The organism is Nitrincola tibetensis (genome assembly GCF_003284585.1).
Classification (GTDB): Bacteria; Pseudomonadota; Gammaproteobacteria; order Pseudomonadales; family Balneatricaceae; genus Nitrincola; species Nitrincola tibetensis.
In genome coordinates this window covers 1-57,671 of sequence record NZ_QKRX01000014.1, presented here as the reverse complement: position 1 = coordinate 57,671, position 57,671 = coordinate 1, and the positions used below count along the sequence as shown (strand labels likewise).

53 protein-coding genes, 1 tRNA gene and 1 pseudogene (1 of these 55 running past the window's edge) are annotated in these 57,671 nt (G+C 45.9%); 29 read left to right on the top strand and 26 right to left on the bottom strand.

From position 1 onward, the window contains the following. The 3 genes from DN062_RS15555 to DN062_RS15545 form a co-directional block, all read left to right on the top strand. Window positions 1-14: the final stretch of a DUF4168 domain-containing protein gene (locus DN062_RS15555; RefSeq protein ID WP_112160225.1), read on the top strand. Its footprint begins 364 nt before the window's first position; 14 of the gene's 378 nt are visible here — the last part of the coding sequence; the start codon falls outside the window, past its left edge; its stop codon occupies window positions 12-14. A 103-nt stretch (window positions 15-117) separates the two neighbouring features. Next, complete coding sequence (locus DN062_RS15550; RefSeq protein ID WP_112160224.1) at window positions 118-1,428, top strand: DASH family cryptochrome; 1,311 nt, start codon at window positions 118-120, stop codon at window positions 1,426-1,428. Between the two features lie 165 nt (window positions 1,429-1,593). After that, on the top strand, window positions 1,594-1,794 hold the full coding sequence (locus tag DN062_RS15545; RefSeq protein ID WP_112160223.1) for a (2Fe-2S)-binding protein: 201 nt from the start codon (window positions 1,594-1,596) through the stop codon (window positions 1,792-1,794). Window positions 1,795-1,821: 27 nt separating this feature from the next. Here DN062_RS15545 and DN062_RS15540 read toward each other — a convergent pair whose 3' ends face one another. Both DN062_RS15540 and DN062_RS15535 read right to left on the bottom strand, forming a co-directional pair. Beyond that, window positions 1,822-2,160: a thiol-disulfide oxidoreductase DCC family protein gene (locus tag DN062_RS15540; RefSeq protein ID WP_112160222.1), complete on the bottom strand. Its 339-nt coding sequence runs from the start codon at window positions 2,158-2,160 to the stop codon at window positions 1,822-1,824. Window positions 2,161-2,240: 80 nt separating this feature from the next. Next, complete coding sequence (locus tag DN062_RS15535) at window positions 2,241-2,807, bottom strand: cupin domain-containing protein (protein WP_112160221.1); 567 nt, start codon at window positions 2,805-2,807, stop codon at window positions 2,241-2,243. Between the two features lie 316 nt (window positions 2,808-3,123). On the opposite strand from DN062_RS15535, the gene DN062_RS15530 reads away from it, so the two are divergent. From DN062_RS15530 to DN062_RS15500, 7 genes are all read left to right on the top strand, one after another. Then, a complete protein-coding gene (locus DN062_RS15530) occupies window positions 3,124-4,224 on the top strand; it encodes an ABC transporter ATP-binding protein (protein ID WP_112160220.1) in 1,101 nt (366 codons plus the stop codon). 44 nt (window positions 4,225-4,268) lie between these two features. Further along, a complete protein-coding gene (locus DN062_RS15525) occupies window positions 4,269-5,327 on the top strand; it encodes an ABC transporter substrate-binding protein (protein WP_205126753.1) in 1,059 nt (352 codons plus the stop codon). A 103-nt stretch (window positions 5,328-5,430) separates the two neighbouring features. Continuing rightward, window positions 5,431-6,687 (top strand): ABC transporter permease, encoded by a 1,257-nt coding sequence (locus DN062_RS15520; protein WP_112160219.1) that lies wholly within the window; start codon window positions 5,431-5,433, stop codon window positions 6,685-6,687. Between the two features lie 4 nt (window positions 6,688-6,691). Then, window positions 6,692-7,516, top strand: coding sequence for an ABC transporter permease (locus tag DN062_RS15515; RefSeq protein ID WP_112160218.1), 825 nt, complete (start codon window positions 6,692-6,694; stop codon window positions 7,514-7,516). Between the two features lie 40 nt (window positions 7,517-7,556). Continuing rightward, entirely contained in the window at window positions 7,557-9,014 is a 1,458-nt protein-coding gene (gabD, locus tag DN062_RS15510; RefSeq protein ID WP_112160217.1) for an NADP-dependent succinate-semialdehyde dehydrogenase, read from the top strand. 20 nt (window positions 9,015-9,034) lie between these two features. Then, on the top strand, window positions 9,035-10,306 hold the full coding sequence (gene gabT / locus DN062_RS15505; protein WP_112160216.1) for a 4-aminobutyrate--2-oxoglutarate transaminase: 1,272 nt from the start codon (window positions 9,035-9,037) through the stop codon (window positions 10,304-10,306). A gap of 174 nt (window positions 10,307-10,480) precedes the next feature. Next, window positions 10,481-10,870 carry a DUF3461 family protein gene (locus tag DN062_RS15500; RefSeq protein ID WP_112160215.1) on the top strand — a complete coding sequence of 130 codons (390 nt, stop codon included), beginning with the start codon at window positions 10,481-10,483 and terminating at the stop codon, window positions 10,868-10,870. Window positions 10,871-10,966: 96 nt separating this feature from the next. Here DN062_RS15500 and DN062_RS15495 read toward each other — a convergent pair whose 3' ends face one another. Both DN062_RS15495 and DN062_RS15490 read right to left on the bottom strand, forming a co-directional pair. Next, on the bottom strand, window positions 10,967-12,181 hold the full coding sequence (locus DN062_RS15495) for a CaiB/BaiF CoA transferase family protein (RefSeq protein ID WP_112160214.1): 1,215 nt from the start codon (window positions 12,179-12,181) through the stop codon (window positions 10,967-10,969). A gap of 25 nt (window positions 12,182-12,206) precedes the next feature. Further along, window positions 12,207-13,385 carry an acyl-CoA dehydrogenase gene (locus tag DN062_RS15490; protein ID WP_112160213.1) on the bottom strand — a complete coding sequence of 393 codons (1,179 nt, stop codon included), beginning with the start codon at window positions 13,383-13,385 and terminating at the stop codon, window positions 12,207-12,209. Window positions 13,386-13,625: 240 nt separating this feature from the next. Here DN062_RS15490 and DN062_RS15485 point away from each other — a divergent pair, with 240 nt between their 5' ends. The 5 genes from DN062_RS15485 (at window position 13,626) to DN062_RS15465 (ending at window position 19,668) form a co-directional block, all read left to right on the top strand. Then, window positions 13,626-14,396 carry a FadR/GntR family transcriptional regulator gene (locus DN062_RS15485; RefSeq protein WP_112160212.1) on the top strand — a complete coding sequence of 257 codons (771 nt, stop codon included), beginning with the start codon at window positions 13,626-13,628 and terminating at the stop codon, window positions 14,394-14,396. 241 nt (window positions 14,397-14,637) lie between these two features. After that, entirely contained in the window at window positions 14,638-15,723 is a 1,086-nt protein-coding gene (locus DN062_RS15480; RefSeq protein ID WP_133256769.1) for a YcjF family protein, read from the top strand. Beyond that, complete coding sequence (locus tag DN062_RS15475; protein WP_112160210.1) at window positions 15,707-17,329, top strand: GTPase family protein; 1,623 nt, start codon at window positions 15,707-15,709, stop codon at window positions 17,327-17,329. The genes DN062_RS15480 and DN062_RS15475 overlap by 17 nt, the downstream gene beginning before the upstream one ends. A 133-nt stretch (window positions 17,330-17,462) precedes the next feature. Next, on the top strand, window positions 17,463-18,191 hold the full coding sequence (locus DN062_RS15470) for a response regulator (RefSeq protein ID WP_112160209.1): 729 nt from the start codon (window positions 17,463-17,465) through the stop codon (window positions 18,189-18,191). Beyond that, window positions 18,169-19,668: an ATP-binding protein gene (locus DN062_RS15465; RefSeq protein ID WP_112160208.1), complete on the top strand. Its 1,500-nt coding sequence runs from the start codon at window positions 18,169-18,171 to the stop codon at window positions 19,666-19,668. The genes DN062_RS15470 and DN062_RS15465 overlap by 23 nt, the downstream gene beginning before the upstream one ends. Before the next feature lie 3 nt (window positions 19,669-19,671). On the opposite strand, the gene DN062_RS15460 is transcribed toward DN062_RS15465, so the two are convergent. Continuing rightward, window positions 19,672-21,657 (bottom strand): methyl-accepting chemotaxis protein, encoded by a 1,986-nt coding sequence (locus tag DN062_RS15460; RefSeq protein ID WP_112160207.1) that lies wholly within the window; start codon window positions 21,655-21,657, stop codon window positions 19,672-19,674. 640 nt (window positions 21,658-22,297) lie between these two features. On the opposite strand from DN062_RS15460, the gene DN062_RS15455 reads away from it, so the two are divergent. The 4 genes from DN062_RS15455 to DN062_RS15440 all read left to right on the top strand — a co-directional run bounded on the left by DN062_RS15455 (window position 22,298) and on the right by DN062_RS15440 (window position 26,558). After that, on the top strand, window positions 22,298-23,548 hold the full coding sequence (locus tag DN062_RS15455) for an ABC transporter substrate-binding protein (RefSeq protein ID WP_112160206.1): 1,251 nt from the start codon (window positions 22,298-22,300) through the stop codon (window positions 23,546-23,548). Window positions 23,549-23,666: 118 nt separating this feature from the next. Next, the gene (locus DN062_RS15450) at window positions 23,667-24,569 is read left to right on the top strand and encodes a carbohydrate ABC transporter permease (protein ID WP_193483903.1); all 903 of its coding nucleotides are present in this window, start codon (window positions 23,667-23,669) and stop codon (window positions 24,567-24,569) included. Continuing rightward, window positions 24,559-25,437 (top strand): carbohydrate ABC transporter permease, encoded by an 879-nt coding sequence (locus DN062_RS15445; protein WP_112160204.1) that lies wholly within the window; start codon window positions 24,559-24,561, stop codon window positions 25,435-25,437. Before DN062_RS15450 ends, DN062_RS15445 begins: the two co-directional genes overlap by 11 nt. 11 nt (window positions 25,438-25,448) lie before the next feature. Continuing rightward, a complete protein-coding gene (locus DN062_RS15440) occupies window positions 25,449-26,558 on the top strand; it encodes an ABC transporter ATP-binding protein (protein WP_112160203.1) in 1,110 nt (369 codons plus the stop codon). A 187-nt stretch (window positions 26,559-26,745) separates the two neighbouring features. On the opposite strand, the gene DN062_RS15435 is transcribed toward DN062_RS15440, so the two are convergent. The 7 genes from DN062_RS15435 to DN062_RS15405 all read right to left on the bottom strand — a co-directional run bounded on the left by DN062_RS15435 (window position 26,746) and on the right by DN062_RS15405 (window position 33,198). Continuing rightward, window positions 26,746-27,414, bottom strand: coding sequence for an HAD family hydrolase (locus tag DN062_RS15435; RefSeq protein WP_112160202.1), 669 nt, complete (start codon window positions 27,412-27,414; stop codon window positions 26,746-26,748). A 178-nt stretch (window positions 27,415-27,592) separates the two neighbouring features. After that, window positions 27,593-28,522, bottom strand: a complete 930-nt coding sequence (locus DN062_RS15430; RefSeq protein WP_112160201.1) for an exopolyphosphatase — start codon at window positions 28,520-28,522, stop codon at window positions 27,593-27,595. A 167-nt stretch (window positions 28,523-28,689) separates the two neighbouring features. Continuing rightward, window positions 28,690-29,604, bottom strand: a complete 915-nt coding sequence (gene folD / locus DN062_RS15425; RefSeq protein ID WP_112160200.1) for a bifunctional methylenetetrahydrofolate dehydrogenase/methenyltetrahydrofolate cyclohydrolase FolD — start codon at window positions 29,602-29,604, stop codon at window positions 28,690-28,692. Continuing rightward, entirely contained in the window at window positions 29,601-30,467 is an 867-nt protein-coding gene (purU, locus tag DN062_RS15420) for a formyltetrahydrofolate deformylase (RefSeq protein WP_112160199.1), read from the bottom strand. Before purU ends, folD begins: the two co-directional genes overlap by 4 nt. A 141-nt stretch (window positions 30,468-30,608) precedes the next feature. Beyond that, complete coding sequence (locus DN062_RS15415) at window positions 30,609-31,409, bottom strand: PAS domain-containing protein (protein WP_162301314.1); 801 nt, start codon at window positions 31,407-31,409, stop codon at window positions 30,609-30,611. Then, the gene (locus DN062_RS15410) at window positions 31,406-32,086 is read right to left on the bottom strand and encodes a response regulator (protein ID WP_112160197.1); all 681 of its coding nucleotides are present in this window, start codon (window positions 32,084-32,086) and stop codon (window positions 31,406-31,408) included. The genes DN062_RS15415 and DN062_RS15410 overlap by 4 nt, the downstream gene beginning before the upstream one ends. Beyond that, complete coding sequence (locus DN062_RS15405) at window positions 32,083-33,198, bottom strand: ATP-binding protein (RefSeq protein WP_162301313.1); 1,116 nt, start codon at window positions 33,196-33,198, stop codon at window positions 32,083-32,085. The genes DN062_RS15410 and DN062_RS15405 overlap by 4 nt, the downstream gene beginning before the upstream one ends. A gap of 368 nt (window positions 33,199-33,566) precedes the next feature. On the opposite strand from DN062_RS15405, the gene DN062_RS15400 reads away from it, so the two are divergent. The 3 genes from DN062_RS15400 (at window position 33,567) to DN062_RS15390 (ending at window position 39,277) form a co-directional block, all read left to right on the top strand. Next, window positions 33,567-34,934 carry an NAD(P)-binding domain-containing protein gene (locus DN062_RS15400; RefSeq protein WP_112160195.1) on the top strand — a complete coding sequence of 456 codons (1,368 nt, stop codon included), beginning with the start codon at window positions 33,567-33,569 and terminating at the stop codon, window positions 34,932-34,934. A 73-nt stretch (window positions 34,935-35,007) separates the two neighbouring features. Beyond that, window positions 35,008-37,332 carry a trimethylamine N-oxide demethylase gene (locus DN062_RS15395; protein WP_112160194.1) on the top strand — a complete coding sequence of 775 codons (2,325 nt, stop codon included), beginning with the start codon at window positions 35,008-35,010 and terminating at the stop codon, window positions 37,330-37,332. Between the two features lie 127 nt (window positions 37,333-37,459). Beyond that, complete coding sequence (locus DN062_RS15390) at window positions 37,460-39,277, top strand: methyl-accepting chemotaxis protein (RefSeq protein ID WP_162301312.1); 1,818 nt, start codon at window positions 37,460-37,462, stop codon at window positions 39,275-39,277. Between the two features lie 27 nt (window positions 39,278-39,304). Here the strand turns inward: DN062_RS15390 and DN062_RS15385 are convergent, their stop codons facing one another. The 5 genes from DN062_RS15385 to DN062_RS15365 form a co-directional block, all read right to left on the bottom strand. Further along, window positions 39,305-39,631: a DMT family transporter gene (locus DN062_RS15385; RefSeq protein ID WP_112160192.1), complete on the bottom strand. Its 327-nt coding sequence runs from the start codon at window positions 39,629-39,631 to the stop codon at window positions 39,305-39,307. 81 nt (window positions 39,632-39,712) lie between these two features. Beyond that, window positions 39,713-40,843 carry an aminomethyl transferase family protein gene (locus DN062_RS15380; RefSeq protein ID WP_112160191.1) on the bottom strand — a complete coding sequence of 377 codons (1,131 nt, stop codon included), beginning with the start codon at window positions 40,841-40,843 and terminating at the stop codon, window positions 39,713-39,715. A 91-nt stretch (window positions 40,844-40,934) separates the two neighbouring features. Further along, window positions 40,935-41,969 (bottom strand): heme-dependent oxidative N-demethylase family protein, encoded by a 1,035-nt coding sequence (locus tag DN062_RS15375; RefSeq protein ID WP_112160190.1) that lies wholly within the window; start codon window positions 41,967-41,969, stop codon window positions 40,935-40,937. A gap of 11 nt (window positions 41,970-41,980) precedes the next feature. Continuing rightward, entirely contained in the window at window positions 41,981-42,928 is a 948-nt protein-coding gene (locus DN062_RS15370) for a PDR/VanB family oxidoreductase (RefSeq protein ID WP_205126752.1), read from the bottom strand. Then, entirely contained in the window at window positions 42,925-43,449 is a 525-nt protein-coding gene (locus DN062_RS15365) for a dimethylamine monooxygenase subunit DmmA family protein (RefSeq protein ID WP_112160189.1), read from the bottom strand. Before DN062_RS15365 ends, DN062_RS15370 begins: the two co-directional genes overlap by 4 nt. Before the next feature lie 339 nt (window positions 43,450-43,788). Between DN062_RS15365 and DN062_RS15360 the strand changes: the two genes are divergently transcribed. After that, window positions 43,789-44,418: a YbhB/YbcL family Raf kinase inhibitor-like protein gene (locus DN062_RS15360; protein ID WP_112160188.1), complete on the top strand. Its 630-nt coding sequence runs from the start codon at window positions 43,789-43,791 to the stop codon at window positions 44,416-44,418. A gap of 55 nt (window positions 44,419-44,473) precedes the next feature. On the opposite strand, the gene cobB is transcribed toward DN062_RS15360, so the two are convergent. Genes cobB through DN062_RS15345 form a run of 3 tightly spaced genes read right to left on the bottom strand, consistent with a single transcriptional unit; the run spans window position 44,474 to window position 46,039 of the window. After that, window positions 44,474-45,181, bottom strand: a complete 708-nt coding sequence (cobB, locus tag DN062_RS15355) for a Sir2 family NAD+-dependent deacetylase (protein ID WP_112160187.1) — start codon at window positions 45,179-45,181, stop codon at window positions 44,474-44,476. Continuing rightward, window positions 45,181-45,456: an acylphosphatase gene (locus DN062_RS15350; RefSeq protein WP_112160186.1), complete on the bottom strand. Its 276-nt coding sequence runs from the start codon at window positions 45,454-45,456 to the stop codon at window positions 45,181-45,183. Before DN062_RS15350 ends, cobB begins: the two co-directional genes overlap by 1 nt. Before the next feature lie 10 nt (window positions 45,457-45,466). Continuing rightward, window positions 45,467-46,039 (bottom strand): helix-turn-helix domain-containing protein, encoded by a 573-nt coding sequence (locus DN062_RS15345; RefSeq protein ID WP_112160185.1) that lies wholly within the window; start codon window positions 46,037-46,039, stop codon window positions 45,467-45,469. A gap of 130 nt (window positions 46,040-46,169) precedes the next feature. On the opposite strand from DN062_RS15345, the gene DN062_RS15340 reads away from it, so the two are divergent. Both DN062_RS15340 and DN062_RS15335 read left to right on the top strand, forming a co-directional pair. Continuing rightward, window positions 46,170-47,351 carry a benzoate/H(+) symporter BenE family transporter gene (locus DN062_RS15340; protein WP_239995811.1) on the top strand — a complete coding sequence of 394 codons (1,182 nt, stop codon included), beginning with the start codon at window positions 46,170-46,172 and terminating at the stop codon, window positions 47,349-47,351. A 140-nt stretch (window positions 47,352-47,491) separates the two neighbouring features. Then, window positions 47,492-47,568 (top strand) — tRNA-Pro (locus DN062_RS15335). 97 nt (window positions 47,569-47,665) lie between these two features. Here DN062_RS15335 and DN062_RS15330 read toward each other — a convergent pair. After that, window positions 47,666-47,869 (bottom strand): hypothetical protein, encoded by a 204-nt coding sequence (locus DN062_RS15330; protein ID WP_112160184.1) that lies wholly within the window; start codon window positions 47,867-47,869, stop codon window positions 47,666-47,668. A gap of 673 nt (window positions 47,870-48,542) precedes the next feature. Further along, window positions 48,543-48,860, bottom strand: a pseudogene (locus tag DN062_RS15325) (IS66 family transposase); the annotation flags it as partial. A 53-nt stretch (window positions 48,861-48,913) separates the two neighbouring features. On the opposite strand from DN062_RS15325, the gene DN062_RS15320 reads away from it, so the two are divergent. The 4 genes from DN062_RS15320 (at window position 48,914) to DN062_RS15300 (ending at window position 53,071) form a co-directional block, all read left to right on the top strand. Next, window positions 48,914-49,786, top strand: a complete 873-nt coding sequence (locus tag DN062_RS15320) for an IS630 family transposase (RefSeq protein WP_112160182.1) — start codon at window positions 48,914-48,916, stop codon at window positions 49,784-49,786. Window positions 49,787-50,760: 974 nt separating this feature from the next. Beyond that, entirely contained in the window at window positions 50,761-50,988 is a 228-nt protein-coding gene (locus DN062_RS15310; RefSeq protein WP_112160180.1) for a helix-turn-helix transcriptional regulator, read from the top strand. Window positions 50,989-51,242: 254 nt separating this feature from the next. After that, window positions 51,243-52,442 carry an AAA family ATPase gene (locus tag DN062_RS15305; protein WP_112160179.1) on the top strand — a complete coding sequence of 400 codons (1,200 nt, stop codon included), beginning with the start codon at window positions 51,243-51,245 and terminating at the stop codon, window positions 52,440-52,442. A gap of 371 nt (window positions 52,443-52,813) precedes the next feature. Beyond that, window positions 52,814-53,071 (top strand): hypothetical protein, encoded by a 258-nt coding sequence (locus DN062_RS15300; RefSeq protein WP_112160178.1) that lies wholly within the window; start codon window positions 52,814-52,816, stop codon window positions 53,069-53,071. A gap of 74 nt (window positions 53,072-53,145) precedes the next feature. Here the strand turns inward: DN062_RS15300 and DN062_RS15295 are convergent, their stop codons facing one another. The 4 genes from DN062_RS15295 to DN062_RS15280 form a co-directional block, all read right to left on the bottom strand. After that, on the bottom strand, window positions 53,146-53,550 hold the full coding sequence (locus DN062_RS15295; RefSeq protein WP_112160177.1) for a hypothetical protein: 405 nt from the start codon (window positions 53,548-53,550) through the stop codon (window positions 53,146-53,148). Next, entirely contained in the window at window positions 53,547-54,158 is a 612-nt protein-coding gene (locus DN062_RS15290; protein WP_112160176.1) for a toll-Interleukin receptor, read from the bottom strand. The genes DN062_RS15295 and DN062_RS15290 overlap by 4 nt, the downstream gene beginning before the upstream one ends. A gap of 102 nt (window positions 54,159-54,260) precedes the next feature. Further along, entirely contained in the window at window positions 54,261-55,127 is an 867-nt protein-coding gene (locus DN062_RS18555) for a TIR domain-containing protein (RefSeq protein ID WP_156460563.1), read from the bottom strand. Window positions 55,128-55,439: 312 nt separating this feature from the next. Then, window positions 55,440-56,237: an IS91 family transposase gene (locus DN062_RS15280; RefSeq protein WP_420811679.1), complete on the bottom strand. Its 798-nt coding sequence runs from the start codon at window positions 56,235-56,237 to the stop codon at window positions 55,440-55,442. Between the last annotated feature and the right edge of the window lie 1,434 nt (window positions 56,238-57,671).

The following is a 57,671-nucleotide window of genomic DNA, read 5'->3' as shown; positions in this document are numbered from 1 at the left end:
AGTCCGTTAACTAATCAAACCTATGATCTCCTTTGAGTCATATGGGTAATTAAACGAAGGCGAGGCTCCAATCATAAAGGCTGATCGTAAGTAAACCTTTATGCATTGGGGCCGACTATGAAAGCCAATCATCTCTTCTTATTCACAAACGATTTACGAGTGGACGATCATCCGGCTCTACTCAAAGCCATAGAATCCTGCGATAGCTTAGTTTGTGTTTACTGCATTGACCCAGCACTCTTTTCATCCGGCCACTTTAGCCATCACCCCATTGGTGCACCGCGATGGCAATTTTTAAAAGAGTCGATCACTTGTCTTACAAACACCTTAAAGTCTTACGGACAACAACTTCTCATACGTTTTGAGTCTGCAAAAGACGTCATTGCTCAGCTCATTACTCAGCATGACATCACGGCTGTATTTCGCAGTTTAAATGTTGGCTGGAACGAACAAGACTATTGGCTGACACTCAAGCGGTCTTATCCGTACATAAAGTTTGAAGAGTACGAATCAAACACCCTCTGGTCACGTAACGAGTTACCTTTCTCGCTTGAAGACTTACCCGATATTTTTTCCCAATTTAGAAAACGCATTGAAACCCGTACAATTTTAGCTCCTTACGATCGACCAACTCAGCTACCGACATCACCTATCAACAAAAGTGAATGGCCGAGCCATCTTCCCTTTAGGGAAAACAACGTCTCGCAATTTAAGGGTGGAGAAGTAGCAGGCGACCACCACTTGCATCAGTATTTCGCATCTTCTGCACCCTCTGAGTATAAAGAAACACGCAATGCCCTGGACCAATGGGAATATTCAACCAAATTCTCACCTTGGTTAGCACTTGGCTGCCTTTCGGTTAAACGTATTTACGAAAGGCTTCTAACTTATGAAAAAGTGCATGGTGCTAACGATTCGACCTATTGGATTTATTTCGAACTCCTGTGGCGCGAGTATTTTCAATGGTATGCCCTTAAGCACGGTGCAAAGCTTTTCCAGTTTAAAGGGATTAAGTCACGCAAACCCCTCACAAGTTTTTATCCGCAACGTTTTAAATCATGGTGCGAGGGGACAACCGCCTTCCCACTCGTCAATGCCTGCATGAAGCAATTACGTGCAACGGGTTATATGTCCAACAGAGGCCGTCAAATTGCCGCGAGCTGCTTAATTAATGAGTTGGAAATCGACTGGCGCTATGGCGCCGACTGGTTCGAACAGCACTTGATTGACTATGACGCTGCATCAAACTGGGGGAACTGGCAATATTTGGCAGGTGTTGGAGCAGATCCGAGAGGTTTAAGGCACTTCAATATCGACAAACAAGCTCAAACTTACGACCCCCAATCCTTGTTTATTAAGCGCTGGCAAGGAGATAAACAAACTCTGCCCAGCCATTCTGTGGATGCGGCTGATTGGCCAATTCAATAACGAAATTCACTGAGATGAAAGACCCAGCACACGACTTAATAGGAAGTGTGCTGGAACAATTGCAATTCTTTATCGATCATACACTAACAATTAATAAATCTTCATTGCAATTTATCCGATAAGCATTATCATTTGCATATACTTTAACACTGAGGTTCAGTAGCCATGTATGTTTGTATTTGCAACAATGTGACTGATAGCGATATTCGCCAAGCACTCAGCGAAGGCATGTCCAGCATTAAGGATCTCAACAAGAACTTAAGCGTCGGCAATTGCTGTGGAAAATGTGTGTGCATTGCACGCGATGTCATTCGCAGCTACCAATCTGAAAGTCAATTCGATTTAGCTCAAGACGCTTCGCTTTAAGTCGAAGCGCTCCTTTTACAACATAATCTAAAGACGTCGATACCTCCAGTGCGCCCAAATATTATAGCCCGCATTGGCAATTGAGTAGACAATTGGTAGGCTTAACAATTTAGCGGGCAAAGACAAGCCTGCCAAGCGCCAGTAGTAAAGCGTTGCATCCAAGCCAATTAAGAAATTCTGGCCGGTCCAGACATGAATTTTCTTCATCATCGCCTGCTTACTCACACCGCCCCACCCCTCAAAACCCACCTCACTGATATCAATCAGAGCAATTTTTCCTAATAGCTTCGGGTTTAAATAACATATTTCCTTTTCACACAGCGGACAATTGCCATCATAAAACAGCTTGGGCATTGCATCGGTCATTAATCATCTCCTTTGCTTTTTATCCTTTACGCAGGGAGTATGTATAAAGATCTCCTCCTCATAGCTGATGCAAGGCTCTTTTAGAGATAAGGCGGAGTGCATGCACTGATGATGACACACACATCTTTACCGGGGTTTCGGAAACGATGCGGCTTTCGGCTATCGAATAAATAGGCATCACCTTCTTTTAGAATCATTTTTTGATCACCTACCGTCAACTCAATCGATCCTGAAATGACGATTCCACCTTCTTCAGACTCATGCTGAAGCATCGCCCGCCCAGTATCTGCACCGGGAGCATAGTGCTCATGCAATATTTGCAGATTATGAAAGCGCATATCACCGACCTGCCGATACTTTACTTCGCCTTGTGTAATGGGCATTAAGTCATTCGCTTTAAAAAAGACCCGACTCTCTTCAGGAGCCTCTAACGAGAAAAAATCTGTCAAAGAAATAGGTATCACCTCAAGGATCTTTTTCAAAGAGGATACGGAAGGGCTACTCTGATTGTTTTCAATCAAGGAAATCGCTGCATTCGTTACACCTGCCCGCTTGGCAAGCTCCCGTTGCGACAAACCTGCATTCTGGCGAACAAAACGAAGCTGAGCACCTAAATCAAACTCATCTTTACTACCTGGACTGCTCATTTACACCACCTATTTGATGCATTATTTTGGTTCATACAATTCCACCAAGCACCACGCTTGTGCACATTTTCCACTTGCAGAGTAGACTCAAAATATGCGATAAATAAACTTAACACATGATTCGTAATACTTATCATGTACGGAAAGAAAACTGGCACAAATCATGCTAACAAACCTGATAACTGACAGTTTCTTTCCTAATAAAAACAGGAAATACAATTATAATACCCACTCTTCCATGTGGAGTGTTATTTTTCGTCCTCGCTGTCAATAATAATTAACAAGTTGGCCTTAACCAACACAGTAGGAGAAGAATATGCAACTAACGACGGAAATGGAACCTTTGGTTCGTTTCTCAGGCGTACAGAAAACCTATGATGGCGAGCATCTAGTTGTCAAAGATCTAAACCTGAACATAAAGAAAGGCGAGTTTGTTACCTTACTTGGCCCTTCTGGCTCAGGAAAAACGACTTGCCTAATGATGCTTGCAGGATTTGAAACACCCACCAGTGGTGACATTTTTCTGGGCCAAGAAAGATTAAACACCTTACCTCCGCACAAACGCAACATCGGCATGGTTTTCCAAAACTATGCATTATTTCCCCACATGTCGGTAGAAGAAAATCTACTCTACCCACTGAAAACTCGTAAAATCTCCAAAGCAATTGCCAAAGAAAAGGTCGACAAAATTCTAACCACGATCAAACTCAAAGAGTTTGCACACCGTCGCCCTTCTCAGTTATCGGGTGGCCAGCAACAGCGTGTTGCGCTTGCACGTGCGCTAGTATTTGAGCCGCAACTGGTGCTAATGGACGAACCTCTGGGAGCTCTTGACAAACAACTCAGAGAGCACATGCAGTTAGAAATTAAACATCTGCATCAGCAATTAGGCTTAACGGTTGTCTTTGTTACTCACGACCAATCAGAAGCCCTGACCATGTCGGACCGTGTTGCGGTATTTAACGATGGCGTGATTCAACAAATCGACACGCCAAACAATCTCTATGAATACCCTGCAAACTCCTTTGTTGCCCAGTTTATCGGCGAGAACAATACGCTTCCTGGCAAAATTCAATCGAAAGAGCAAGATACTTGCCAAGTCAGCTTTGGTGATGGTTTTACAACCCGTGCACTTGCTGGGAACAACCTCAAAAGCGGAGACAAAACGCAACTCTCGATTCGCCCAGAGCGTGTCAGGTTGAACTCAGGGCATATGAACTTAGAGAACCAGTTTAACGCCACCCTGCATGAGTTTATTTATTTAGGGGATCACTTGCGACTTCGATGCGAATTGGCAGGCAACGATCAATTTTATGTAAAAGTTCCTGTCAATGAGCTTTGTCCAAACTTGAAAGCGGGTGATCGCATTCAACTCGGATGGAGTGATCAGGATGTGCGCGCGTTAGATTACCAGTAAGTCACTCACTGTTAGATGCACTATTTAATTGTATGGAGAGTCAAATGAACATGAAAAACACCCTGCTTAACACACGTAAAACAGCCCTGGTGACAGGCCTTGCTATAGCAACCGCATCTCTCGCACTTAGCGCTCAAGCCATGACGGTTATTTCGTTTGGTGGCTCCTCAGGGGAGGCTATGCAAAAAGCTTATTACGCGCCATTTGTAGAGAAAACTGGAAAAACCTTAACCCCTGGTGATTATAACGGTGAGTTTGCGCGAATTCGCGCCATGGTCGAAACCGGCAATGTTGGCTGGGATGTGGTTGAAGTTGAATCGCCTGAACTGGTGCGCGGTTGCTTTGAAGGTCTGTTTCAACCCATCGACTGGGCCAAACTAGGCATTGAAGATCAATTAATCCCTGAAGCCGTCACTGAGTGTGGTGTTGGTAGTTTCGTATGGTCAACGGTTTTAGCCTACGACGCCGACCGCCTGGAAGGCACACCGCTAAGCTGGGCGGACTTCTGGGACATTGAAACCTTTCCTGGAAAACGCGGCTTGCGCAGAGGGGCTAAGTACACGCTTGAGTTTGCACTGATGGCCGATGGCGTTTCCAGCACTGATGTGTACGATGTGCTTGCCACCGAAGAAGGTGTAGCGCGTGCATTTGCTAAACTGGATGAAATCAAAGAACACATTCAATGGTGGGAAGCCGGTGCCCAGCCTCCTCAATGGCTGGTTGCAGGTGATGTCGTGATGTCGTCTTCTTATAACGGCCGTATTGCGGCTGCGCAAGAAGAAGGACGCAACCTTGCCATTACTTGGAATGAAAGTCTCTACGACTTGGACTACTGGACCATTATCGAAGGCTCAACTCAAGTCGAAGATGCGTACGAATTTATCCGTTTTGCGAGCCAAGCGGACACTCAAGCCGTTTACTCAAGCAACATTCCTTACGGCCCAGTAAATCCTGCTGCCATTGGTGCACTATCTGAAGCACAAGCTAAGCGTATGCCAACTCACGCAGAAAATCTCATAGGTGCTATCGCGGTTAACACGGATTTTTGGGTTGATTTTGGTGAAGAGCTAGAGCAACGCTTTAATTCTTGGGCAACTCGCTAATCGTCTTAGCCACTGACCTGCTCTGTAACCAGAGCAGGTTCTTAAAACGCTTACTGTATCTACTGACGTGATTAAACAGGTCTGCAGCAGACCGGAGGACCGAATGACAAGTGCACTTGCAATGTCTCAACCCGCAATCTCAGAGAAAGTGCCGGGTTTAAAAGCACAACTAAGACGTGCTGAACGCTTGCGTAAATTAAAAGCAATTGCGCTCGTTGCCCCTTTGGCTATTTTTCTTATGATTGCCTTCGTCATCCCCATTAGCAACATGCTGTGGCGCAGTGTCGATAACAGCGAAGTCATGCAGGTGATGCCAGAAACCGCTCGTTTACTTACGGAATGGGATGGAAAAGACCTTCCATCGGAAGCTGTATTTAGTTTGTTCGCTCAAGAACTTCGTGATTCTAGAACAGGCGGTGGTTTAGGCCGTATTGGACGGCGCCTCAACTACGAAGATCCAACTTTTAGAACTCTGCTAACACAAACGCTTCGTGTTTTACCGGCAACGACGGAGACAACTTGGTCAGAGACTTTACAAAGTATTCATCCACGCTGGAGCGAAACTGAAACTTGGTTAGCCCTGCAACGTGCAGCTCCTGCCACCACCGATCGCTATTTGTTAGCCGCCCTCGACTTAAAACGTGGAAGCGATGGCAACATCGAACGTATCGAGGAGAACCAACGTGTCTACCAACAAGTGTTTGTGCGCACCTTGGTTATTGCTGGTGGTGTGACACTGATCTGTTTACTGATGGGCTTTCCATTGGCCTATCTATTGGCAACACTGCCGACCAGTCAAAGCAACATTCTGATGATCTTTGTCCTACTGCCTTTCTGGACATCCTTATTGGTCAGAACGGCCGCTTGGATCGTGTTGCTGCAGTCCGGTGGATTGGTCAACACAACCCTCATGACGCTTGGGCTGATTGAGTCACCTTTGCAACTCGTATTCAACCGGATTGGCGTATTCTTTGCGATGGTCCATATCTTATTGCCCTTTATGATTTTACCCCTGTACAGTGTGATGAAAGGCATATCGCCTGTTTATCAACGTGCTGCTACATCACTGGGAGCACATCCTTTTGCCGCCTTCTGGCAAATCTATGTTCCTCAAACACTATCAGGGGTTGCGGCGGGTACCATTCTCGTCTTTATCATGGCGATTGGTTATTACATTACCCCAGCATTAGTCGGCGGCCCATCAGACCAGATGGTCAGTTACTTTGTTGCCTATTACACCAATACCACCAATAACTGGGGAATGGCAGCTGCACTGGGTACCTTCTTACTGATTGCCACCCTACTTCTGTATCTGGTTTACCACAAACTGGTCAATCAAAAGCAATTAATCAGGAACTAATACGATGAGCTTACAACCTTATTCATCTCCGATTGAACGCATCTGGTACTGGACATTCAGAGGATTCTGCGCACTGGTATTATTATTTTTAATGATTCCGGTATTGGTCATCATCCCTCTATCCTTCAGTAGTGGTAGTTTTCTCACCTACCCCTTACCTGGCTTTTCATTGCATTGGTACAAAACCATTTTCAGTGCAGGGCCTTGGCTGGACTCGTTAAAAAACAGCTTGATTGTTGCGCCTTTGGCAACCCTACTTGCGATGGCATTTGGCACTCTGGCAGCAGTTGGCTTGAATAAAGCCGACTTTCCCGGCAAGAGCTTTATCTTAGCCTTATTAATTTCACCCATGATTGTACCTTTGGTCATCGTTGCTGTTGGCATGTACTTCTTTTTTGCTCAAATCGGCTTACTCAACAGTTATGCAGGTTTAGTGCTGGCCCATGCGGTCTTGGGTGTGCCTTTTGTGGTGATAACGGTAAACGCAACCTTACAAGGATTTGACTACAATCAAGTAAGAGCAGGTGCGAGTTTGGGAGCGCACCCCCTTCGGGTCTTTTTTACGATTGTTCTTCCTCAAATTATTCCAGGGGTGGCATCCGGTGGACTGTTTGCCTTTGCAACCTCATTTGATGAAGTTGTTGTGGCCTTGTTCATTGCAAGCCCCACTGAGCGCACCCTTCCAATGCAAATGTTTTCCGGTATTCGAGAGAATATCAGCCCCGCAATCGCAGCCATGGCCACCATCATGATTATCTTGTCGGTGCTATTGCTGTTGGTCATGGAAATGCTGCGTCGTCGTAGCGAAAAAATGCGTATCAATCGATAACCACTCGATTCATGGCCTTTATTATAATTTGGAGTGCACCATGCAATTAAGCGATTCCGCCTTGTTTAAACAAAAGGCATATATCAATGGGCAATGGGTAAATGCCGATGACCAACGTCATTACGACATTTATAACCCAGCGACTCAAGAACAACTGGGCCAAGTCCCTGCTATGACGGGTTTAGAAACACAACGCGCAATTGAAGCTGCAGAGGCAGCCTTGCCCGCTTGGAGTGCGTTAACCGCAAAAGAGCGCGCCGTTATCCTTCGTCGTTGGTTCGATCTTATCATGGCACACCAGGACGACCTTGGCCGAATCATGACCCTGGAACAAGGCAAGCCTTTAGCCGAAGCCAAAGGTGAAATTGCCTATGCAGCTTCCTTTATTGAATGGTTTGCTGAAGAAGCCAAACGCGTATACGGCGAAACAATTCCTGGGCATCAAAGTGATAAGCGGATTGTCGTTATTCGTCAACCTGTTGGCGTTACGGCCGCCATCACCCCCTGGAACTTCCCATCAGCGATGATTACCCGCAAAGCGGCTCCTGCTTTGGCCGCTGGATGTACGATGGTGCTCAAGCCTGCGCCAGACACCCCTTTCTCGGCCTTGGCACTGGCCGAACTCGCACATCAAGCTGGGATTCCGCCTGGCGTCTTTAATATTGTCACCGCGAACATCGATGATTCAATCGGGGTTGGAAAGGTTCTTTGCGATAGTCCAATTGTGCGCAAACTGTCCTTTACTGGTTCGACGGGTGTGGGCATCAAGCTGATGCAACAATGTGCTCCAACTCTAAAAAAACTGTCATTAGAGCTTGGCGGCAATGCACCTTTTATTGTCTTTGAAGATGCCGATCTAGATGCCGCTGTTCAAGGTGCGATGATTTCAAAATACCGCAATGCGGGCCAAACCTGTGTGTGTGCGAATCGCATTTACGTACAAGAGAGCGTTTACGAAGCCTTTGCAGAAAAATTGGCAACGGCCGTGCAATCATTGAAAGTCGGCAACGGTCTTGATGAGGGTGTAACAACAGGACCACTCATTGATGAAAAAGCCGTCCAAAAAGTTGAACAACACTTAAAAGACGCGCTCGACAAGGGGGGCAAGCTCATTACAGGTGGCAAACGTCACACCCTAGGTGGAACTTTCTTTGAACCCACGTTAATTGCGAATGCGACGAAAGACATGCTCGTTGCCCGTGAAGAAACCTTCGGCCCCTTAGCACCCTTATTCCGTTTTAAGGATGAGCAGGATGTCATTGAGCTTGCCAACGACACCGAATACGGATTGGCCGCGTATTTCTATGCACAAAACCTGAGCCGTGTTTGGCGCGTGGCTGAAGCACTGGAATACGGCATGATCGGAATTAATACTGGGGTTATCTCTACTGAGGTCGCCCCCTTTGGTGGAGTGAAATCCTCCGGTTTAGGCCGTGAAGGTTCACGCCACGGAATCGAAGAATACCTCGAAATGAAATATCTCTGCATCAATATCTAATTTAGTCTCTGGAGAAAGAAATGAGTCAAACGAACGCAGCGTTAATCGAGCGTAAGAATCAAGCAGTTGCCAGAGGTGTAGGCCTTGCGCACCCACATTTTATTGAGTCTGCTAAAAATGCAACTCTGATAGATGTCGAAGGTCGCGAGTTTATCGACTTTGCAGGCGGAATCGCGGTTTTAAATACAGGCCACTTACACCCAAGCGTGATTGCGGCAGTTACTGAACAACTCGAAAAACTCACCCATACCTGCTTTATGGTGTTGGGTTATGAACCTTACGTTGAAGTATGTGAAAAAATCAATGCACTGGCTCCTGGCGAGTATGAGAAGAAAAGTGCGCTGTTTACAACAGGTGCAGAAGCGGTCGAAAATGCCATCAAAATCGCGCGTGCCCATACGGGCCGTACAGGTGTGATTGCATTTGGTGCCGGTTACCATGGGCGCACCATGGCAACACTTGCACTCACGGGCAAAGTCGCGCCTTATAGTAGCGGAATGGGCTTAATGCCAGGCGATGTATATCGCGCGTTGTTCCCCTGCGAAATGCACGGCGTTAGTGTTGAAGACGCATTGGCGTCTATACATCGTATCTTTAAGTTTGATGCTGAACCTTGCAACATTGCTGCAATCATATTGGAACCTGTTCAGGGTGAAGGTGGGTTCTACGTTGCACCTAAGGCCTTCATGAAAGCCTTGCGCGACCTATGCGATGAGCATGGCATCGTGCTAATTGCCGATGAAGTGCAAACTGGCGCCGGTAGAACAGGCACCTTCTTTGCGATGGAGCAAATGGGTGTCAGTGCCGATATCACCACCTTCGCAAAATCGATTGCGGGCGGCTTCCCACTTTCAGGTATCGTTGGCAAAGCCTCAATCATGGATAAGATTAATCCAGGTGGTCTTGGTGGAACCTACGGTGGTAGCCCCATTGCCTGCGCAGCCGCCTTAGGGGTTCTCAAAGCCTTCGAAGAAGAAAAGCTGTTGGATCGCTCGAATCAACTCGGCCAAATGCTAACGGAATCTCTAAATCAGTTGTCCGTAGACTTCCCAGTCATTGCAGAAGTCCGTGGTTTAGGTGCCATGATTGCAATGGAATTAATGAAAGAAGGGAAACCTGCACCTGAGCTAACCGCCGCATTGGTTGCAAAAGCGCGTGAAAAAGGCTTAATTCTGATTTCTTGCGGGCTCTACGGTAACGTAATTCGTATTTTAGTCCCTCTGACGATTCCGGATGCTCAATTGCAAGAAGGAATCCAAATCATTAAACAATGCTTCACTGAACTGTTGTAATCTTGCCTTGACCAGTGGGAAACGACTTCCCACTGGTCTTTTCCTTTTTCAATCCAGTACTTTACCTTTTATTGCGCTAAGTCAAGCCTGTAACCCTCGGGTCTAAGGTGCTTCTTTGTTCCGTATTCTCTATAATACTAAAGAGTCATTTACACTGAGCAGGAGCTATTTTTCATGACAACTAAGCAATTTCCAACGCTTAAAGAAATGGGATTTGATGACGTTTCAGAAATCGAACGTTTTTCATCTCGAATCGAAGGCGATACTGATATTCTTAAAATCTACTTTCACCGTGAGCAAGGTGACTGGTTTGGACGCAGTAAAAAATTCAAATTTAAGCGCCTAAACAAACGTATTCGAGTCAATGAGGGGCAAATTGCCTATCGGGACACAACTGAATCATCGCCCTACTTTTTAAGGGCAATGCAAGAGCTGGAGCAGCTAGTCTCCCAAGCCAACTCGACAAAAGACCGTAAAGAACTGATTCTTGAGGAGATTGATCATCTTGAAAAAGTAGTTCAGCGTAAAATCGCCGATCTACGCAAGCAGATCGAAGAACTTTAGTCAGACGGATCAGGCGTCGCTTTACTCCTTGTTTAAGCTACGCCTGATGATGTATGTCTCTCCTGCGATTCGCCTCATTTTCGTTAATGAGGCAAGTTACGCAATGATCTTCGCTTCTTTAAATTCCGCTAGCTCTAAGTCACTCAACCCCAACAAGTCTTGCAAAACTTGAGAGGTATGCTCTCCTAGCAAGGGCGGAGGCAGCTTGGCATTTAACGCCTCATGATTAAAACGAATAGGGTTACTCACCAGATCCACTTGCCCATCAACCGGGTGTGGCAGGGTAATTTTTAAGTGGCGATGCTGCACTTGCGGATCCGCAAACACACGATCAAGCGTGTTGATTGGCCCACAGGGAACCCCCACGACCTCTAGTTCCGCCAACCAAGTGTCGGTGGTCTGCTTAAGCATCTCACGCTTGATTAGCTCAACCAAAATCTGACGATTCTCCACCCTTAGTGCATTGGTTTTGAACCTAGGGTCGTCAATCCAATTGTCACATTTAGCCACTTCACAGAAACGCTTGAATTGCGCATCGTTGCCGACAGCTAAAATAATAAACCCATCCGACGTAGGAAAGGCTTGGTAAGGGACAATATTGGGATGAGCGTTCCCTAAGCGTTGTGGCACTTGATGTGACGTTAGGTAATTCAAGGCCTGATTCGCCAAGACCCCCACCTGAACATCCAATAAAGCCAAATCAATATAGGCTCCCTCACACGTTCGGCTTTTTTGCAACAGGGCCGCCATAATCGCATTCGCAGCATACATACCGGTGAATATATCGGTAATGGCAACGCCAACTTTTACAGGGCCACCACCTAACTCGGTATCGGGCTGCCCCGTTAGACTCATCAAACCACCCAACCCTTGAATCATGAAGTCGTAACCAGCACGATGCGCATAAGGCCCATCCTGACCAAATCCTGTGATGGAGCAATAGATGATATCGCTTTTAATGGCTTTTAAACTGTCATAATCCAAATGGTATTTTTTCAAACCACCGACTTTAAAATTTTCAAGCACAACATCACATTGCTTGACCAACTCATGAATTAAGGCTTGCCCTTGTGCTTGCGCAATATCAATTGTAACGGACTGTTTACCACGATTTGCGGCCAGATAATACGCCGCTTCTTTTGACTCAGGCAACCAAGGAGGCCCCCAACGACGGGTATCATCCCCCTCGCCTGGACGCTCTATCTTGATCACCTCAGCCCCTAAATCCGCCAATTGCTGACTGCACCATGGACCTGCCAAAATTCGAGACAAATCGAGAATTCGATAGCCTTTCAAGGGTTGTGCGGACATAACTCACCTCTTTGCTCAAGCAGAATCAGAAAAAGGCTTGTAGACCCGTTTGCGCGCGACCAAGTATCAGGGCATGCACGTCATGCGTTCCTTCATAAGTGTTAACCGTTTCTAGATTGACCATATGGCGCATGACTCCATACTCTTCCGAAATACCGTTACCGCCATGCATATCACGAGCGACGCGTGCAATATCCAGCGCCTTGCCACAGTTATTGCGCTTGATCAACGACACCATTTCTGGCGCCCAGTTACCTTGATCCATTAAACGCCCTACTTGCAGCGCCGCCTGTAAACCTAAGGTGATCTCCGTTTGCATATTGGCCAATTTAAGCTGTACCAACTGCGTTTGCGCCAAAGGACGACCAAATTGTTTGCGATCTAAGGTGTACTGACGCGCCGCATGCCAACAATACTCTGCGGCCCCTAAAACGCCCCAAGCAATACCAAAGCGTGCTTTATTCAAGCAACCAAAAGGACCGGACAGACCGCTCACACCTGGCAGTAAGTTTTCCTCAGGAACAAACGCATTGTCTAAAACAATTTCTCCTGTGATGGATGCACGCAGGGATAGTTTTCCGTTAATTTTTGGCGTTGAAAAACCAGGCGTACCGCGCTCCACGATAAACCCTTTAATTTTGCCATCATGGGCATCGGACTTGGCCCAAACAATCGCCAAATCTGCAATGGGACTATTGGTAATCCACATTTTCTGACCTGTCAGCAGATACCCCCCATCGGTTTTACGGGCACGGGTAATCATAGAGCCAGGGTCTGAACCATGATCCGGTTCAGTCAAACCAAAACAACCAATCAGCTCTGCTGTCGCCAATTTTGGCAAGTACTTTTGCTTCTGCGCCTCGGTACCATAGGCCTCAATGGGGTACATCACCAACGAAGACTGAACACTCATCGCCGAACGATACCCAGAGTCAACACGCTCAACTTCACGTGCGATCAAACCGTATGCGACATGGCCTACACCTGCGCCACCATAGGCTTCATCGACCGTTGGACCAAGCAGCCCCATTTCACCCATTTCTTTCATAATCTCCGCATCAAACCGCTCTTCTCGTGCAGCCGAAATGACTCGAGGCTGAAGTTTTTCACTGCAGTAAGCTTTGGCGGCATCGCGTATTTGTCGCTCGTCTTCTGTTAATTGCTGCTCAAGTAATAAAGCATCATCCCACTGAAAAGATGTCATGGAAAACCTCTTGTTTGGCTCAACGTTGTTAGTTAAAAAACATTTGTTATATTTATTATAATAAATAGGATAAATCAAGTTTTTTCTATCTCTTCGCGAAAAGAGTCATGCTCAATATCGCGTCGCCATAAAAACGCACTGTTCGAAACCTTTGCCAAGCGTTAATATAGTCTAGACATTAAAATCGATAGTGCTTAATAAGTCTTTACAATCACCTCAGCTCAACGAGAAACACTCTAAATGGATACTCAGTTTTCAGGCATCAACTCAACGAAGCGTGTAAAACGTGCAGACCAAATTGTTGAATCGGTAAAACGCTGGGTCGTTGTAGAGGGGATTCAGGCTGGCGATAAACTGCCCAATGAAAAAGCACTCATGGAGTTGTTCGAATGCTCAAAAGGAACCGTGCGTGAGGCATTAAAATCGCTCGAAGTTCAAGGACTGATCACCGTCAAAACAGGCCCGAATGGTGGTGCCATCTTAGCTGAAGTTCCGTATGAGCTTGCGTCTGACATGTTGCGTAATTTTTTCCACTTTCAGCATCCAACAGGCCCAGACATCTACCAACTTCGCAAACTCGTTGAGCCTGAAATTGCAGTACTGGCAAGTGTCCACCTCAACGCAACTGACCTAGATGAACTGTCCAGATTAACTGAACTCTGCGCCGAACCTGCACAGGATATCGAGCAGCGTTTACAACAACGCATCGCTGAACTGGATTTTCACAATCATCTTGCTGATCGCTGCGGCAACCCATTGCTGCGATTTGTGGGGCGCTTTTTGAATGATCTGATTAAGGATTTAGTCATTTTTAAAAAAGTACAGCTGCCCGAGCAACGTGAGTTTTCTAAAGCAAACCTTGAATATCACCGCAAACTGCTATGCGCATTTAAAACTCAAGACACCGTAAAAGTACACCAGTTGATGGCTGAACATATGCGAAGTGCCGAAGCCTTTAACATTGAACTGGAAGCCCAACTCAGCCAAGGTTTCTTAACTCGCCAAGATTAAGCTGTGTGCTTACGTAAAAATTTCACGGCTCTCAAAAAAAACCACAAACACTATTGCAAACGATAATAATTTGCATTACATTAAAACCTCATTGACAGGTTGAACTCGTGCCCTCATCGCACATAAGTTCAAAGTGCTTATTCAGCACGTTAGGGCCGAAGCGGTTATCGCTTCGGCTTCTTTTTTTGGCTTTTATGCATCAAGACTTGCAATAATCACACTAGTCTCTAAAGTCTTACTCATGAAACTACCTGATCGATTAAAGTCATTTTTAACACCACCGCCGCACCCAAGCATGGTGAAACCCCCTCATGATTCGGATGCGAAGTTACCGACCTTATGGTTATTGGGAAAAACGGGAGCCGGTAAGTCCTCTCTCGTGCGCACGCTTACAGGGGAAAATCAGATTCAAATAGGCCAAGGTTTTAAACCCTGTACTCAGCATGCGCATACTTATGCATTCCCTACGGCCAGCCCCTTGTTCAGGTTTTTAGACACTCGAGGGCTCGGCGAGGCAACTTACGATGCAGCAGAGGACATAGCGGCGTGCCAAACCTCAAGCCATGCTGTGCTCCTACTGATGCGCGGTGACGATCCTGAACAAAGTGCCCTATGCAACGCGTTACAACAGATTCGCGATCATTCCAAATTAAAGCATTTACTTTGCGTTCATACCCACAGTGCAGGAGTATCTTCGTGTTCAGCCCTGAATCAGGAAAACATTGAAAGGCTGTGGGGGCAACCAATCCCTCAAGTGCATGTGGATTTCAACGAGGAACAACCACTGGGCATCGCTTCCTTAAAACTTGCCATTGCCGAGTTTTTACCCTCGGTCACTGAAGCCTTACACAATCAGAGTCATAAAGAGGCAGAAGCTCAGATTTTTGCAGATCATCGCAAAGAGATTTTACGGTTTGCTGGAGTTGCCGCAGCAACCGACTGCATTCCCGTATTAGGCGCAATCACTGTTCCTATGATTCAAAGCAAAATGCTGCAAGGACTGGCTGCGCGTTACAACCAGCCTTGGTCTCGCCAACAGTTAACTCAATTGCTTGCAGCCCTTGGCGTCAGTATCAGCATTCACTATGCATCTCAACTGGGCATTCGCCAATTATTGAAATTGATACCTGTGTATGGGCAATCCGTCGGGGCAATCAGTGCCGCCGCTCTGAGCTTTGCCTCAACCTATGCGCTCGGACGCGTTGCTTGCCAATACTGGTTTAATCAGCAGAAAGGGCTCACCTCATCTCCTGTTACGCTACAGGAAACTTACTGGCGAGCATTGAACGAAATCCGAGAGGTCGCAACGCGTGAAACCTCAAAATAAACCCAATGCCTCAGAGAAGTCCTCTAAGACATCAACACTCACCACTCAAAAAATTGAACGCATATTAAGCTACCTACCTTGGTTAGCCAGCCTCTTTGCTATCCCGATTCTATGCTTGTCATTCGTTGGCCTATACCATATTTGGCAAGCGGGATGGGGTCTATACTTTATGGGGCTTATCTTGCTTTGCAGTTGCTTGCTAGCCCTCCCCTTAGTTTATTTACGTTACTCCAATAAACAATCCAAAACACAGCCAGAGCAAGAAACCCTTGCAGTTGACACTGGTGATTGGGTGAGTCCTCAACAGGATTGGTCAGAATTTGATTTGGCGTGTTGGAACAAGCTTAACCTAACGCTAGAGGACTGTTTACAGCAAGATGCCAGTTGGGGACGCTTAAGGGAGCACGCAATTGTCCTTCTCACTGAGAGTGCTCAGGCCTATCGTGGTCAACATCATCGAAGTGTCACTAAAATCACTCTTTTAGAACTTTTGACCTTAACCGAAGTGGTCAGTCGTCGATATCGACGTTTACTGAAAGAACACCTTCCGTATGCTGAAAAAATTGATATCGCATCACTGCAGTTGATTTATGAAAATAGAGATCGACATCAACCCATCCTTAAGCTCTGGAATGTCTGGCGAGTTGTTCGTTTAGCCACACCCACAGGGTGGCTAGCAGAAGCGCGTGCTCAACTGTATGATTATTTTTTTCAAGAGGTTAAAGCGGATCTCCAGCATCGCCTTAAACAGGCTTTTTTGCAGGAGGTGGCACGTGTGTCGATAGATCTTTACAGTGGCCGCTACCAAAATGATCTTGAAAATACACCGATGGCTCAAGACAAAATTCCTCTATCCCTTGAACCAAACCCGTTGAAAATAGCCTGTGTTGGACAGATTAATGCTGGAAAATCGACACTCGTCAATGCGCTATGCCGTGAGCTTGTGACCGAGGTATCCCCCTTACCCTCAACATCATCTGTAAACCGATTTGTTTGTCGACTTGAGACGGTCGAAACCCTTCACCTGATTGACTTACCTGGGCTAAATGGCGATGCCAAACAACTGAATGAAACGCTTGATATCCTCATGGAGTCTGATGTGGTTTTGTGGGTTTTCAAAGCTGACCAACCGGCACGAGCTCTGGATTTAAATGCATATCGAGCATGGCAAGCACGCTACGAGCTCTCAAGCAACCGTACACGCAAAAAACCACCCGTACTGGGCGTTCTAACACAGGTGGATCGTCTCCAGCCAGTTCGGGAATGGGCCCCTCCCTATCCTCAAGCATCCTCTGCATCACCTGCGGCTCAAGAAAAATGGGCCCATATAATAGATGCCCAAACGTATCTGCAAGAGCTGTTTCCCATTAAGGAGATGGTGTGCATTGCTTTACCCGAGAACAAGCCTGTCTTTAATTTAGAAACACTTGAAGCTCTCATCAATGAATATTACTCAGAAGGACTTATGACTCAGCTCAATCGTCACCGCTTGAGCCCTTTGCAGGCCACCAGTATAAAAGATGAATTCAAGCGTGCTTACCGGATAGGTCAATCTCTCTTTCGGCAGTATGTGGCAACTTCAAATAGCCCTAACAAGACAAAATGATAGAATTAAATGACTTCGTCTAGCTCAATCCATTACGAAGTGGCACACTTAACCCCCCCAGCTAATAGGTGGCTTGATTGTAAATTAATGCCGCTTAAAAGGTTTCAATATACGAGTTAAAAACATCACCTCTATGAATGACAATAATAAAGACACACCCCACATTTTAGTCGTTGACGATGATCAGGAAATCACTGATTTATTAAGCACTTACCTCAGTCGCAACCAATTTACGGTTTCAACGGCGCATAATGGGCAAGGGTTGATGGAATCCTTACGCTTGAATCCAGTTGATTTGATCGTTTTGGACATCATGATGCCGGGAGAGGACGGTTTTACTCTGTGCAAAAAAGTTCGTTCAACCTCTGATGTACCGATTATCATGCTCACCGCAGGTTCCGATGAAACAGACCGAATTATCGGGTTGGAACTCGGAGCGGACGACTACATGAATAAGCCCTTTAACCCACGTGAGTTATTGGCTCGAATAAAGGCCGTTCTTCGCCGCACTGAAGAACGCAATAGCTCGACTGAAACAACAACCACACAGAAAATACAATTTGGCCAATGGACACTTGATCTGATGCAACGCAAGCTCACTCATGAGCAAGGCGAGACGCTAGCTCTTAGCGGTGCGGATTTCGACTTGCTGCAAATTTTTATCCAAAACCCGGGTCAAATAATCAGTCGTGAGGCTTTGTTTAAGCGCTTGAAAGGTCGAGAGCTGAGCCCGTATGATCGCAGTATCGATGTTCAAATCAGCCGATTGAGACAAAAGCTTGAAACAGGCCATGCCAGCCAGTTAATCAAAACCGTTCGTGGACAGGGTTATCTTCTCAGTGCCGACATCCAATACCTTTAAGACCAAGACTCGACGTCCTCGTTGGCTGATACACTTATTACCACGTGCTTACTCATCACTTTACAGTCGTTTGTTGTTGGTGATGGCGTTAGCCGTGGGTGGATCTTTTTTTCTGGCGACCAGCATTTGGCTTGCCTCTATGCACAGTGAAAAAGAGTCAGACGCCCTCTTGAGTGTTGAAGACTTAGCCATTTCAATGGCACAAACCGTTCTTTATTTTGAAGGCTTGCCCAAAACCTACCAGCATATTATTTTAGATCAGCAACGTAATCTGGGAGGAAGTCGTTTTTTCTTGAGCGTTAACGAAGAGAGAATCGAGTATGAAAGCATTGAAGATAATCCGCTAAAAACTCGATTAATTAGCGCCTACGAAACAGCCTTTAGAGACCGTGTTGGTGTACGTGTCCGTGAAATTGATGTCGATTTTGCCTATCCCGATAAACTACGAGTATTCAACAAAGACGTACTTTTCTCGGAGCTTCCCTCGCGCTGGGTGCAAAATAACCTGGTATTGAATCCACCTGCCCCTTTGCTTGTCGCTCAAATGCAAATGAGCAATGGCGACTGGCTTTACCTAGCCAGCTTAATGCTCCCTGATCCCTATGTTGTTGAGGGCATACCTCCTTTTACGCATGAACAACTCGTGTTCACCTTGATTTTATCGTTTATTCTAATGCTGAGTAGCTGGTTTATTGTACGCTGGATGACGGCCCCTCTGCGCCAGCTATCGGAGGCGGCCAGTCTTCTGGGACGTGATATTCACCAGGTTCCGGTACCCGAGAAAGGCACCTTTGAGGTCCGTGAAACAGCTCGGGCGTTTAACTTGATGCAACGGCGCATTCTAGCGTTTATTAGTGAGCGCAACTTACTGTTTTCTGCTATTTCCCACGATTTAAAAACGCCGATTACACGCCTGAGATTACGCTCAGAGCTACTCGATGACCCTGAGGCACGAACCAAGATAAACCAAGACCTCAGTGAGCTTGAGCATTTGGTTCAAGGAGCTTTGGAGCTGGCACGCGGAAGCGATCTGAATGAGCCAACATCACGCATGGATGTGAATGCATTAATCCATGCGATCCAAGAAGAGGTGGCCGTATTAAATAAGACGGTTCATTTAGACGGACCTGTGCAGATGCATCTGATCGGACGCCCAATCGCTTTCAAACGCTGCTTGTCGAATCTAATTCATAATGCTGTGTTTTATGGTTCTGAGGCATGGGTCACACTCAACGAAACCCCCGATGCGTTTTTAATTACCATCCTCGATAATGGGCCGGGAGTCCCTGAAGAGGAACTGGCACATATCTTTGAACCCTTTGTTCGCTTAGAGACGTCTCGTAACCGCAATACGGGCGGACATGGCCTAGGAATGACCATCGCCCGCAATATTGTTCATACACATGGAGGTTCTATTCAGTTGAAGAATGAACCTGGCTTTGGCTTGAAAGTCGAAATTCAACTCGATAAAGAATAATGACTACGACTTAAACTGGCTAACTAACTGATTCAACTCCTTACCTAACCGATCCATTTCGAGGGCAGACTGAGAGGATCCTTCAGCCGATAGGGCTGAGTCTTCAGCGATGTGTCGAATACGATCCACACTGCGTGTGATTTCGTGAGACACCAAGCTTTGCTCTTCAGCTGCACTGGCTATTTGAGTTGTCATATCCTTGATGGTTTGTACACGCGTCATGATCATATTTAACGCTTCGTTTGCCGCAGCCACCTTTTCTACCGTTGATTCACTTGACGCTTTGCACTTATGCATTTTCAAGACTACCAACTCAGTACCTTTTTGCACATTATCGACAAAGGACTGCACTTGCACAGTGGAATCCAAGGTTCGTTTTGCCAAGGTTCTCACCTCGTCGGCAACCACTGCGAAACCGCGTCCACTTTCGCCCGCTCTAGCGGCCTCAATCGCCGCATTCAACGCCAGTAGATTCGTTTGATCGGAAATACTTTTGATCACCTCTAAAACTTGTCCGATTGAAGCCGTGTGGCTACCTAAAGACTCAATTCCATCCGCCATTTCTTTAAGCTGAGCCGCTAAATCTTGGCTACTGTTAATCATCTGATTAACAACTTGCTTACCTTCATTGGCGTCTTTATCCGTTTGTTCAGACAACACCTGAGCTTCTGCCGCACTTCGCGCGATATCGGCGACAGTGCTCTCCATTTCCTCCATGGCGGTGGCCACTTCAATGGTTTCACTCTTTTGCTGATGGGTTCCCTCTTGAGTTTTCAATGCAACCTTTGTCAGCTTGCTAGAAGCAGACTGCAGCGTATCGGAACTCTCTCTGAATTGATTAACAACGGGTTGTAATGTCGCTAAAAACTCGTTGATGTTTCGAGCCAGAACTCCAACTTCATCTCGTGTTGTGACAGGCAAACGCTGACGCAAATCACAGTTTTTGGCTCTCAGGCTTGTCACCAAATCCGATAAAACGTGACTTGCTGCAAGAATCGGTTTGACAACACTTCGAGTAATAAAATAGGCAATCGCCGAACCAATAATGGCTGCAATCGCCACTAGCAGCATCATAATGACATTGCTTGACTGAATCTGAGACTGGGTCCGAGCCCCCTCTTGTTCTAAATGATTAAAGATATCAAGCTGTAAGCCATAAGCGGCATCTGTTAACTGAGTCCCTTTAGGCAATATAGAATCGTTAAGAATTGCTTGATAACGCTCAGCGAGTTGAATCATTTGTGCAAAGGCTTCTTCATACTCGGACCAAGTACTGACAAGCTCAGCAATCAAAGCTCGGGTATCCAATCCCGCAATGTCAGCATAGTCTTCTATGGTAAAGCGCGCATCTTCAATTAATAAACCCGCTTCACGCTGAAAGGCAGGGTCCATGGTAATAGAAAATAACCCCACTTGCGTGCTGGCATTCAAAACATTGCCTTGTGCAGCCACTGCCACTCGAACTTCTGTCAAGCGACCACTGACCAGTGCGGTTTCAACCAAGCGTTCTATTTCACGTCGCGCAGCAGGACCGAGCTCATTTAATAGACGCTCACGCAACGCCATCATCTCAGTTTGCACAGGAACTAGCTCTTGTGAAAAATGACGACCGAAATTTTCATGCTGCTGAGACAAAGACTGCAACATGGCACGGCGTTGAGGATTTTTAAAATAAACGTCAGCCTCTTGGAGCAAGCGTTGAGTCTCTTTTTGTTCTGTATTAAAGATGCGCGCATCGTCAGGTGCGCCACTGGCTCTAAAATTATATAAGGCCAAGCGCTCATTAAAAATAGAGCGCATAACTTCCGTCGCTCGCCCAGTATTTGGGACCATATCATCGGTAATTACACGCGTCGTTTGACTCACACTGCTTAAATTGTATACCGCATAGGCTCCCACCATTACCATAAAAAACAGCAAAAAAGTCGGTGCAATAAGCGATTTAAGCAATATGCCAAAAGAGGTTGATTTCACGTTATTATTATTCATCTAATCTTGCCTTTTTAAAAAGGAGTCATTCAAAATCAGGACTCACTGCCAAGAGTTTACAGCAATAAAAGCGCCAACAACTAAATAAACAATTAAAATCAATAATTTAATAAAACTAAAAGCGACTTCAACCCCTCTCACCTTTAAAAATAGATGAAATTCCACCCATTTGCACATTTCATCAATATCAAGAATGGGTGGAAACCCGCTGATTTATAAAATCAAAACATATGCCATATTCTTAAAGATAGAGCACACCAGCATTGCTAGGTATATCAACTCACTGCCGCCAATCTAGAGTATAAGCCTTAATAGCAAACTTTGACGAACTCTGCATTCGGTCAAAAATGCAGTGTTTCTTGATTACATAATTGTTACACCGACCACATTATGCAACAAGATTGTTACAAATTTAATTTATACAAAAGAACACGAAATGAATACTATCAAAAAATCAACAACTTAATTTATATCTAATTTAGAGCTACATGGTTGAATATGAATTCACGTTACACTTAGTAACCTTATCTTACGTGTATTTGTCGGTTGGAAGCATTAGATTTGATATTGGGTTTGTTAATTAGATTTTTTATAAGTCTTCATAGCACTCGATAACAAAAATAATGTAGAGGTTATTTCCATGAATTTTAGAAAATCCATGCTCACTGTCGCACTGACTTCAAGCGTTGCATTCACCGCTCAAGCAGGTGAAGTCGAAGTTCTACACTGGTGGACATCCGGTGGTGAAGCAGCAGCCGTCAGTGTACTCAAGTCAATGGTGGAAAAAGAAGGACATACTTGGAAAGACTTTGCGGTTGCTGGCGGCGGCGGTGAAAACACCATGACCGTTTTACGCGCACGCGCCGTATCAGGTAATCCGCCATCCTCTGCTCAAATCAAAGGGCTTGAAATACACGAATGGGCTGATCTGGGTTTTTTGAGTAGTCTCAACGATGTTGCCGAGGCAGAAGGCTGGAAGGATTTTTTACCCGAGATGGTTAGTAACATCATGCAATTCGACGGCGAGTTTGTTGCCGTGCCTGTCAACGTCCATCGTGTAAACTGGATGTGGGCAAATCCCGCCGCTTTTGAAAAAGCCGGTGTCGAACTGCCAACCTCTCTTGATGAGTTATGGGCAGCTGCGGATAAACTCAAAGCCGCGGGTATCATCCCCATTGCTCATGGCGGGCAAGCTTGGCAAGACGCAACAACGTTTGAATCCATCGCACTGAGCTTAGGCGGACCCGAGTTCTTCGTTAAAGCATTTGTTGAACATGATCCTGCCGCGTTGCAAAGCGATACGATGATTGAAGCATTTGAGCAGTTCAGAAAAGTACGTGACTATTTAGATCCAGGCTTCCCTGGCCGTGAATGGAACATTGCGACCTCAATGGTGATTCGTGGTGATGCTGCCATGCAGTTTATGGGGGATTGGGCGAAGGGTGAGTTTTCGGCAGCCAATATGCAGCCCGGAACAGACTATTTATGCCTACCCTTCCCAGGCACAGACGACATGTTCACCTTTAACATAGACTCACTGGCCATGTTCAAACAACGCAGTGCCGAAAATGTTGCCGCACAAAACACTATGGCACGACTGGTGCTTTCTCCTGAATTCCAAGAAACCTTCAACATGAACAAAGGCTCAATTCCTGTTCGTCTTGATCAGGACATGAGTGGTTTTGATGCATGCGCACAAGCATCAATGGATACCTTCAAATCAACATCAGCATCGGGCGAAGGACTTGTTCCATCCATGGCACATGGCATGTCGACCACATCAGCCGTACAAGGTGCTATCTACGATGTTACCACAACCTTTTTTAACAGTTCCATGACAGCTCAGGAAGCGACACGCCAACTGGCGTCCGCAATACGCGCGGCTCAATAAGGAACGTCAACTTAGCCTCTTTTGCCATCCGGTAAAAGAGGCCACTTTGCTTCACGCTGCTATAAACAGGTAATACATTATGTCTGAATCCAAGACTGCTGACTTAACATCAGTTGCGATGACGCCTAGGCGCAATTCACGTATGGGCGACACACTCGCTTACTGGATGCCCAAGCTGGTGTTATCTCCCACTCTGATTATTGTTCTCGTATTTTTTTACGGGTTTATTCTTTGGACAGGCTACCTGTCTTTTACAAACTCCAGAATGTTACCTAGCTATGACCTTGTCGGATGGGCCAATTACGTTCGTTTATTTAATAACGAGCGTTGGTTTGTGTCCTTACGTAACTTAGCTGTTTATTCTGTTCTATTTATTGTTATCTGTTTAGCGATTGGCTTGTCTTTGGCCATTCTACTCGATCAAAAAATTCGCGCTGAAGGTGCGTTACGAACCATTTACCTTTACCCAATGGCCCTGTCATTTATCGTCACGGGAACGGTGTGGAAATGGATGCTAAATCCTCAGGTGGGCATTGAACAATTTGTACGAGGCTTAGGCTGGGAAACCTTCCGCTTTGATTGGTTAGTCGACCCTAACTTCTCGATTTACACCATTGTCGTTGCGGCGGTCTGGCAATCCTCTGGTTTTGTGATGGCCTTGTTCTTAGCTGGTTTGCGTGGGGTGGATGACAGTATTATCAAAGCCGCTCAGATTGATGGCGCCAGTCGCTTCATGATTTACACCCGCATTATCATCCCAAGTTTGCGCCCTGTGTTTTTTAGTGCCTTTGTCATGCTTGCACACATTGCAATTAAGTCCTTCGACCTCGCGCTAGCCCTTACTGGCGGTGGCCCAGGCGTGAGCTCTGATTTGCCCGCCATTTTTATGTATCAAATGTCATTTACTCGTAACCAAATGGGCTTAGGTGCCGCGTCTGCAATGATCATGTTACTGACGGTCGTTGCCATATTAGTGCCTTACCTTTACTCCGAGCTGAGGACTAAAAAACATGAACACTAATCCGAATCGTCGATATGCCGACATTACTGGACGCGCTCTACTCTATGCCGTACTTGGGATTATGGCGATCTACTACCTACTGCCTTTGGCATTAATGATTGTGACGTCGTTCCGTTCGATGGATGAAATCCGTATGGGGCAGCTCATTGATTGGCCGACACAACTCAATCTAGATGCCTGGCGAATTGCGTGGAGTGAAGCTCAAATTGGGGCGCGTTCTGAACGTGGACTGCAGCCCTATTTTATTAACTCCATGCTCATCACCTTACCAGCTGTTGCCATTTCAACCTTAATGGGGGCCGTTAATGGTTATGTCCTCAGCTTCTGGCGTTTTCGTGGCAGCAATCTATTTTTCGGACTTCTGCTATTCGGATGCTTCTTGCCCTTCCAGGCCATTTTGCTCCCTCATGCCAATGTTCTAGGACGCATGGGCATCAGCGGCAGTATTGCTGGCCTCATCTTCACACACGTTGTCTATGGGCTTGCATTTACGACGCTATTTTTCCGTAACTATTACGTCACCCTCCCAGGTGAATTAATTAAAGCCGCACAATTAGATGGTGCAGGATTCTGGCGTATTTTCTGGCGCATTATTTTGCCTCTGTCGACTCCGATTCTAACCGTGTGCGTCATTTGGCAGTTCACTCAGGTCTGGAATGATTTCTTATTCGGTGTGACCTTTTCTGACCCGTCCTCACAGCCTGTCACCGTCGGTTTAAACAACTTGGTTAACAGCTCAACGGGTGAAAGACGTTACAACGTCGACATGGCAGGCGCCATCATTGCGGCATTACCAACTTTATTGGTCTATGTCATCGCCGGAAAATATTTTGTGCGCGGCCTAACGGCTGGCAGCGTTAAGGGTTAGGAGCTTAGATTATGGCTAGTTTAAATATCACAAACGTTGAGAAGTCCTTCGGTCACACCCATATTCTCAAAGGCATTAACATGGACATTCAGGATGGTGAGTTCATTATCCTGGTTGGACCATCTGGCTGCGGTAAGTCAACGCTGATGAACTGTATCGCCGGGCTTGAAGAAGTCACAGGTGGGCAGATTTGCATTGAGAACCACGATATCACAGGAGTTCTACCCAAAGATCGCGATATCGCCATGGTGTTTCAGTCTTACGCACTTTACCCGAATATGAATGTCCATAAGAACATATCCTTTGCATTGGAAATTCGAAAACTCCCGAAGGCAGACATCGAGCGTGAAGTTGAGCGGGTTGCAAAGCTTTTACAAATTGAGCATTTGTTAGACCGTAAACCAGGACAGCTGTCAGGTGGACAACGCCAGCGTGTTGCCATGGGACGTGCCTTAGCTCGTCACCCCAAAATTTATTTATTTGATGAGCCTCTTTCAAACCTCGATGCAAAACTTCGTGTTGAAATGCGCACCGAAATTAAAAAACTACATCAACGCCTTGGCACCACAATCGTGTACGTAACACATGATCAAATTGAAGCCATGACCCTTGCTGATCGCATTGCGGTGATGAAAGATGGACATATTCAGCAGTTTGGCACGCCGCAAGAGGTCTATGACAACCCGGCTAATCGCTTTGTTGCAGGCTTTATGGGATCACCGTCCATGAACTTTATCGACACTGAGCTGGTGAGTCACGAAGGCCAAGTCTGCGTTAAGCTCTTGGTCCTAGATCAACTCCATTATTTGCCAACGCCAAGCGAAGAGCAAGGACTCAAAGAGCGAGTCGGGCAAAAGGTCGTCTTGGGGATTCGCCCTGAACAAATCACGCATGTCATCCCCCACTACGCATCCAACCCATCAACCTTCATCGTAAATGCTAAAATTGACGTGATTGAACCTACTGGGCCGGATACCTTGGTACTGGTTAAAATGAATGAGCAAGAGGTGAACTGTCGTGTGGAGCCTCATGAGGCAGGCAAACCAGGAGAGACGATGTCACTCATGATTAATATGAGTAAAACCGTTTTCTTTGACCCGATAACAGGTGAGCGCTTGTAAGCCTATTCCTCCACGGCGATAGAATGGCGACTCTGTGTAAGAATAACCAACGAGTAAGAAGCCAAGGTTTACGCCTTGGCTTCTTCTTTGGATGGCTGGACAACTCCAGCGAATCAGCTCGGTATCGCAAAAACTGAACTCTCCCAGTTTTGAATTACAAGCAAGCAGAGTTGTAGGTGGACACATCCTAAGCACGAATCCACTCAAGACTTTGCAGCAATGACGCATGCTGGTAATCCGCGATTGAAAACTGCTCGGGACGAGGATGATGGGGATCAGGAACTGCAATAGCACACATGCTGGCGGCTTTTGCGGCAATCACCCCATTAACAGAATCCTCCCAAACCCAACAGGCATGCACTGGGCTGGATAAGCGTTGCGCGGCCAGCTCAAAAACAGCGGGGTGCGGCTTTGACGAGGGCACCTCTGTCCCCGAAGTCATGCTGGTAATGGGCAGCTGGTGCTGTTTAACCACTGCCTCAATGAAAGCCATAGGTGAGGATGACGCAATGGCCATCGGCACAGATGTCTCGGCTAGATACTCAAGCAATTCCTGCGCACCGGGCATGAGCGGTGCTGAACGGATATTACTCTCCATCCGGGTCAATAACTGCTCCAATAAAGACTCAACCTTGAGATTGGCTTTAGCAAAGCGCGCCACCATCCCTTCACAAAACACGCGACTGCTACGCCCTTGAAAACTCAGAAGGGTTTCATCCAATAACTCCTCCCCGACCAACTCCCAGATAAGCTCACGTTCTGTTCTCATCCACACGGGTTCAGAGTCGATTAATAAGCCATCCATATCAAAAATAATGGCAGGAGTTTGAAGTTGAGAGAATCTAACCGTTGACATAGGTAATTATCCGACCAGTTGTTTAAGCGTTGCTCCCACGCTCTGTGTTTGCAGGCGCTAGAGGTAAGCTTCATACACCTAAACAAACAAATTTTATGAGGAGCATCCGCAACAGGCAACACAAAGGATCAAAGTAAACCAGCGAACCTCTAAATCCAGGTTCGCTGCTTCTCAAACATCAGCCATCGGCATTAATTTTGACAATAATTTCCTGAAGCTTCGCTTGAGCTTCGTCGTTGCCAACCTGGCAAGTCCCGGCATTGAGGTGTCCACCACCGCCATAGGCAAGACAGAGTTCACCCACATTGGTCTTAGAGCTGCGGTTTAGAATGGATTTGCCCACGGCAAACACCGTGTTTTGTTGCTTCAACCCCCACATTACGTGGATTGAAATGTTGGTGTCAGGATACATGGCGTAAAGTGTAAAGCGATTCGTCGCATAAATTGTCTCTTCATCACGAAGATCCACGACGACTAAGTTCTGGTAAATAGTGCAGCAACGTGTCAGTTGTTCTCTGGCTTTTTCGGCATGATCAAAGTAAAGATCGGTTCTTTCTTTCACATCCGGTAAAGCTAAAATCTCAGTGATCGTATGGTTACGGCAGTAGTCTATCAAGTGCATCATTAGCTGATAGTTTGAGATTCGAAACTCTCTAAAACGCCCCAACCCTGTGCGCGCATCCATAATAAAATTCAACAATACCCAGTCTTGCGGATTTAACACTTCTTCTTCGTTAAACTGAGCGGCATCTCCCTTGTCCACAGCTTCCATCATTTCGTCCCAATGAACAGGAAATGCATCATGTCCGCCGTAGTGTTTCCAAACCACGCGCGCTGCAGACGGGGCATCCGGATCAATAATGTGCTGTTCAGCTCGATCTTTATTGCGCAAGGTCTCACTTAAGTGGTGATCAAAGGCCAAATAACAGCCAGGGACATAGGGTAAGTTGGTGGTGATGTCATTGCCCGTAATTTCAACTTTACCGTCCTGCATATCTTTTGGGTGGACAAACAGAATATCGTCAATCAGATCTAGATGTTTAAGCAGAGCAGCACAGACCAGTCCATCGAAATCACTACGGGTTACAAGGCGGAATTTTTCTGACATTGGAAACGTCCTGAGGGCAAGGTTGAGTTCAGTCAAAATACTAGACGCAAACACGCCACAGTATGCCGTGTTTACGCCGTCTTGATTGCTATTAACCTTATGCCAAATAGTGCCAACTAACAACTCCTTAAAGTGATTAAAACACAGCTTCTTTAAGGAGATTCGCTCTATCCGTCAATGGCACTAATCGATAAGAGCTTGTGTTGTTTTTGCGCTGCCGCCAGTGTGTTCGACATGAGCATCGCAATGGTCATCGGCCCCACCCCCCCTGGAACTGGCGTAATAGCCTCGACTTTATCCAACACATCCGCGTAATCGACATCCCCAACCAGGCGCGAGCGACCCTCTTTTTCGACACGATTAATACCGACATCAATGACAATGGCACCGGGCTTAAGCCAGTCTTGTTTAATCATTTCTGGACGCCCCACCGCCGCAACTAAAATATCGGCCATTTGGCACAAAGACTTAATATCACGGGATTTGGAATGCACAAGCGTCACTGTACAATTGGCTTGAAGTAACAAAGCAGCCATGGGCTTACCAACGATGTTGGAGCGCCCAACGACAACCGCATGCATTCCCGATAAGTCCGCTCTGACTTGATTCAACAAGCGCATGCAACCCGATGGCGTACAGGGCTGTAACACGGATCGTCCTTGACTCAAGCCGCCAACATTGGAGCTGTGAAACCCATCCACGTCTTTAATAGGCTTAATTGCTTCCAGCACCTGAATTTCATCGATTCCCTGAGGAAGCGGCAGTTGCACAAGAATGCCATGCACCTTAGCATCCTCATTGAGGGTTTCAATCAAAGACAGCAACGTCTCTGCCGACGTTTGTGCCGGAAGATAATGCTCGACAGACAGAATGCCAACTTCGGCAGCACGCAGAAGTTTGTTTTTAACATAGACTTGGCTCGCGGGGTCATCCCCGACGAGCACCACGGCTAAGCAAGGATGAACTCCCTGCGCTTGCAGCTGACCCACTTGCTCTGCCACCTCTGACAATACTTGTGCGGATATGGCTTTTCCATCAATTCGTTTATCAGTAGCGAGGATTGCTTGCGTTTGACTGTTCACCGGAAAATCACCGTTTTATCTTGATTAAGGAATACGCGATGCTGTAAGTGATATTTTACCGCTTTTGATAGAGCAACCGTTTCGGTATCGCGACCAATATTAACTAAATCTTCAGGTTTGTAGCCATGATCGACTCGTTGAACCTCTTGTTCAATGATTGGACCCTCATCTAGGTCGGAGGTAACATAGTGTGCCGTCGCGCCAATCAGTTTAACACCTCTATCAAAGGCTTGATGATAGGGTTTTGCGCCTTTAAAACCAGGTAAAAACGAATGATGGATATTGATGGCTCGACCCGACAATTTTTTACACAGATTATCAGACAAGATTTGCATGTACCTTGCGAGCACCACCAAATCCGTCCGGCTTTCTTCAATAATTTTCATTAGCTCGTCTTCTTGTTGGAGCTTGTTTTCTTTTGTAACAGGCAGGTAGATAAAGCGAATGCCTTCTCTCTCCGCCATTGGGCGCAAATCCAAATGATTCGAGACGATGGCGGTAATCGTCATGTCCATTTCGCCCTTATGGTATCTATACAATAAATCAGCCAAGCAATGGTCAAACTTACTGACCATTAGCAGCACCCTCATGGGTTGATCACTGCTGTGCAGCGCCCAACTCATATCAAACTTTTTGGCGACATCGACAAAGCCCTGCTCGATGATAGCAATATTCCCTTCAAAGCCTTGATTAAAACGAAACACCGCACGCATAAAAAAGGTGCCACTGAATTCATCATCAAATTGTGACATTTCGCTGATGTAGCCGTTATTTTCCGACAAAAAAGAGGCAACAGCTGCGACAATACCGGAAGTGGCTGGACAACTAATCTTAAGAATGTAGTGATTGTGATCATGTTGCATGGTGAGCCCTCAATGTTAAGCAATAGCTGCATTTAAAATCTAAAATTATCATCAGGAATAAAATATTCTTCATTTCATTTTATAGGTGATAGCAACCTCCTAGTCAATACTGATAGGAAATATATTATCCTTATGAGAATATTATATAGATTGCTGCACTTCCATAATCATTCCTTCAATCCCTAACACTTCTCCATTGTTTGCATAGATTCCACTGCCGCGCTCGTGAACGACTTTTAACTGTCCATTCGCACAAATCAATCGATAATCCACTTGAAAAGGAAGGCGTTGATTTAATCCAATTTGAACTGCAGACCAGACGGCCTCTTGATCGTCAGGAAAAATAAGCGAATCAAATGTGACGTCTTGGCTGTCGACCAACTGCTCTGGAAGATAGCCAGTCAAACGAACAGCTCCTTCACTCACATACTCCATGGTCCAATGACGATTATTGCGACAGCGATAAATCATCATCGGCAACCCATCCACTAAATTACGTAAGCTGCGATGACGTGCCGCCAATTGTTGCTGTTGATGGACCTGATGCGTTGCATCATCCAGTGACACCATAAAACCTTGCGGGTTTCGTCTCAGTTTTACTTCAAGCCACCTGCGTTCACCCGATGGCATTAAGCAGCGTAACTGCAGTTGTCGCCAACTGCCTTTAGGCTCTGAACGTAATTGCGACAAGGCTTCCTGCCAGCGAGGACGATCTTCAGGATGAAAAAAGCCCGCATGTGATCGATAGATGCCATTTCGATAAGGATAGCCCGTTAGCTCCTCCCATCCTTTATTCAGCTCTTGTATCGCCCCGTCTAAATCCAACTTGGCTAAGGCCAAGGGCAGATACTCAAGATCCTGATTCAGCTGTGCGTTAAATCTTCCGAACAGACTCGTCATTTTCTCGTACCCTTGGTCCAAGTGCGCCATCAGCTTTTTCATCCCGCTTGCCTCTCTGACGAAACGCCCCTTTCCAAAAAACCACATCGATGCGCCCAAGCCGCTAACTCAAGACGAGAATGCAGGTTCAATTTACTCAATAAATGCTTAACGTGAATTTTGACCGTGCCATCACTGATTCCTAAGGCACGTGCAATCAACTTATTGCTCATGCCCTCGGCGATCAACCTCAAGGTTTGACACTCGCGCTCGGTTAACTCCACCTCATCGACGCACTTTCCCGTCAAATGGCTTAAAGATGCGCGACCCGAATCGAGCAATTGCATCTTAGGGTCCAACAGCAGGCGCTGCTTCGAGCAAGTCAGTAATTGTTGGACTAGCGCTTCTGGCTCTGTGTGCTTTAATAAGTAACCATCGGCTCCCACGCTCAACGCCATCAACAAGTCTGCTTGGGCATCAGATGCCGTTAACACGATGATTAGAGCATCAGACAAAGAGGCTTTGAAGCGTTTGAGTGCCTGCATGCCTCCCATACCGGGCATATGCAAATCGAGTAAGACAATATCAGGCATCAAGGTCTCTGCCATCTGCAAGCCCTCTTCTGCTGAGGCAGCTGTCCCTAGGACAACAAAGCCTTCGACCGCATTCAACAATTCTGCCAATCCTTGGCGCAGCAAGGCATGATCATCAATCAATAAGAGGCTCAGGGGTCGGCTCATAACGCTCTCCAGATTAGCTTAACGCGTGTACCGCGTGTGGCCTTAGACTCGATAGTGAGTTGCGCGGGTATCGTGTTTGCTCTTTCTCTCATCATTCTTAAACCAAAATGACCTTCTTGCTTTTCAGCGTCTTCGGATAAGCCCACACCATCGTCCTCCACACAGACCTCAAATCGCTGATCTTTAAGCATCTTGAGCGTAATCAAGACATGTTGGGCATGTGAATGCCGGACCACATTAACCAAGGCTTCGCGCAGGATGTGCATCACTTGCAATTCGGTTTCTGCCCGCATACACCCCACGGGCAAGCGGTTGTCTAACTCAAACACGCAGCGACTTTGCCGAGAAAACTCATCAACCGCCGCCTCTAATGCCATATGCAAACTTCGACCTTCTAAGGTTAACCTAGATAAGGAAATTAACTCACGGACTTGCCGATGTGCTCGTTGTACATTGTGCCGAAGATCCTTAAGCATATGGCTCGCCTCACTGGCTTGCTCTGGGTTTTCGATCACACTCGCCAAGCGACTCATGCGTATTTGCAAGTAACTTAACTCTTGCGCCACAGAGTCATGCAGCTCTCGCGATAAAAGAGCCCGCTCTTCCATCAGTGCCACCTCACGACGCTGGCGCTCATCCAGAACTAAACTCAGTGTCTCACTTAAGACCTTGCCTACTTCTCGTAATTGCCGCTTTTGCGCAGTTCGTGGCGAATACAAAAACTCCATCACCAATACACCTTGCCCACCGTGCCCATCTCGCACACCACAGGCCAGCCGATGCTTTCCCATGCGTATGCAGGGCATGCAGGTATTTAACTCACCCACATCGGGCCAATCATCTAGAGATGACAGCCAAGGACAATTCGCATGAGGATGGCAAAGTCCTTCTCTTCCGACCTTGGTTAGCCTTTTATCCGTTTGCAACATCAAGGTTGCCCCTGAAGACTTCAGCTGCCCTTCCAGCCCTTCCAACCAAACCGTGAGCGCTTCGTCTAAATTGACATGCCGTAAAAGACCAAGCGGCAAATCAACGAGCCAGGGATGTTGTGGCTTATCCTCACTCTGACCTCGCCCCCAAGCAGACTTGATGAAGTTCCACTTTGCGCTCATCTGAAATGGCATCCTAACCTCGACTCTTGCTTAAACAGTCATAGGAAGTAGCAATTTCTATGCCCTTAGGGGCCGATCTCAGCTGAGTTTTAGCGAGTTTAACCCAAACCCTTAAGAAACTTAGTTTCTTTACAGTAAAAAATCATCTATGTCACCCTAGCTCATATTCTTCCATCTTAGATGCCAACCTTGCCGCACTTAAACAGAGCAAGCGTGTCTTCGATGCCTTGAGATAGTGCCACAGGGCCATTTTGTAGGGCTATATCTCAAAGGGGATAGCCACAACAGGAGAGTTTCAGCGACCCAAGACCGAGTTAGGATCGAGCTTATGTTTGAAATCATCTAAGTTAAAACGATTGGAGAGCAACATGAGTAGACGTGTCGCGATTATAGGCGCTGGCCCTTGCGGTCTTGCACAACTGCGAGCCTTTCAATCTGCTGCCAGCCAGGGGGCAGACATTCCGGAGTTAGTCTGTTTTGAAAAGCAGACGGATTGGGGCGGTATGTGGAACTATACTTGGAGAACGGGAATTGATGAGAATGGCGAACCCGTTCATGGCAGCATGTACCGCTATTTATGGTCAAACGGCCCTAAAGAGTGCCTAGAGTTTGCCGATTATACCTTTGATGAGCATTTTGGCGGGCCAATTGGCTCTTATCCCCCGCGTGAAGTTTTGTGGGACTATATCAAAGGCCGTGTCGAAAAAGCCGGTGTCCGAGACTATATACGCTTCAATACCGTCGTCAGACAGGTCACGTATGATGACGCATCCAAGACCTTTACACTCACCGCTCACGACCATACTGAGGATCGTGTTTACTCAGAAACCTTTGACTATATAGTCAACGCCTGCGGCCATTTTTCAACGCCAAATGTCCCCTACTTTAAAGGGTTTGAAGCCTTTGGTGGTCGTATTCTTCATGCCCATGACTTTAGAGATGCGCTTGAGTTCAAAGATAAAGATATCCTAGTGGTTGGCAGCAGCTATTCAGCTGAAGACATAGGGTCTCAGTGTTACAAATACGGTGCACGCTCAATCACCAGCTGTTATCGCAGCGCCCCCATGGGCTATAAATGGCCGGATAACTGGGAAGAAAAACCGCTTATTGATCTTGTTGAAAGAGATCAAGTCTGGTTTAGCGATGGCAGCCATAAAACGATTGATGCCATTATTCTCTGCACCGGTTATAAGCACCATTTTCCATTTTTAGGAGATGAGCTTAGCTTAAAAACCAACAACCGGCTTTGGCCATTAAAACTCTACAAGGGTATTTTTTGGGAAGACAACCCGCAGTTTCTCTATTTGGGCATGCAGGATCAATGGTACTCCTTCAATATGTTTGACGCCCAAGCATGGTATGCGCGGGATGTCATCTTAGGGCGTATCGCCCTACCCAGCAAAGAGGAGATGATCGCCGATAATTTAGCCTGGCGAGCCAAAGAGGAAACCTTAGAAACCGCACAAGAAATGTTTGAGTTCCAAGGCAGCTATATTCAAGCCTTAATTGATGCCACCGACTATCCCAGCTTCGACATCTCGGCTGTCAACAAAACCTTTCTGCAGTGGAAGAAAGACAAATACGAAGACATCATGGGCTATCGAAATAAAACCTACCGATCCCTCATGACGGGTACCCAGGCCACAGCCCATCACACACCTTGGCTTGAGGCACTCGATGATTCACTGGAAGCCTACCTAAAAACCGACTCAGTCCCCTTAAAGTCGGCAAGCTAACATAGGTCAATGCTGACTTTGTCGAGGGATAATCCATCCGACAAAGCAGCGTCATTGAAATCAGGATTTCAATATGAAAAACCCTCTTGCCACCCAACCTCATGAGCCCGCTCTCTTCGCAAGATCGTCTCGGGTACACACCGACAGTCTTTTACCAGGCAAACTTCGCATTCTATTACTGGAGGCCAGTGATCAGCTGTTGATTGTTAATGTTGAAGGCAACCAACAAGCCGACATCCTAGCGTTGAATGAACAAGGCCAATGTGCGCTGGATAGCCTAGGGCTCTTGCAAAAAGCTCAAGAAAATACCTTAGGTCAAGCCCTTTCAACACACACAGAATGCCCAGATGCCTTAAAAACACTGATCCAATTATCCAATCCACCGCCCTGCTCTGCTAACCTCTGGGCTGAAGAGCTACCAGCAGGTCACCAGATGAGTTTAACGGCACCCTGCAAAGTGTGGATTGTGCTGAGCATCCCTTACTGCAAAACCCCAGTTGACTCGCAGGTACGTTCCAGCGAACTGGCCCTCACGCTGATTCGGTCAGATGCAAACGAGCGCCCAATCTTGCCAGCTCCTTTAGGCAAGGTGGTGAATGAGTTTACGCTGCACCCTGGAACCGCAAAGGCCTACACAGTCAAAGCGGGAGAGTATATACAAGTCATCGATGTGGCTGGGCGTCAATGCTCTGACTTCGTTGCCTTTGATTTCAACGCCCTCAATCAGGGGCAATACATAGAACTAGACCCTACTGTGACTCGAACACTCAACAGTCACGCCTACCCGGGGCCTGGACTTTTCAGTAAATTTTTTGATCAACAAATGCAACCCATGCTGGAAGTGATTCAAGACACAGTAGGACGCCACGACTCGTTTGCCCTAGCCTGCACTGCGCGCTATTACGAGAGCATGGGCTACATGGGCCACGATAATTGCAGCGACAACATCAGCCATGCACTTCAACCCTTTGGCGTTGCCTCTAAACCGGGCTGGCCAGCCATTAACTTTTTCTTCAACACCCAGATTAATGAACATCAACAAATGACGTTGGATGAGCCATGGTCCAGACCGGGTGATTACGTGCTGCTGCGCGCGCTCAAAGACCTGCTCTGTGTCAGCACCTCCTGTCCCGATGACATAGACCCTGCCAATGGCTGGCTGCCAACGGACATTCACATTCGTCTTTATTCTGCACAGGAGCATTTTAGTCCCGCTATGACCACACGCACGCTACCTAACTCAGAACCCGTCCTCACTCGCAAGAGTGGTTTTTACCCTCACCTGTCTGCCCTGACACAACACTTTACTGAATACAGGGGCTGGTGGCTGCCAACCCACTTTAACGGCTACGGGAGCCTGCAAGAATACTACGGCTGCCGAGAGCGAGTCGCCGTGATGGATCTGTCCGCTTTACGCAAGTTTGATATCTTGGGACCAGATGCAGAAGCCTTGCTCAACTACTGTTTAACCCGAGATATTCGTAAACTTGCCGTGGGTCAGGTGGTGTATTCGGCCATGTGCTATGAACATGGGGGCATGCTGGATGATGGCACCCTCTTGCGTTTGGGCCCTGATAATTTTCGTTGGATTTGCGGTGAGGACTATGCCGGCATCTGGCTAAGGGAGCAAGCCGCTAAACTCAACATGAAAGTTTGGATTAAATCGGCGACGGATCAAATTCATAACCTTGCCGTACAGGGTCCATTGAGCCGAGAACTCTTAACGCAACTGATTTGGACCCCCGCGACACAACCGTCGGTGGCAGAGCTGGGCTGGTTTAGACTGACGATAGGACGCTTAAATGACTACAACGGCTGCCCCCTCATGATCACCCGAACTGGTTATACAGGAGAGTTGGGGTATGAAATTTGGTGTCATCCAGATGATGCCTCAGTCCTGTGGACTCAACTTTGGGAAAAAGGAAAACACCTAGGGCTTGTGCCATTGGGCTTGGAGGCGTTGGACATGCTGCGCATTGAGGCCGGACTTGTATTCGCAGGTTATGAGTTTTGTGATCAAACCGACCCCTTTACAGCAGGCATTGGTTTTTGCGTCCCCTTAAAATCAAAGCAAGATGAATTTATTGGCCGAGATGCCTTACTTGAGCGCAAAGCTCACCCTCAACACAAACTCATGGGCTTGCGTATCCAAGGCAACGAACCGGCTCATCATGGAGACCCCGTCTATCAAGGGCGAGCACAGGTGGGGGCCGTTACTAGCGCGACCCGTTCCCCAATTACAGGCCAAAATATCGCACTCTGCCGCCTTGATGTTCGATACTGCACACTCGGCACGCCTTTACAGTTAGGCAAGCTTGATGGGCACCAAAAACGCTTAGATGTCGAAGTTTGTGCACCCATTTTTTATGATCCCGACAAAACACGTGTGCGCAGCTAGCCACAGATACGTGTGCATCTGCGAACACTCAATAGACAAGGACGTCAGCTGAGCCTCCTGCTTTTATTTTAGTGATATGGCATATAACCTGCATAAATCTGTGCATTCAGATTGCTGGAGGGTCAATATGCCTTTATTTACGTTTCGAAACTCACGTTCAAGCGACGCTGACGAATGGAAAACAGCCCTATTAGCAGGTGATATTGAGAAGGCTCTGCAACTCGAAAATGGACAAATGCCGGCCTATCTTTATGACCGTTTAACCCAGTCTCAAGCGCACTCAAATACGGCATTGGCTGCAAATCCTGCACCAGATCTCCTTAAACGACTGTCGGGTTTGCAGTCGCATGCACAAAAGGCTCTCGCTCAAATTGAAAATACCTTTTCTGAAATTGCATCACGAACCCAAGAGCAACTGACCTTTTTATCCCATACACGCGGTTTTTTATTGGATAGCAGCAAGAGTGCAGACAATATCCGCATTGAAATGAAGCAAGAGCTTGACCAGACTCACCATTTTTTTACCAATGAGCTTTCCGAGCTCATGGTGGCCATACAAGAACGAACTGAAGCGTCGCGCTCAGTAATTGATGACATCGACAGCATCGGTCGAACGGTTCAACTCCTGTCCCTGAATGCGGCTATCGAAGCGGCTCATGCTGGAGAGTCGGGCAAAGGCTTCGCCGTTGTCGCTCACGAAATCCGAAACCTTGCGCTTCGTACTCAAGAGAATGCCCGGCAAGCCTATGCTGAAATGGATTTGAGCCAACTGAGAGATCAACTTAACCGACTGCTTGCAAGTTCGGAATCACGTCTGAATGAACTCAGCCAAGGTGTTGCACAATCCTTAACCACTCTACACCAATTGTTTGATGCCATGAGCAATTACATTGGCGAAATCGAAGCCAATAACCGCATCATTGACAGCGGGCTCAGTATTGGAGTGGCGGCCGATAAGCACTTACGCAACCGAATTCAATGGAGCCAAGGCCTGCTTAAAGACATGCAATCCGTTTATTCAAAAACGCAGTTATCGGAACAACAGGCGCTTTCCCAACGCTTACTCAATGAAGAAAAAATCCAAGCAGATCCCAAGTTTGATCGATTAGAGTCCATTCTCAAAAAACGTGAAATACGCATCGCCATTGAACCTCAATTTATAGGTGTGTCGTTTAGAGATGCTCCCGGCCAACCCTTAAAAGGGTTGGATGCAGATTTAGCCCAAGCCTTTGCTAAATCCTTGGGGGTCAAGTGTGTGTTTGTTGAATACCCGTGGGATCGTTGTCTGGAGTTATTGGAAGCCGGTCCGAATCGACGAGATGCTGAAGTTGATCTTGTCTGGAGCGCACTACCACCAATGCCCGGCTATGACAGTGTCGCCTTTTCAGATCCTTATGTATTCTTACCCTATGTGTTGGCCAAACGCTCCGGTGATGATCGGATTAAGTCTCTGCAAGATTTAAAGGGAAAGGTTTTAGGGTGTATTAATGACCCAGCCGCCATTTCGGTTCTGGAAGAACAAGGCTTGCGCTGGCAAGCCAATCGCAGCAAACCTGGCGGGCGTGTTGAGCTTTCAAACCTATTGGCCTATAACGATCAAGGCCTCATTCATGACTGCCTAGCCCAAGGCGTAGTCGATGCCTTTGCCGTTGACCTCCCCATCTATTACTGGGCCTGTAAAGGGGAAACCAGCCCATGGCGTGGAAAAATTGAAGTCATTCCCGGCAATATTAGTTCAGGACTCTGGTTCTATTGTGCGGCCGTTGCCAATCATCCAAGCAGCTATGGTTTGCTCAAACGAATCAATGGTTTTATTCATGATTATCGTCAAAGCAAAGAGTATCAAGTGTTACTAAACACTTGGCTAGGACAAAGCTTTAACGATCCTAATTGGTCATTCGACAAGGGAGTTAACCAATTAAAAGACCTTGAGCCCGCAGGCTAAAGGTCTTTCGAGGTAAACAGGTTTTATTCAATGAACCGGGGAAAAGAATTTCAACCCGACGATGCCCATAGTAATCATCAGCAAGCAAAACATCTTAGCAAAGGTTGCAGCCTCTCCCAGCACAGCCATACCGTAAATCGCCGTACCAATGGCCCCTATCCCGACCCAGACCGCATAGGCCGTCCCTATTGGAACCGTCCGAACCGACAAGGCCAATAAGTACATACTCAGACAGATAAAGAAAATGCAATAAAGTGAAGGCCAAAGGCGTGTAAAGCCTTCTGTTTTCGGAATTGCAGCCGCATAGCAAATCTCACTGATGCCTGCCAACATTAGAAACCACCATCCGGTCATTTGACCTCCTATTGATTATCTTGCGCTGTTCCAAACGAATGAACCCCTTATATAAGGGGTTAAGAGTCAATCAGCAACGGCTCAGCCTTTTGCCGTTCGCTTCGTTTTTTCTGGATCATCAAAGGGTAACGTATGTGCGATGGCATTCACATTTAAACTCCCTCGAACCTCCAAAGGGACACCCTGCTCGGCATAAGGCACATGCAGACGTGCAATCGCCATCGACTGATCGGTTAAACGCGAATACATGGCACAGGTAATAATCCCCACTTGCCGACCATCGGCCCAAAGTGCATCACCTTCGGCTGCGGCAACCTTGGCATCCAGTAACACACCAAAGATTTTAAAACGCTCTTTACCTTGCAAGCGTCTGTGCTCTGAGCCTCCCCGAAACTCGCCCTTCGTGGGAGAAACCGTAAAATCAAGGCCCAGCTCCCAGAGCGTATCGCCAGCGGGTTGATCAACAAATGGATATTTTTCTGAGTTGTCGTAGGGGTAGAACAACAAATAGCTTTCGACCCGCAACCAATCCAGTGCCGTAAAAGCACAGGGAAGGACGCCATATTCAGCGCCTTTTTCAAGCAAGGTATCCCAAATCAGCGGTGCATCGGTTGCTTTACAAAAAATCTCATAACCGCGCTCGCCCGTGTAGCCGGTGCGAGAAATCATCACAGGGCAATCAAATAGACGCGTTTGCATATGATGGAAATACGGTAAGTTACGTATTCCTGGAACATACTCTGCCAACAACTCGACAGCTAAAGGTCCTTGTAAGGATAAATCATGGAGGTCATCATCAAACAACACCGCCACTTGTCGTCCTTGTGCGGAACGAACCAACATCTCATGGCCAATGCCCGCACCATGAACCACCATAAACGCATTTGGGCCCGTCCTGTAAATCACACAGTCGTCAACAAATTTACCCGCTTCGTTTAAAAAGGTCGCGTAGACCGACTTTCCTGGGTACACCTTCGAAATATCGCGGCTCGTTGCATACTCCAACAGGGATTCTGCGTGAGGGCCCACATAATGTACTTTTTTCAGTCCCGATACATCCATCAAACCGGCGCGTGTGCGAATCGCTTCATGCGCATCCGCCAAGTCCGTATCATAGGTCCAGGCGGTGCCCATGCCATTCCAATCTTCCAATTTAGAACCCAACGCTCTATGTCGATCGGCTAATGCCGAAATTCGCCAAGAATTTGCCATCGTTTAAACCTCAATACTGTTCGTTTATAAGTCAGTCGTTTGTAAGCAAACCATTTCAAAAAATCTTGATTTCGTGCTAAAGCAATAATGCTTATTCAGCACAACAGGTACTTTCAGCCGGATCGTAGGACTTAAGCCAATCGACCACCAAGGCTCGGTACTGACTCAGCCCTTTGTAATCGGCCAGTTCATCTGGAAGATCTCTTAACACGCGGTGTAAGCGGCACGCCCACTCAGGCTGTGTTGCCAACTCATCTAAACGGATTAAATAGGTTCGAATGCTGAACATCAGGGCATGACTGCGCGGTAAGCGCGCCAAAAACTGTAACTCAACGCGTAAGTGAACCATCTGACCTATATTTTCAGAGGTCACTAAGCTGCGCTCATGCCCCCATTCGTGATAGGTTTCTGACGAGGTATCAAGACGTGGATTGACCGTCATTGTCCAGTTCAAGCGGCGAACAGGTCGGTCAACCTGAATATTCATCAGGTATTTAAGTGCGCGATCAAACACGCCCATTTTATGCGCCATGGGAACCGGTGCATGCCACTGGGTAAAATTCATGCCCGCATCAAACTTTATCGACCAATCGGCAGGACCTGTGACCATCCCCGCATCCATCCATAGGTTATTATCACGTTGGTCAAGAATCGCAAAATCGCCCTGCACTTGACGCGTGATATACTCCAAGGGCTCGCAAGGTAAGGTCGTGGCATCCCCATAGGTAAATGCCTGCCGCAGGTTCAAGGCATGATTCTCCCAGATCCATTGATCACCCGATCGATGCAGCTCAAACCACTCTGGATAATCGCTTGCTAAATGCGTCATCAGCAAGGCTAAGCTATCCCAAGCTGCAAGCTCCATGTGTGGCATGACTAAACAACGATCGGGATCCTTCTCTAAGACCTTTGCTCGCTCCGCCACCTCGGAACGATAATGCTCGTCAATATCAAACCAATGCTCAAACACACTTCCAGTCTCACCTTTTAAGGCCGGTTCAATATTAACTGAGTACATATACTGGTCTTCAGGAAACGGGAAAGGGAAACGCTTAATCGCTTTCGATGTGTTACGAAAGGTGAAATCGTCACGGTAGGTTTCGATGGGATTAAAAATAACAGACATAAAGCTCTCTCCTAAAGATCTAACACAATTCGACTGCCACACATGCCTCTCGACACGCAGGGCATCAATTGCTGTGACTGATCTGCTTGCGATAAAAACGCATCACGATGATCCACATCCCCCTCTAGGTAGGTCGTTGCACATTGACCGCAGACGCCCCCCCGACATAGATTTGGAATCTCAACGCCAGACGCTTCTAATGCCTCTAACAAACTTTCGTCAGCACTCACCTCCAAGGTTTTATTCAAGCGTGCCAACTCAACCTGAAACGCTTGACCCGGCTCAGCGCCTGAAAAAGCTTCCCAATGAATTCGAGACGGTGACCAAGCGTTTTTAGTCGCGGCCTCTTGCACCGAATGGCGTAAACGCTCAGGCCCACAAACGTACACGTGCGTTCCAACGGATTGGTTAGACAGCAGTTGATCTAAATCCAGGCGTTGTTGAAGGTTTGAATCGTAGGTGTGCAGTTTGGCTGAGAAGGCTTGACGAAGATCGGTGACATAGGCATCCGTGACGCCACCACGATAGGCGTAGTGCAACTCATACGACTTGGATTGACGTTGAAATTCTGCAAGATACGAGAGAAAGGGGGTGATGCCTATACCACCTGCAATCAGAAGGTGATGCCGCGCAGATGAATTCGGTGCAAACAAATTCGAAGGGGGTGTGATGTGCAAATGGTCCCCTTCCGACAGCCCTTCATGCATAAAACGTGATCCACCTTTGGAGTGTTCTTGCAAACGAACGGCAATTCGATAACTAGAGGTATCCGCAGGGTCACTTAATAATGAATAGGCCTTTTTCAAAACTCGGTGAGACGTCGGCAGGTGAAGTTGGATATGACTTCCCGATGAAAATCCCGGCAAAGCCCCTTCCATAGGCGATAAGGTAAATTCTCGAATAACGTCGGTGAGCTGCTTTACTTTCGTGACTTCAACTTCAATCATTGAGCTCATCATTTAACATCACCTCCGTATGGCTGATTCGCATCTAGACACACTCCCATATAGGCCCCCAAACGTTGAGAAAAATGATCTCTAACAAAGAGCTTGACCTGGCAGGCCTGACAAATCACCTCCGCTTGAGTGGTAATGGGTTGAATTTGACCGCAGTGCACACAGTAAAGATTGCGGACATGCTCAGTTTTTAACAAGGTCATCTCGTCGTTTAACCATCCCGCTTGATTCGCAACAGACCAACACGACCAGATAAAGCGCTCATCCCCACATAAGACTAAGTGCGAGCCCACAGGTGTCTTTTGCAGGGCATCCTTCAAAGAAGGGTCTATAACACCCGCTTCCCATTTGACGTTTGTAAACACCCTGGATGATGGCAGGGCATTCACCATCGATACGAGTTCAATCGCTTTGGGATGATCGGCATCTTGGATAATCGAAATTAAAACGCGTACGTCCAGCTGTGGTATGCTTTGCGCATAGATTGGCTGACTCGGTAGACGGTTCTGACACTCTGTCTCCATGGGTATACATCCTCCACTTGCTTTCACCAAAGTTAAACAAAAGCACTTCTGTAAAAATTACCATGAAGAACTTTTTATTCTTAAAATGAAAGCACAGAGCATGCCAACCTAAGCAGGCTATTGATTTATATATCAACAACAGTAATCTTAAATTCCTCATAGGAATAATTTAAATCATTTCTGCCCAATTGCAGGGCACAAAGGGTGAAATAGAGAGTGATAAATGCTCATAAATGCCACACACTTGAGGTAGGCTTTACATCTTTCCACTCTAGATTTAATAAACGTGCGTACAAAAAATATTGATCCTAATTGACACCAAGACATCAGGAGTTCGTCATGAAGTTAACGAGTTTAAGCCTTCAAGATGGTCATGCCCTTCCAGAGAAGTTTGCGTTTGCTAAGATTGCTTCAGATAGCCCAATCACTCTATCCGATAACGAAAACCCGCATTTAGCTTGGAGCGATGCACCTGAAGGCACTCTCTCGTTTGCGATTATCTGTCACGATATTGATGTTCCTAGCCAAGGAGACCAAGTCAACAAAGAAGGTCAAACGGTGCCTAAGGACTTACCCCGCGTTGATTTTTATCATTGGTTACTTTGGAATATTCCAGCCACTACCTCAGAAATACAGGAAGGTACACATTGCCAAGGAGTTACGCCTCGTGGAAAACCAGGTCCAAATGCCCTCGAAGGCATGCTCCATGGTTTGAATGACTATACAGCCTGGTTTGCAGGTGATGAGGAAATGGAAGGTCAATATTTTGGTTACGATGGCCCCTGCCCTCCATGGAATGATGAACGCATGCACCATTATGTATTCACAGTCTATGCATTGGATAGCGACTCGATCAACCTGAAGGGTGCGGCAAAAGGTGCTGATGTGTTAGCTGCGATTCAGTCTCATATCATCGACTCAGCCTCAATTACCTGTACGTACAGCTTAAACCCGTCTGTTTTAGCGTAATTGTTAGGCGGCAGTATGAGTTGTTATTTTAGCAACTCATACTACGCTGAACAGCTCATATGCGAATGGATTTAAGATACTCAACAACCACTTTGGAAGCTGGACCATAAACACCCTCATCAAAGGCATGGCTGGTTTGCTCCATATTTAACTCAACCGTATGAGCACCGGCCATCTTTGCCACAGACATAAAGCCAGCGGCTGGATAGACCTTACCGGATGTACCAATCGAGATAAATAAATCCGATTCACTTACGCGTTCAAAGCACTCGTCCAAGCCATAAGGCACTTCACCAAACCAAACGATATCAGGTCGCATAGCACTGGGTGGCTGACAGCATGAGCAGCGGTCTTGGCCAGTTAAATCACTTGTCCATGTCTGTGCTTTGCCCGACTTTAAACACAAGACACTTTGCAACTGTCCATGCAGCGTCAATAAATTTAAACTCCCCGCTCGCTGATGCAAATTATCGACATTTTGAGTAATTAATTTAAAGCGGCCTCCCATGCTGACGTGGCGCTGCTCAAATTCAGCTAACGCTAAATGCGCCGCATTCGGTTTAATGTCATTTTGCTTCAATTGCGCTCGACGCAGGTTATAAAACTGATAAACCAACTCAGGATTTCGTGCAAAACCTTCTGGCGTTGCCACATCCTCAACACGATGCTCTTCCCAGAGTCCATTCGAATCGCGGAAGGTTTTAATGCCTGACTCGGCGGAAATACCCGCTCCAGTCAAGACCACAATATTCCTATATTGCATTAACGTATCTCGAAAGTTTTAAATGACTCGTCCATATCCTGTTGCTGCGCTTGAATGTCCGCGACATTTGCCAACTCTGGACCTTTACTCAACCAGGTTTCAACATGACGCACATTTTGCTCATCACCACAGAGCAAGGCTTCAACGGACCCGTCCGGCAAGTTTTTCACCCACCCTGTCACATTATTGAGTTGAGCCTGCTCCTGCGTAAAACGCCGAAACCACACCCCTTGTACTCGGCCACTGATGATTAAATGTAAACACAGTTTGCTCATAATCGACCCTCTAAGACTTATCACTTGATTTTGCATAATGAATAATGTCGTAAAACACGACAGGAGTCTTGCCTGTGTTGCGATACACGTGAAACTGATCGCCTGCAAACTTAACCCTATCACCTTGTTTAAGCCGAATCCACGCCCCATCAATAAAGAGCTCCAACTCACCTTCCAAGATAATTAAATGCTCTAAAACGCCCTGTTCGTGTGGATCAGACTGGGTTTGGCTGCCGGGCTCTAGTCGTAAATACATGACCTCAAAGCCAACCAATGGATCATAAGGAAACAAGGTAACCACGTCTATTCCCCTATCGTCAGAGACCACGCGATTAGATGCCTGAGGATTTGGCTCAGTAGAGGCAACCGATAAATCCGTCACTAGGGCTGTAAAAGACAGGTGGAATCCGGTTGCTATCTTCCAGAGTGTCGATAAGGTTGGGCTGGATTCCCCACGTTCAATTTGACCCAACATGGCCTTACTAACAGTGGTTTGTTTGGCCGCCTCGTCCAAACTCCATTGCCGCTCTTGGCGAAGTTGTCGCAAACGCTGACCTAACTGCAACACAGGAGGCTCTGACATAAAAAAATACCTCGTCCCGATTGTGCGTTATAGCGCACAGTGCTATGCTCACCGTATGAGCGTTATAGCGCACAATATAGCAGATTCGTTTGGCATAGTGACCTTTAGTCCTTCAAAAACAGGTGCCCTCGTGAAAGTTCCCTATTTTCTAACCCCGCAGTTGTTTAAAGATTTTTCGTTATCGACCCTGACCTCAGGCTTTGTTGCCATTTTAGTGGGCTATACCAGTTCGGCGGTCATTATTTTCCAAGCAGCCGCCTCCGCTGGTGCCAGCACGGCCGAGGTGACCTCCTGGTTTTTTGCGCTCGGCATTGGCATGGGCATTTCGACTCTAGGACTGACACTCTATTACAGAACGCCGATCTTAACGGCCTGGTCGACCCCTGGCGCTGCGCTTTTAGTAACGAGTTTAAATGGTGTCAGTCTACCCGAAGCCATTGCTGCTTTTATGTTTAGTGCCATTTTAATCACCCTGGCGGGCATCACCGGCTGGTTTGCCAAGATCATGCAATACCTCCCAATTCCACTGGCAAATGCGATGCTCGCTGGTGTTCTGTTTCAGTTTGGTTTATCGATTTTCGAATCCGCACAATCTGAACTTGCCCTAGTTATGTTGATGCTCGCCCTCTATCTCGTGGGTAAACGTTACGCACCACGCTATGCCATTTTGTTGGTGTTGGCAGGCGGTGTGATCATGGCTTGGGCGCAAGGTCTGATGACGATCAATCAGCTGGAATGGCAAATCGCACAACCTGTTTTCACAATGCCTAGTTTTTCGCTATCGGCTCTCATCAGTGTCGGGATTCCCTTGTTTATCGTCACCATGGCCTCTCAAAATATGCCAGGAATTGCGACCATCCGGGCCGCCGGTTACGAGCCCCCTTTATCACCCTTGATTACTTGGACAGGCCTAACCACCTTAGTCCTCGCCCCCTTCGGAGCTTATGCCCTGAACCTTGCTGCCATTACTGCAGCGATTTGCATGAGTGAAGATGCGCATCCAGATAAAAAACGACGCTATACAGCAGCTGTAGCGGCAGGATTCTTTTATCTTCTGACTGGCCTTTTAGCCGGATCGGTGGCGCTGTTATTGGCTTCCTTTCCTAAAGAATTGGTACTGGCGCTGGCAGGATTGGCGTTGCTTTCAACCATTGGCAATAGTTTGTCGACAGCTCTACAAGATCAATCACACCGTGAAGCCGCTTTAATCACTTTTTTAGTAACGGCATCGGGCATGACGCTCTTCTCTGTCGGCAGTGCCTTTTGGGGACTGATTGCAGGGTATGTGGCTTGGCGGGCATTTAAAGCTTAAGGCGATAAGCTTGAGACGATAAGCTTAATTCACTATGCAACTCAAAGAGTTGAAAAAAATGTTAAAAGGGCTTCACACTGCAAATCCGTTCATGTAGTATTTGCGTCCTCTTGAAGGCAACGCCTTATGGAGAAATGAGTCGGGGCGTAGCGCAGCCTGGTAGCGCACTTGCATGGGGTGCAAGGGGTCGCAGGTTCAAATCCTGCCGTCCCGACCAATAAATTCAACAACTTAGATCGTTTATCAAAATCTAAGTTGCTTTCAAAACTAAAATATTGTTTTTTGGTTGCCATTTGGTTGCCAATTAACAATTCCTATAATTTAACCAAGAATTTCGCTATTCCCCTTCCCTGTCTGACATGCGATTCCAAAGCTTGCAGGGGGTTGCTACCAAGATTCGACTTAAACTGTTCAATGGTTTCGCCATCAGCACCACTGGCACCCTTGTTAAACTTGACCAATTCCCATGCCTTCACGACATCACTTTTGGAAATTTTAAATGGTTTTGTTGCTTTCAAACATTCCTCCCACCTACGTGGTTAATATTTAAATTCAACAGGATAATTGACCCCCTTCGCTCAAGTACCATTACAGCACCTTCATCACTACTACGGGATCATCCGCCCCTATACTTCGCATTGCTACTCTGGCTCTTGCAGGGTCTCTGCTTGAGCTTCTCTCTTTACATCGAAGCGATAGGTTCCCACGTTCCATGTAAAAGCCTGTGTTAGGTTCACACCTTCTTCATGCCGGATACCGCCTAGACAGTAAACAGGTATCTTCCAGACTTATCCCGAGTTAACAACACCCCCTCGGTTTTGACATCGTTCTTACGCTTTCGACACGTCATCAAAGGTTAATTCAAATTCGTACCCGTAACACGCACCTGACAAAGCAAGCTTTGCCTTTTCCTTAACGCTCACCATCATGGCTCTTTACCATCGCAGCTTAAGCTGGTTTGAAGCCTCCTCCTGTAAAGGGACTTCGAGGGGCCTACCCTCATTTTTTGCATAGCGCGCAAAGTCGCCGCTTAAACAGCAACCTGTTCTCGTGGCACACTGCCATCTGCGAAGCCATGAGTCGAACTAACATGCGATTTATCACACCAAAAAAGGTTGAACAACAGGATCTCCAGGCTTTTCCTTGTCTACTTCAAGAAACTGTCGCCGTGTCCCAAAACTGAGCCTAAATGACTCCCTCATTCTTAGCCACATACGAAGCATAAACATAATAACCATCACTAATTAGCGTGCCATTGAGCTGATGTTTCATTATGTTTTCGATATGCTGCTGTCCTCGACTGGACGAAAAGGTAAAAACAACCTCATCCTGATCACAATAGAGTGGCCAGAACCAGCCTTGTTTGAGTTTACATTTTTTCGCCTTGCCCGCATTGATCGGCGTTTCGTCCATGGCTAACACTTTCCTGAAAAGTATATTTACCAACTGAGCCTCTACGATGGGACATAATAGATCCATAAAACGCTGAGTTAGCGTGGTCAAGGTGGCTTCGAAGTATACCCCCCAGTGGCATTTTAATTTTGATTTTATATAATTCTTGCATGAATATAGACGCACGCAAGCTCAGCCCAGAGCAACAAGAACAACTTAGGCAGAGAGCGATTCGGCTCCGACATGAAGGCAAAAGCTTCCGCGAGATCGGTCAACTCCTCAATGTTCACTCTGATACAGTTGGACGGTGGTATAAACGTTACGAGACAGGTGGTTTCACTGCTATCGCTGTTCAAAAGCGCGGTCCCAAAAAGAAACAACGCAGACTGACGATATTACAGGAACTGCACATCATAGAAGCCATTTTCAAGCAGACACCGGACCAGTTCAAGCTTAGCTCTGCTTTGTGGACTCGACGAGCCATTGCTCAATTGATCAAGCAGCTTTGGGATATAGACATTCCGGTCCGCACTATGGGGGACTACCTCAAGCGATGGGGCTTCACGCCAGAAAAGCCTTTGAAAAATGCTTGGGTACAAAACCCCTCTCGCATAAATGCATGGTTAAAAGAAGAGTACCCTAAGATCAAAGCGCGTGCAGCATCAGAAGCAGCCGAGATTTTCTGGGGTAACGAAACCGGTGTTAATAATCTCACTCGGTACGGCTGCAGGTATGTACCTGTTGGCGAAGCTCTAATACAGCCACTGCGAACCAAGTCAGTATTACTGAACATGATCTCGGCGACCAACAACCAAGGCACTGTGAGCTTCATGCTTTATAAATCAACAATGACAGCCAAGGTGTTGAATAAATTTTTGCAGGCATTGATTAAGTCGACACCTAATAAAGTCTTTCTCATCTTGGACAATTTGCAGGTGGATCATGCCAACCTAGTGAAAGGCTGGCTCAAACGTGGCAGGGCGAAGCGCTATCTAGAGGTATTCTTTTTGCCAGCGCACTCAACAGGGCCTGAACCCGGATGAGTTCCTGAACTGCGACTTCAAATAAATTGTGCGCAGTGACTCTGTTCCTCTTACAGCGGGCTCATTTAAGAAGCATGCTCACAGATTTTGACACCTCAACGACGCCCTGAGCAGGGTTGAAGCTATTTTTTTAATGGGGACCAAATTCCTTAGGCTGTAAAGTCGATCTAAATTACCGCCGACTTACACTTTATTAACCTTAAATACGTATCATACATATAACGAAACGGCGTTTACTCCGTGTTATCTAAATCCGTTTAGAACATTCAAATCAAAAAATATACCATGAAAGTTAATTATACCTTCAAGAATGCAGCCCATCTATAAATAATTGATATTTTTGATATTTTTGATATTTTTGATATTTTTGATATTTTATAAAACAAAAAAATACGATGAAAAAGCTTATAAACTTCAAAAAAAAATGATAAAAACCAAAATTTATAACTCTATTGTTCAAACCAAACACCAATAGCAACTTAATGTTTTAGACGAACAATTTCTTTTATTTCCAAAAAAACAATGTCCAACTATAACATCATGATTTTTTTGAATTTTTTTCAAAAAAAGTGCTTTTTTTTAAAAAAAATAGTGCTATTCTGTGTCTACAAAATCAAAAAAATTACTGTATATGGGTAGATATGAAGATGCTAAAAACTAAACCGACTTTGATAAATCATGCTTAAGAGTTGTGCTTTTTGGTCTAATTTCGTGATCATTAGTTAACCTTAACTAAGCACTCTACTCTAGTATAGAAAGCTAATGTAACTAATTTTTTCTTGATCTAAGGAGATTCAATGAATATATAAAAATCTAAATTCAAGTTGATGAGCTAAAAATTTCTAATCGAATTAGAGCTTAAAGCTACATCATAAAGTAGTACAAAGAAAAAATGCTTTAATATCTTAAAATTTTAAGACTGTTGATATTAAGATCATAAAATAATTTCTACCATGCCTGAGGAGGCTAAGAAAATGCTTTTACAAGACTCCCTTAAGGAACAATTCACACCAAAATTTATTAAACGAAAACAAGTTGAAGCTATGACTGGGCTGGCTCGGTCAACAATCTATCGTGAAATTTCGGCTAATCGTTTTCCTCAGCCAATAAAACTTAATTCTAAAGGCACAAGGGTTGCCTGGATTTTAGAGGAGATTAATGAGTGGATAGAGCAACGTATCAGTGAGAGTAGAACAACATAAAAATCGCTGCTCAGAAACACGTATGATTAATTAATGAAAAACTTTTAATGGAAGCAAGCTATATTTCACATATAAAAAATTAACATCAAAAATACACAAAGGCACATGACTAAGAAAGAGGTGATGCATCTTGCCTGGAAGATAGTCTATTTTGTTTAAGGGAATTAGTTTATCAAAATACTAATAGAACAGATGTGTCTTTTTATTACTAAATTTAATAAATTACTCTTTAAAAAGAATATTAAGGAAGAATTATGAGCATCTATAAAAAAACAAATGAAGAAAACAACATCATGGGACTCAATAAACTTAGTAACTTTCAGCCTAATCAAGTTGATTTATCTAAGCCAGTAGCTAATGACACTGACTATAGAGTGCTTTACGATATTTGTCAAGAAATTCAAAGCAGAAGAACTGTAGTTTGGAATATCAGAGACATAATGCAGCATAAAAAACTAATTATGATGTTAGGAGCTAGTGAAAGTGGAAAATCATTTATGGCGTTAGATATGAGCTTATCTATTGCAACAGGTCTTGATTGGCATTCACATGCTGTTAATCAAGGGCCTGTTGTATATGTTGCATGCGAAGGGCTGACTAGTTTGGAAATGCGTGCAAAAGCATGGTTTCAGTCTAAGAATCTAAACCCTAAAGACTATCAACTCTTAGTAACTAATCGCGCTATTGAATTTGCAAACACAGATTTTAAAGAGTTAATTGCAGATATTGAAAAAATGCAGACTAAACCAGAATTAATAGTAATTGACACTTTATCTCGCGCATCTTTAGGATTGGAAGAAAATAGCTCTTCACAAATGACTCAATTCATGGTGAAGTGCGAGCTTTTAAAAAATTACTTTAATTCCACTGTACTTTTAATTCATCATTGCGGACATAAGGGAGATCGTGCAAGAGGTACTTCTGCACTAAAAGCAGGGGTTGATCATGAAATAATTATTCAAAAATCAAATAATGGGTTAATTAGTGTAACCTATGGCAAAGACAGAGACTCTATTCGTTGCAACACACTAAATTTTGTTCTAGATCCTGTAGAGTTTCCAAAAAGCTCTGGTTGGCAAAACGATGATGGATCAGAAGTTACAAGCGCAGTTTTAAGAAGAACTGATTTTCAGAGTGCAGATGTGAATTGTAAAACTTCCATCTCCAAAAATTGTAAAACTTCGATCTCCAAAAAGTGTAAAGCTTCCATTTCCGATGAAATGGCATTAGAAAAATTGAAATATTGTTTAGAGCATCACTGCATTCAGACAGAGACCATTTCGGGTAAAGAAGTACCTATGACCTACATTGAGGAATGGAAAAAGAAAACTATAGAAATGGTTAAATCGGGAATTCAATCTTCATCTAAAACTAAAGCTTTTAGTAGAGCCAAATTAAGACTTTCAGAAAACAATACAATAAAACTCAAGGAAGATTACGTTTATATCCCTTAAGTAGGCGTAATGAATAAAATCGTAGTCAAATGTGGCATGTTAATTCAAGTGCCACTTCATACTTCTACCAAATCCCTTGTTATCAATTTAGGGCCTTGATCTAAAGGCTAATCAAGTGGCAGAAACCTGCGAACAGGTAAGGCAAGTTGCCCTGAATCGTCTTCCAGACGATTCCACATAGGAGTGAATGCTCTCGATGGCTTCAAGGATGTGCCCCAGGTAGTCGGGCAGTCGTTTAGGATCACGGCTTATACGGGAATGGCCTCCACGAGCGCGGATGCAGTGGAAGATGACGTGTATTTGCCGCGTCGGTAACCCAGTTTCGTAACTTCTATACTAATGAAATAGTCACCCGTGCCAAAGGCAGCGGTATGGTGATCACCCACGCCTACCAGCATATGCCTGAGGCCTTACCGCTACCCGCAGCTTTTACCCTTGATTTTGGTGAGTTTATATCTGCTCAGCGTGAAGGCTTCGGTATGGCTTTGTTCAGCGAACATCACTTTTATTTACGAGCAGATTGTGAACTCGACAGTTTTCAGCAGGATGCAATTGAAGCGCTAATAGATGATTCAGATCGCGGCGCTTACTTATCAAAGCATAGATGGATAGGTTTTTCTACAGCCTGAACGTTTGGTTAAGGGGCGGGCTTTAGCCCGTCCCAGTGAGCCCAGCGAACGATTTGAACCAGTTGTTATGCCGATTACGTTAGAAAAAACATGGCGAACAAAATTATTGATATTACTGTTCCATGAAACAGTAATAATGTCTTGGATAGTGCGACTGAAATAATTGATTCAACCTTTTCCTCAAAAGCAATGGTGTTCATACAGAAATTTCTGTTCTTTGATTTATCATTTGCAACTTCACTATATAGTTCTCGATAAAGTTTTTCTTGGCGAAGAAAGTATGCGTCAAGGGCCCAAAACACAATGACGGGAAAGTAGGCGATAATTAAAAACCTACTATCTGCATCCTTTGAGGATAAGACAAATATTGCAGCAACAAGGGTTATGCTCCAACCCTTTAGCAAGAAAGAGTTGCCGCCCATTCTAGAAATAACATTTTGTATAAAGCCAAGGTGGGCAATTTTTTCCTCAATATTCATGATTTTTTCCACTCTATTTCGGAGTTTTTCCGCGATACCCAGTGGCCGTAAGATGTATATGTATCCCTGTCTTTATGGATCCAGAGCACATCCTTTCCCGTATTGCTCTTTTCTTTTACGCAATATGGGTATAACCCAAGGTATTCTTGGCCATTGTAGGTACTTGTTGAAGTGGCTTTGACAGGAACAATGGATACCTTTTCCTTCAGGCCGTCAAAAAAGCCACACTCCCATGGCATCCATTTTGAGTTTTCTGAGTTCTCCGTAGTTACATAAAATAAAGATTTTGAGCTTTTCATTCTATTTCGTAAGGTGTCGGCTGTAATAGGCGTCACTTTTGAGCGATCAAGTTGCCGATCATCTATCCAGTCCACATAAACGGTATAACCTAAATCCTCACATATGCCCTTAATTCCAAGTATGATCTCGGCATCTTTTATGCTGTGAGAAAGGAAAATGTCATATGTTTTTGTTTCTGAGTATGACTCCATTGATTCTGTAATGATTTGTTTTGCGTCGCGCGCGTAATAAGATTTTCTTATGGTTTGGTCAGCACTTACTGCTTGCCTTGCTCTAGCGCGGACTTCACTCTCTGTAAAAAGTGCCACTGATTTCTCCTTTAGGCATAACGCTTGCAGCACGTGCGCCCTTGGAATGGAGCCGAAGGCGCAATGTAAAGGACGTCACCGTGCCTGCACTGGTTAGATTTATTACTGCTCATTCAGACGTACCCGAACCAATATGAAATCAGCAACTTGCTCCGGGTTGAACCTGTTCAGATCAATGTAACCATCATGTTCGAATATCCCGGGTATTTCTGCATCATCAGACCTAACGAACATGATGGCATGATCGCTTTTATTATTGATGATTCCTCTGATTGCCCGCCATTCGATACCACACCACATTTTCCTTTCGTAATCGCCCGATAAGAATACGACGATTAAGTCAGAGTTTTTGAGGTATACGGTTTGCAGTAAGCTGTCCAGATTTGGGCGCGCTAGCTGTGCTGTAAAATCGTCATCGTAGAAAATAGAACCCGTGGGTAAAGAGCTTTTCAACCGATTAACTATGGACAGAACGCATTCACGAACTTCGCCGGGGAATGAGAATGCGACCTTAAACCTAAGCTCTTCCAGCTTGCCAGTACGTCCAACTGGATTAATGAACTTCTGATCAATCAATCCTGCTGCATATAGACGGCTGAATAGGTCCTCATCCTTTACAGCCCAGTGGGTTCTGTTCATTTCCCACTCGCCGATATCAAGAAGTCTGCCAATTGGTGATATCTCAGAGAATGGAATTGGGTGAATGTCCCGCTCAAACTCGTATTCGATCATAATGGAGCGGCTCCGTTCCTTGAGGGAGCGAATGTAGCCAACTCTAACCGGCTCGCTCTTTCCTTCGTACGCAAACAAGCAAGGAAATGACTTCAAGAGCTCAATGTGTTCAGCGGTAAGAGACTTAAAAAGCGTTCTCTCTTTATCGTTAGTGTGCTCAAGAAAACGGTCTCTAGTAAACTCATAAGCTGGCAAATCCCAGGCGCCGTCGTGCGCTGTCACCAAAAGGTTGTACATAAGAGTTTGCTCTCCTGAAAAAATCTAACAAATAAGCGGTTATACAGCGGCGCTACCGCAGCTATAACCGACTGTTGAACGCCGCTCAGCACTTAATCTAGGGAATTTGCTTTTTATGATCGGTGGGGGTTCCATGGCGTTAGTGCCTTTCATTCGAACCAGCACTGTCGCTTAACTCGATCTCAATCCCTTAAAGCTTATTTACTTTGTGGCTTTAATGAACATTTATAGCCATATTTCTGTTGTTTGGCAACACAGAACCCTCAGGGCCGACCTGATAAAATTTTCCATGATAATGCCACTGTGCGTGAACTAACTACTGTTCAACAACGCCAGAGAGGCTTCGTTGTGCAATGTCATCGATTCACTCGAATACTCACCTAAACAGGTCACTGGCTCATGACCACATGATGGACAATGGGCATGGCTTGAACTGACTACTTGCTCTACCTGATCACTCTCAACCTTTAGCTCCTGCCCCAGTTGCTCTCGAATCAGTAACAAACATCGTCGCTTAATTGCATTCGATAAGAATCCATAGAGTCGAATGCGCATGAACCCTTTCGGTAAAACATGCAGTAAAAAGCGCCGAACCAACTCCTCTGGCGTTAGGTGTAACTTGCCGTTTCTAGCAGCACGATAATCATGATACGCAAGCGTCACCCGATTCGGTGGGCTCTCCAGTAATCGATGATTACTCAAGCCTATGCGATGGCTATAACGTGCAAGATAATTCACCAAGGTTTCTCGATACTGAATCGCAGCCTTGCTATAAACGCACCAAGGCTTGTTCATCAGTTGCCTCAACACTCGATCAAAATCGTCAGTGCAAATCGATGAGAAACCGCCATTCACTTTCGTCTCTCGAAGTGCGCTCACCAGCAACCCTCTAAACCGTTTAGAGAGCGCTTTTACTGGCAATAAGTATCCTTTGTTTCGATCTATCCATGACTGTGAGGACGTAATGACACCTGCAGGTATTAAACAGTGCAAATGCACATGGCGCGTTAGTTTCTGTCCCCATTTATGAAGAACGGCCGTCATTCCAAGTTGCCCATGCAGTTTGCGCTGCCCCATCACATGAAGCGTCTTCCAACATGACTTAAGTATTTGGGATCATAGGTAAGATGCTTATCTAGACCATAGAACAACACATCTACTGGCCGATAGCGTTCCGTAAGCTCATCAGTTGAGCGATAAAATTTTCTAGCCAACTCCGTGAGCTGGTATAAATACACTCGACAAGTACTTTTGGTGAAACCTTGGAGAGCCATCTTGTCGATGACGTGTTGACGAAGTGGTGATATGGCTTAAACCTCCTAATGATTAAAGGAGACTTGAGTGTGGACAGAAAACTACGGGATGCAGCCAAGCTCCGCGAAGCGGCTTAGTTCAACGCCGTTGTAACCGGACTGAAATGCGGAGCGGTTTACAATCTTGTTATGAGTTTTTCTTACGGCCATGCCGAATAATCCGCTTTGTAGCCTGAACATTGACGTGATCCTTTAGTGACTGGTCAGGATACTTCCTGAAACCCCGAAGTCTAGAGGATTTGGTGGAATTTATGAATTCACTCTCCGCCACTATAGCCAAATCTTCGTTGATGGCAGATCCACCTAGTGATTTCAATTTCTGCAATTTAGACCTCTGAGCATGCTCGCTGGACCGTTTTTTCTTTTTAATAGTCTTCCTGCTTCCTTTATCGCTCTCACCGTAGCAATTTCGGCGATCCCTTGAATAGCTGAGTTCTTTTTTCTCCTGAGGACTCTTGATCTTGCTCATAACTCAATTCTCATAACAAACAAAACAAATAATCAGTTTTATGGCGGCGCTGCAGCAGCTATAACCGCCTGTTGAACGCCGCTCAGTACTTAATCTAGGGAATTTGCTTTTTGTGATCGGTGGGGGTTCCATGGCGTTAGTGCCTTTCATTCGAACCAGCACTGTCGTGTAACTCGATCTCAATCCCTTGAAGCTTATGGACTTTGTGGCTTTATTGAACCTTTATAGCCATATTTCTGTTGTTTGGCAACACACTACCCTCAGAGCCGACCTGATATAATTTTGCATGACAATACCACTGTGCGAGAACTAGCTACTGTTCAGCAGCACCAGAAGCACTTCGTTGTGTAATGTCATCAATTCAATCGAACACTCACCTAAACAGGTCACTGGCTCATGACCACATGATGGACAGTGAGCAGGGGTTGAACTGACGACTTGAGCCTCCTGATCACTCTCAACCTTCAGCCCCTGTCACAGCTGCCGTCGAATCAGTAACATACATCGGCGCTTAATCGCATTCGATAAGAATCCATAGTGTCGAATGCGCGGCGTTTTTCAAGCTAGTTGTCACCATTAGCCGTTTTAAGCGGCTCGTTTTTCTACTTGTTTAGTCGGCTGTTTTTCTGGATTCAGTGTTATCGGTCCCACTGGTGTGCAGTTTCGTACTTCGCGGTTTCCCCACCGATCTGGGTTGGCCGCTTTCGCTGCTTCAATCCGCTCTTTGCGCTTCGCCAGTATGGCCTTATCCTGACCTGTATG

What these genes read in the sequence shown, in the direction of transcription:
- DN062_RS15550 (WP_112160224.1), top strand. Translation starts at nt 118, where the DNA reads ATGAAAGCCAATCATCTCTTCTTATTCACAAACGATTTACGAGTGGAC.
- DN062_RS15545 (WP_112160223.1), top strand. Translation starts at nt 1,594, where the DNA reads ATGTATGTTTGTATTTGCAACAATGTGACTGATAGCGATATTCGCCAA.
- DN062_RS15540 (WP_112160222.1), bottom strand. Translation starts at nt 2,160, where the DNA reads ATGACCGATGCAATGCCCAAGCTGTTTTATGATGGCAATTGTCCGCTG.
- DN062_RS15535 (WP_112160221.1), bottom strand. Translation starts at nt 2,807, where the DNA reads ATGAGCAGTCCAGGTAGTAAAGATGAGTTTGATTTAGGTGCTCAGCTT.
- DN062_RS15530 (WP_112160220.1), top strand. Translation starts at nt 3,124, where the DNA reads ATGCAACTAACGACGGAAATGGAACCTTTGGTTCGTTTCTCAGGCGTA.
- DN062_RS15525 (WP_205126753.1), top strand. Translation starts at nt 4,269, where the DNA reads ATGAACATGAAAAACACCCTGCTTAACACACGTAAAACAGCCCTGGTG.
- DN062_RS15520 (WP_112160219.1), top strand. Translation starts at nt 5,431, where the DNA reads ATGACAAGTGCACTTGCAATGTCTCAACCCGCAATCTCAGAGAAAGTG.
- DN062_RS15515 (WP_112160218.1), top strand. Translation starts at nt 6,692, where the DNA reads ATGAGCTTACAACCTTATTCATCTCCGATTGAACGCATCTGGTACTGG.
- gabD (WP_112160217.1), top strand. Translation starts at nt 7,557, where the DNA reads ATGCAATTAAGCGATTCCGCCTTGTTTAAACAAAAGGCATATATCAAT.
- gabT (WP_112160216.1), top strand. Translation starts at nt 9,035, where the DNA reads ATGAGTCAAACGAACGCAGCGTTAATCGAGCGTAAGAATCAAGCAGTT.
- DN062_RS15500 (WP_112160215.1), top strand. Translation starts at nt 10,481, where the DNA reads ATGACAACTAAGCAATTTCCAACGCTTAAAGAAATGGGATTTGATGAC.
- DN062_RS15495 (WP_112160214.1), bottom strand. Translation starts at nt 12,181, where the DNA reads ATGTCCGCACAACCCTTGAAAGGCTATCGAATTCTCGATTTGTCTCGA.
- DN062_RS15490 (WP_112160213.1), bottom strand. Translation starts at nt 13,385, where the DNA reads ATGACATCTTTTCAGTGGGATGATGCTTTATTACTTGAGCAGCAATTA.
- DN062_RS15485 (WP_112160212.1), top strand. Translation starts at nt 13,626, where the DNA reads ATGGATACTCAGTTTTCAGGCATCAACTCAACGAAGCGTGTAAAACGT.
- DN062_RS15480 (WP_133256769.1), top strand. Translation starts at nt 14,638, where the DNA reads ATGAAACTACCTGATCGATTAAAGTCATTTTTAACACCACCGCCGCAC.
- DN062_RS15470 (WP_112160209.1), top strand. Translation starts at nt 17,463, where the DNA reads ATGAATGACAATAATAAAGACACACCCCACATTTTAGTCGTTGACGAT.
- DN062_RS15460 (WP_112160207.1), bottom strand. Translation starts at nt 21,657, where the DNA reads ATGAATAATAATAACGTGAAATCAACCTCTTTTGGCATATTGCTTAAA.
- DN062_RS15455 (WP_112160206.1), top strand. Translation starts at nt 22,298, where the DNA reads ATGAATTTTAGAAAATCCATGCTCACTGTCGCACTGACTTCAAGCGTT.
- DN062_RS15450 (WP_193483903.1), top strand. Translation starts at nt 23,667, where the DNA reads ATGACGCCTAGGCGCAATTCACGTATGGGCGACACACTCGCTTACTGG.
- DN062_RS15445 (WP_112160204.1), top strand. Translation starts at nt 24,559, where the DNA reads ATGAACACTAATCCGAATCGTCGATATGCCGACATTACTGGACGCGCT.
- DN062_RS15440 (WP_112160203.1), top strand. Translation starts at nt 25,449, where the DNA reads ATGGCTAGTTTAAATATCACAAACGTTGAGAAGTCCTTCGGTCACACC.
- DN062_RS15435 (WP_112160202.1), bottom strand. Translation starts at nt 27,414, where the DNA reads ATGTCAACGGTTAGATTCTCTCAACTTCAAACTCCTGCCATTATTTTT.
- DN062_RS15430 (WP_112160201.1), bottom strand. Translation starts at nt 28,522, where the DNA reads ATGTCAGAAAAATTCCGCCTTGTAACCCGTAGTGATTTCGATGGACTG.
- purU (WP_112160199.1), bottom strand. Translation starts at nt 30,467, where the DNA reads ATGCAACATGATCACAATCACTACATTCTTAAGATTAGTTGTCCAGCC.
- DN062_RS15415 (WP_162301314.1), bottom strand. Translation starts at nt 31,409, where the DNA reads ATGAAAAAGCTGATGGCGCACTTGGACCAAGGGTACGAGAAAATGACG.
- DN062_RS15410 (WP_112160197.1), bottom strand. Translation starts at nt 32,086, where the DNA reads ATGAGCCGACCCCTGAGCCTCTTATTGATTGATGATCATGCCTTGCTG.
- DN062_RS15405 (WP_162301313.1), bottom strand. Translation starts at nt 33,198, where the DNA reads ATGAGCGCAAAGTGGAACTTCATCAAGTCTGCTTGGGGGCGAGGTCAG.
- DN062_RS15400 (WP_112160195.1), top strand. Translation starts at nt 33,567, where the DNA reads ATGAGTAGACGTGTCGCGATTATAGGCGCTGGCCCTTGCGGTCTTGCA.
- DN062_RS15395 (WP_112160194.1), top strand. Translation starts at nt 35,008, where the DNA reads ATGAAAAACCCTCTTGCCACCCAACCTCATGAGCCCGCTCTCTTCGCA.
- DN062_RS15390 (WP_162301312.1), top strand. Translation starts at nt 37,460, where the DNA reads ATGCCTTTATTTACGTTTCGAAACTCACGTTCAAGCGACGCTGACGAA.
- DN062_RS15385 (WP_112160192.1), bottom strand. Translation starts at nt 39,631, where the DNA reads ATGACCGGATGGTGGTTTCTAATGTTGGCAGGCATCAGTGAGATTTGC.
- DN062_RS15380 (WP_112160191.1), bottom strand. Translation starts at nt 40,843, where the DNA reads ATGGCAAATTCTTGGCGAATTTCGGCATTAGCCGATCGACATAGAGCG.
- DN062_RS15375 (WP_112160190.1), bottom strand. Translation starts at nt 41,969, where the DNA reads ATGTCTGTTATTTTTAATCCCATCGAAACCTACCGTGACGATTTCACC.
- DN062_RS15370 (WP_205126752.1), bottom strand. Translation starts at nt 42,928, where the DNA reads ATGATGAGCTCAATGATTGAAGTTGAAGTCACGAAAGTAAAGCAGCTC.
- DN062_RS15365 (WP_112160189.1), bottom strand. Translation starts at nt 43,449, where the DNA reads ATGGAGACAGAGTGTCAGAACCGTCTACCGAGTCAGCCAATCTATGCG.
- DN062_RS15360 (WP_112160188.1), top strand. Translation starts at nt 43,789, where the DNA reads ATGAAGTTAACGAGTTTAAGCCTTCAAGATGGTCATGCCCTTCCAGAG.
- cobB (WP_112160187.1), bottom strand. Translation starts at nt 45,181, where the DNA reads ATGCAATATAGGAATATTGTGGTCTTGACTGGAGCGGGTATTTCCGCC.
- DN062_RS15350 (WP_112160186.1), bottom strand. Translation starts at nt 45,456, where the DNA reads ATGAGCAAACTGTGTTTACATTTAATCATCAGTGGCCGAGTACAAGGG.
- DN062_RS15345 (WP_112160185.1), bottom strand. Translation starts at nt 46,039, where the DNA reads ATGTCAGAGCCTCCTGTGTTGCAGTTAGGTCAGCGTTTGCGACAACTT.
- DN062_RS15320 (WP_112160182.1), top strand. Translation starts at nt 48,914, where the DNA reads ATGAATATAGACGCACGCAAGCTCAGCCCAGAGCAACAAGAACAACTT.
- DN062_RS15310 (WP_112160180.1), top strand. Translation starts at nt 50,761, where the DNA reads ATGCTTTTACAAGACTCCCTTAAGGAACAATTCACACCAAAATTTATT.
- DN062_RS15305 (WP_112160179.1), top strand. Translation starts at nt 51,243, where the DNA reads ATGAGCATCTATAAAAAAACAAATGAAGAAAACAACATCATGGGACTC.
- DN062_RS15300 (WP_112160178.1), top strand. Translation starts at nt 52,814, where the DNA reads ATGGTGATCACCCACGCCTACCAGCATATGCCTGAGGCCTTACCGCTA.
- DN062_RS15295 (WP_112160177.1), bottom strand. Translation starts at nt 53,550, where the DNA reads ATGAATATTGAGGAAAAAATTGCCCACCTTGGCTTTATACAAAATGTT.
- DN062_RS18555 (WP_156460563.1), bottom strand. Translation starts at nt 55,127, where the DNA reads ATGTACAACCTTTTGGTGACAGCGCACGACGGCGCCTGGGATTTGCCA.